Below are 57671 nucleotides of genomic sequence, written 5' to 3' on the forward strand. Positions count from 1 at the left end.
CCGTCCGGGTCAGGAAAGACAACGACGCTAAGAACGCTTAACCTTCTTGAAATCCCCGAGGCAGGGACACTGCAGATTGCCGATCAAGAAGTCGTATTTGGACAAGCGCTTTCGAAGAAACGGATTCAGGCAATGCGCCGCCAGTCTGCCATGGTCTTTCAGGAATATAATTTGTTCCCTCACCGAACCGCACTTGAAAATGTCACTGAAGGACTGATAATTGTCCAGAAAATGGCGCCCAAAGAAGCGCAGGAACGCGCCGCGGAACTTTTAAATAAAGTTGGTCTAACGCAGCACCTGAACAAATATCCGCACCAATTATCCGGCGGTCAGCAGCAACGCGTCGGTATCGCGCGAGCGGTTGCTTTGCAGCCGAAATTGTTGCTGTTTGACGAACCGACCTCAGCACTTGATCCGGAATTGGTCGGTGATGTGCTTAAGGTAATGAAAGATTTGGCACGTGAAGGATGGACAATGGTTGTTGTCACTCATGAATTGAAATTTGCCGCGGACGTGGCTGATGAGGTGTTGTTTCTTGATGATGGGCGAATTCTGGAAAGAGGAGCACCGGACGTCCTTTTGCAGCAGCCACAGCATGAACGGACAAAGCAATTTTTAAGCAGAATATTAAATGAACGATAACAAAAAGTCGCAGAACTCAAGTATCTGCGGCTTTTTATTTGCCCTTGAAGGATAAAAATGAAGGGAAAGATGGGTGGAAAAGCAGTGTGATAATCGCGTCAGCCAAAGCGCAATTATTGCAAAATATAGACAAAACATAGCCCAGTTTATCTGACAATGGAAAAAAGTTTTAGAATATTTTTCATGAAAACAGATTATTGGTTATTTAGATTATTCAGCCCGCTTTTTTCCACATAGTCAAGGATATGGTCATACATTTTCAGGGAAGCAGGAGATAAATACTGTTTTTTAAGCGAAGCGAGGCCAATGGTTCGATATTCCGCAGGTTTAAATGGATACATGCCGACATCGGCATAATTTTTTGTAAGTACAAGTTGAGGAAGAATGGCGATGCCAAGTCCGCTTTCGACCATTGCGACAATGGATTGATCATCAATACTGTAGAACTGGGAATGGACAGACAGTTGATGCTTATGCAGCAGCGCTTTTGTTTCTTTCATGTAATCATCGCGTTGCAGAATGAAGCTCATGTCCTTGATTTCCGCAACAGTGACGTAATCCGGGTGCTGAGGGCGGAAGTCTTTTGGTGTGACGCACAGCAAAGGATCTAGGGTCAGTGGTGTGACCGTAAGATTTTCTTCAGCTGGGAGAGAGATAAAACCAAGATCAATAGCTCCAGACTTAATCCAGCCGACAACATCCTCATAACCGCCTTGAAAAATGATGATTTTTATTTCTGGAAAGAGGCGACGGAACGATTTTACGATTTCAGGGATCCAGTGAATACAAATACTGCTATAAGTACCGATGCGCACGAGGCCCTTTTCCAGACCGTGAATATGTGCGGCTTCCTGTTTTAAGCGTTCTTCACTATTAAGCACAGCCCGAACATGTGGTAATAGATTTTTTCCCTCAAGTGTGAGGCGTACACCGGTCCGATCGCGAATAAAGAGGGCGACACCTAATTGCTGCTCAAGGTTAGCGATGGAGTGGCTGATGGCTGATGGTGTGAGGTTGAGTACTTCCGCAGCTTTAAGAAAACTTTGTTGTTCGGCGACGGTGTCGAAGACAGAATAAGAGAGTAAGGACATTTCCAAGATCCAACCCTTCATAAGAGTGAAATTAATTCATCTATACGTGAATAAGATGATGTTTACTCTAGCTTACGAACAGATTACTATAAATGCAAAGAAAAATAAAATGTAACTTTGTATCACGTGGAATGGATGGTTTTCTTACAAATAATGGTACGGGGAGAATAATATGAAAAGCGATTTGTATTCAGAGCGAATGAAAGAGGTTCGACCGTCTGCGATACGTGAGTTATTGAAATTAGGTGCGGATCCGGACGTCATTTCTTTTGGCGGCGGCTATCCGGATCCCAATCTATTTCCAACAGATCAACTCAGCCGAGTCTATGCACATGTTCTTAAAGAGCAGGGAAAGCAGGCCTTGCAATACACGATTTCAGAAGGACTTCCTGCACTGCGGGAGAAACTAGTCAAACGCATGGAGCGCGTCGGTGTAACTTGCGGACTGGACAATCTATTTCTCTTGCAAGGCAGTCAGCAAGGATTGGACCTTGTTGCGAAGATGTTGCTGAACCCTGGAGATGTCGTCATCACGGAAAATCCGACATTTTTAGGTGCATTGGTTGCCTTTAATGCCTACCAACCGAATTATGCCTCCGTTTCCATGGATGAAGATGGGATGATTATGGATGAACTTGAAACAGTACTTAAAGCGAATCCTCGTGCAAAAATCATTTACACGGTGCCGACTTTCCAGAATCCTACCGGTGTGACCATGAGTCTCGCCCGTAGAAAGCGACTTGTTGCGCTAGCCAATCAATATGATGTCATTATCTTGGAAGATGATCCGTATCGTGAAATTCGCTATGAAGGCGAACCTCTTCCAAGTATTAAGAGCCTGGATACCGAGGGCAGAGTGATTCACCTCGGCAGTTTCTCAAAAATACTGAGTCCGGGCATGCGCCTCGGCTGGGTTATTGCTGAGCACGAATTGGCAGAAAAGCTCTGCTTGCTAAAAATGGCTGCAGATACGCAGAACTCTACTCTGAATATGTACGCAGCAAACCTGTTCCTAGAACGCTATGATATTGATGAACATATTACGCGCATCCAGAATGTGTACAGGAAGAAGAAACAGATAATGCTGGATGCTTTTAATACCTATTTACCGAAAAGTGTTCATTACACGAATCCACAAGGCGGACTCTTCACATGGTTAACCCTCCCGGAAACGGTGGATACCACGAAGTTGATGAAGGAACATGTACTTCCTGAGGCCAACGTCGCTTATGTTCCCGGCGCGACGTTCTATCCTTTGCACCAAGAAATCAATCATTGCCGATTTAACTATTCATGCATGTCAGAAGAAAAAATTGTGAAAGGCATTGCGGCATTTGGACAAATTCTGCAAAATTATTGTTGATAGGATCATGAGTCGAGGAGGATGAATCCATGGAAATCAAAAACGTTGCGATTGTTGGCTTAGGTGCATTAGGTATTATGTATGGGAAACATCTTGTTGATCGTTTGGGTGTCGACGCAGTGCGCATTGTCGCTGATCATGACCGAATTGAGCGCTATAAGAAAGACGGTATTTTATGCAACGGTGAACCCTGCACATTTCGCTATGTTGCTGCTGATGAACCTATGGAACCTGCCGATCTACTGATTTTTGCGGTAAAATACACCGGATTGAAAAGTGCTATAGCTAATGCGAAAAATCAAATTGGGAAACAAACCATCATTCTTTCAGTGCTTAACGGGATTTCGAGTGAACAGGTGATTGGCGGGACGTTTGGTTTTGATCAATTGCTCTATTGCATTGTTGCTGGTATGGATGCTTCCAAAGTAGGCAATGAACTCACTTATAAAAATCTTGGCTTTATCAGCTTTGGCGAAGCAAATGATGTGCGCAGCAAGAAGGTACAGGCACTTGCGCACTTCTTTGATAAAGTCTCCATTCCTTATGAAATTCCTGAGCACATGATGCACAAGATGTGGAGTAAGCTGATGGTCAATACGGGTGTGAATCAATCGACGGCAGTCTTCGCCACGAATTACGGCGGGATACAAGTTCCGGGCAAGCCGCGTGATACGGTGATTGCTGCGATGAAAGAAGTTGTCAAGGTTGCTAATAGCGAAGGCGTGAACCTTCAAGAATCTGAAATTGCCGGATGGCTGAAGATCAACGATGCATTGAACCCTGAAGGTATGCCGTCGATGCGTCAGGACACCTTGCAGCACCGGCCAACAGAAGTTGAACTGTTCGCCGGGACGATTCGCAAGTTGGGCAAGAAACACGGCATCCCAACGCCGGTCAATGATTTTCTTTATACGAAGATTGAGGAGATAGAATCCGCTTATTCTCATTAATAAAAGATAATAAAACTGAATGTCTCTGGGACATTCAGTTTTTTCTAGAGATAAGAAAGTTTTTCGCACAAAAATGCAGCGAATTGCTCTGGCGGCTTGCGGGAAAAGCGAGCCAAGTGAGTCTCCGCAGATTCTCGCTTGTCTGAGGAGACGCGCGGCGCCCGCGGCAAGCGATCATAAAAAGCAACTATACGCCTAGGCAGGACATCAAAATAATGATAGCGACCAGCGGATCTGATTAAATTTTAATTAAATTAGGAAAGTGCATAAATAAGGTGCAATTGGTTCATTTTAAACCGAGGGTCTATTGACCTGCAGGGGGCGATTTTTTTAGGTTGATGGACAATTGATTTATAGGAGTAGCTAGTTCCTTAGATAGATAAAAAGGGAATTTTACTTTGAGTGAGGGACAATATAGTATTAGAAATATTTTTAAATATTGGTATAATTAATGAAATTTAGATTGGGGGAGTACAGAAGTGGACAAAAAAAATAAGTCGGCATTCGGCATTGCGATGGGTGGCGCTTTTCTCATGGCGATGTCTGCTGTCGGTCCGGGCTTTTTGACGCAGACGGCAACATTTACATCGCAATTAGGTGCAGATTTCGGATTCGCTATTCTTGTTTGTATACTTGTTGATATCGGCGTGCAGCTTAATATCTGGCGCATCATCGTCATTTCTGGGAAGAAAGCACAGACGATCGCCAATGAACTGGTTCCGGGGCTCGGGTATTTATTGACCGCGCTTATTGTCATCGGCGGTTTGACCTTCAATATCGGGAATATTGGCGGTGTTGGTCTTGGTTTCAATGTCTTATTTGGCATCTCACCGGAAAATGGGGCGCTGATTGGTGGCGCAATTGCTCTAATTATTTTTCTTGTGCGCAATGCGCTTATCGTTATGGATCGAACGGTACAAGTGCTTGCCGTTGTTAAAGTACTGCTGATTATTTTTGTTATCGCAATGATGGCGCCACCAGTCGGGCCGGCCGCTTATCATACATTCTTACCGTCACATATCGATTTTTATTCGATTGTAACGATCGTTGGTGGAACCGTTGGCGGCTATATTTCATTCTCAGGCGGACACCGCCTGCTAGAAGGCGGCTTGCGCGGCACACAGTCTATTCGTTATATCAACGAAGGCGCGCTGACCGGAATCGGGGTTGCTTCACTGATTCGCATCCTACTTTTTCTTGCTGGTCTCGCAGTTGTTACGGCTGGGCACCCGCTAAATCCACTAAATCCGGCTGCGAGTATCTTTCAAGCAGCGGCAGGTACTTTCGGTTACAAATTTTTCGGCCTGATTTTGCTAGCTGCCGGGATGACATCGACACTCGGATCAACCTTTACATCTGTATCCTTTCTGGAATATTCTAAAGAAAACAGCGTCAATCATACTTATCAGAAAATCAGACCGTATTTAATCATCTTTTTCATTGTTTTTTCAACAGCAATCTTTTATTTCATTGGCAGTCCGGCAAAGGTGCTCGTCGCTGTTGGCGCGATTAATGGGCTGATTCTTCCAATTGCGCTAGCCATACTGCTTGTCGCAACGATGCGTAAAAAGATAATGGGTACAGCTTACAAGCATCCGCTCTGGTTGACTGTATTCGGTTGGATCATTGTTATCTTCATGGCTTATGCCGGGATACAGACCGTCATAAAAAACCTGTCAACCCTTTATTAATACGTTAAGAATGTATTAGATTATGTGCAAAAAAGGAGCGCAGGTGCGCTGGCGCCTTGCGGGAACAGCGAGCCAAGTGAGCCCCCGCAGATTCCAGCTTGTCCAAGGAGGCTTCCGTCCTGCCCGGCGGCAAGCGAGCGACCGAAGCGCAATGGTTAAAAAAGGACTTGGCTAGGCCACGTTTTTCTGAAATACTATTGAATATTTTTATGTGTGTAGCGGGCAAATAAGAGCGGAGTGTTTACGTGTAGACGGCCTCCGCTTTTTGCATTGCAGAAGGGAAATCTGTATGACTTCAAAAGGAGGTAAACCATTGCGACAGATTGATTTTAATTGTGACTTGGGAGAAAGCTTTGGGCATTATAGAATGGGCAATGATGCCGAGGTTTTACCATTGATTTCTTCAGCGAATATTGCCTGCGGGTTTCATGCGGGAGACAGTTCCGAAATGCGTCGGACTGTGGCACGCGCGGCAGCAAACGGCGTTGCTATTGGTGTTCATCCGGGCCTGGCAGATCTAGAAGGATTCGGCAGACGGGAGATGGCTCTGACACCACAGGAAGCCTATGATTGTGTCGTTTATCAGATCGGTGCTTTAAAGGGCGTTGCCGCTTCGCAAAATGTATCGGTTCATCATGTGAAGCCGCATGGTGCGCTCTATCATATGGCTTCGGACCATGAGGACTATGCACGGGCGGTTGCAAAAGCCATTGCGGATGTTGACGATCACCTTTTACTGTTCGCCATGGGCGGAACGCACCTGGCGTCAGCCGGCGAGCGTGTTGGACTGCATGTGATACATGAGGTGTTTGCCGATCGAACCTATCAGCCGGATGGCTCATTGACACCACGTGCGGAGGGAAATGCGTTGATAACGGATCCGGAAGTGGCGCTTCAGCAGGTGCTGCGAATGATTAACGAGGGTAGCGTGCAGGCTGTTGACGGTAGCACACTGCCGATTCAAGCAGAAACGGTTTGCATTCACGGCGATGGACAGCGTGCGCTTGAGTTTGCCCGCATCATCAGGGAACGATTGCAGCAGACGGGTATTACGATCCAAGCCTGGTGAGTAGCACGTCGCGCTGTCTCAACTGTAATTATTCAACATTATCCCCTAAGGAGGAATGGTAATGGTTGAGGAAATGCCCCTGCTTTCCCAGCAGACACCAGCCGAGGTTCGGCAAATGATTCGAAATGGTAAGTGGACAAAGCAAACGAGCGGCCTGGCAAATGGCTACACACAGGCCAATCTTGTCATTCTGCCCCAGAAATATGCTTATGATTTTCTGCTCTTTTGTCAAAGAAATCCGCGTCCCTGTCCGCTCTTGGAAGTGCTCGATGCCGGAAGTCCCTTTCTGCGTGAACTGGCACCGGGGGCTGATATTCGCATGGATGTTCCAAAATACCGCATTTATAAAGCGGGTCAATTAATTGAAGAAACGGCTAACATCACTGATCTCTGGCGGGATGATTTTGTCACGTTTTTGATTGGCTGCAGCTTCAGTTTTGAGGAGAGTTTGCTCGAGAACGGTCTGCCTGTTCGTCATATTGAGCAAGAAACCAATGTGCCGATGTACCGCACATCGATACAGTGCCACGCTGCAGGTGTTTTCAGCGGTCCGCTTGTCGTCAGTATGCGGCCGATGACGCCCAGTCAGGCGATCCGCGCTGTTCAGCTGACAAGCCGCTTCCCTTCGGTTCATGGGGCACCGATTCATATCGGAGATCCAACGGCCATCGGCATTAAGAATTTATCACATCCGGATTTTGGTGAATCGGCAGCTGTTCATGAAGATGAGATTCCGGTTTTTTGGGCTTGCGGGGTCACACCACAAGCAGCGGTCATGGCCTCAAAACCGGAGATTGCGATTACGCATGCACCGGGATGTATGCTCGTCACAGATCAAAAAAACAGTACATTCAGTGTTTGACATTTTGTAGATTTTGAAAAGGAGAGGTGGATTTGGCTATCATTCCATTTGGCGAGCAGGCGGTGCGTGTCATTTTCGGCGACCGGATTGACCCGTCCATTCAAGCACAAATCAGTCGTTTTCTTCGTTATTTCGACCGCCTGCCTTTTCCTGGTTTTATTGAATATGTTCCAGCCTATACCAATATTGCTTTTTATTATGACCCGCAAAAGGTGCTTGTTGGTGTCCACGGCGGACAAACAGCGCAACAGACGGTGATCGATTATTTGGAAGCTTGTTACACGGCAATGGACAGGGAGCCTTGCGCAGACGAACGGATCGAGAGGCGAACCGTACGTATTCCTGTGTGCTACGGTGGTGCGTTTGGACCGGATTTAGACGTTGTCGCCTCCTATCATCAGATGAGTACGGAAGAAGTTATCAGACGGCATACTGCGCCGGAGTATTTGGTCTATATGCTCGGCTTTGCACCAGGATTTCCGTTTCTCGGCGGTTTGCCAGAAGAGCTGGCGACCCCCCGCCGCGAATCGCCGCGGCTGAAGATTGCCGCTGGATCCGTCGGCATTGCGGGGCGGCAGACAGGAGCCTACCCGCTTCAGTCGCCAGGCGGCTGGCAAATTATCGGTCGCACGCCGACCCAGCTTTTTACTCCAGACGGTCAATCGCCAACACTGCTTCATGCAGGAGACCTCGTCCGTTTTGAGTCGATCACCGAGGAACAGTTTCTGGCACAGAAAGGCGGCCAGCTATGAGTTTTACAGTCATCAATAAGGGATTTTCGGCGGCTATTCAAGATCTCGGTCGCCCCGGTTACCAGCGCTTCGGGGTTATTGTCGGGGGTGTGATGGATGCGCCATCAGCGAAATTGGCCAATTGGCTGGTCGGTAATAACAGGGGCGCAGCGGTTATCGAGTTTTCTTATCTCGGACCGGCTGTTCGCTTTGAACAAGAGACGTTGTTTGCGATCACCGGCGCTCTATGCCAGCCACGGCTCGACGAGCGAGCGATCGGCTGCGGCCGCCCTGTCGTTGCTCATCCAGGGCAGATTCTGCAAGTTGGCGGTGTTTCCTCTGGATCAAGAGGTTATATTGCTTTTGCCGGTGGAATGGATACGCCGCCGTGGCTTGGCAGCCGTTCCACTTATGAACGAGCCGGGCAAGGCGGCTGGCACGGTCGCAGTCTCCGCGAACAGGATTCAGTACCGGTGGGCCGACTCACTGATTTTCAGCAGCGTTTACTACATAAATTGGCAGCTAGCACCACGGATTGCAACTGGTTCGCCTCGCTTCGCCGCGCGTATAAACGCCCAGCGGTTATCCGCGTGATGCGTGATGTGCATTGGCCGCTTTTTACCGAGCAATCGAGGACTGCTTTTCTAGAGACGGACTATCAGGTGACGCGCGCATCGGATCGCATGGGGTATCGACTTGAAGGGATGTCGATCCAGTTGCAACAGAAGCGTGATATATATTCAGAAGCTGTTGCTTTCGGTTCAATTCAAGTCCCGCCAAACGGGCAACCGATTATTTTAATGGCTGATCACCAGTCAACCGGTGGTTATCCGCGCATCGCCCATGTGGCAGCTGTGGATCTACCTTTGCTTGGACAACTGCCACCGGGCAGCCGGATGCACTTTTGCGAACTTGCTGTCGACCAAGCAGAGCGCTTGTTGCTTGAGCAGATGGAGGAACTGGATGGATTACAGAAGTATGTGCGCAAGAAGCTGACGCTGCTCATTGAGTAATAATGAGTACACGGACGTCAGATGTCACTGCATGATGACTTGACGAAATATCATGATATTTTAAAAAAGTTAGACATTTTTATTGACAGCACTTTTGGAATTTGATATAAATAAAGTCACCCACTTACAATAAAGGGAGTTTAGACGATGAGCAGCAGCCAGAGGCTTCAGAGCAAGAGCCAGCTGAATAGCTTTTATTACTATTTTGGGTTTTTTCGTTAGTGTTTGCATTCGCAGTATGGATGCAAACACGTCGTCAGATGTATTTGCATCCATACGGAAAACCTGAAGTAGTGCTTCTACTTGGAAAAAATGACCGTATGGACGAATCGAACAGTCCGTGCGGTCTTTCATTTTACCGGCATTTTTTTGAATCACCCGCGGCTGCTCGATGCTACGGGTGATTTTTTTCAAAAGTTAAGATTGGATACAAATTTGGAGCGAAAAAGTGAAGGAGGCGGTGTTTGTCGACCTTTTGCAGACGTGGAACAGATTAAAGAGCAAAAATAATCAATCCTATTATCGGAGGTGGCATAATAAATGGATGGGAAACAATTAAGAATGAATCGGCTTTTCGCAGAAGATAAAAAAATGGTGATGATTCCGATGGATCATGGAATTACACTTGGACCTATCAGAGGAATCGAAAACATCGATCAAGCTGTTGCAGCAATCGATCAGGCTGCTGTGGACAGTTTTGTGCTCCATAAAGGCATGGTTAAAAGCATCAGCCAATCACCGAAAGCTTCACTGATTGTGCACCTGAGTGCTTCGACGGAATTGGGGCCGCAACCGCTGCGCAAAGTACAGGTATGCACGGTTGAAGAGGCGCTCCGGCTTGGCGCGGATGCTGTGAGCACACATATTAATTTCGGATCCGAATATGAAGCTGAGCAGATTGTCGACACGGCTGAGGTAGCTGAAGCATGTGATCGTTGGGGAATGCCGCTGCTTGTCATGGCTTACGTCAGAGGCGAAAATATTGATGCAGCAGACGTGAAGAAAACGGCTCACGCCGTGCGAATCGCCGCCGAACTTGGTGCCGATATCGTCAAAACGAGTTTTCCAGAAAACGCTGAATCGATGCATGAAATCGTATCGGCAACTTCCTTACCGACACTAGTTGCCGGCGGCGGAAAGGTTGATGACGCGCTCAATCTGTTTCGAATGATTGAAAAAGCGATTCAGGCTGGGTGTGCAGGGGTGTCGATTGGCAGAAATGTTTTCAGTCATCGCTATCCGCGGGAGATCGCGCAGCAGTTGGTCCGCATCGTGCATCATTCAGTAGGTGCCGAGTCCGCTTATGAAGCCTTAACGAAAGTATTTGAAAATGCCTAAACAGATAAGGAGAATCATTGATGACAACAACAGCGAAAACCGATGAAACGAAATTTGCTTGGTACGATATGAGAAAAATGGCTCGTGAAAATATTCCGGAGCTCGTCGATACGCTCACGCAATTTCATTATTCAGCTGCAATTGTCACGCCGGCGCAGGCGAAGCAAATCCCTTCTACCCTTGAGAAAATAGGCTTGTTTGAAAACGGGAGCGATTTGCAGGCAATCAAAAAAGATGAAATGGCGTTTGACAGGATTGTATTGGAGAAAGATCTATTTGATCAATTGACAGAGAGTGGTGTGAAATTGAGCCAACCGCTCGGTATTTATTGTCGTGTGACGGATCGAGCATCGCTTGACGATGCTTGCCGCTTCCTGTCCAGAAGTCCGCTTTTGATTGTCGATTTTAAAGATGAAACAAAGATTCCGTTGGAACAGGTGCTTGCCGAGGCGCAGCACCAAGAGAAAGACGTACAAGTTATCACCAAAGTGGCCGACGGTGTGGACAGTGAAGTTGTTTTCGGCGTGCTTGAAAAAGGCAGCAATGGGGTTCTGTTCAGCAGTTCCAGTATAGAAGAAATTATCAAAGTTGGGCAGGCCATTCAGTCCGCTAAGAAACAGCTTAAGCAGGAGTTGACCACTTTGACGGTGACTGATGTACGTCATCTCGGAATGGGTGAACGTGTCTGTATTGATACGTGCAGTTACCTCGGAACAGATGAAGGTATGCTGGTCGGCAGTTTTTCCGATGGCGGTATTCTCGTTTGCAGCGAAACGCATAAGCTGCAGTATTTGCCGCTCCGGCCTTTTCGCGTGAATGCGGGCGCGCTCCACTCTTATGTGATGGGCGCGAATGATCGCACCGCTTATTTATCCGATTTGACAGCGGGTATGGAATTGATTGCGATCAAAACGGACGGCAGCGCAAGGCGAGTGCCGATCGGACGAATTAAAATGGAAACGCGGCCGCTCATTCAGATTACAGCAGAGTCTGCAAGCGGGCAGGTCGTAAAAACGGTGCTGCAAGAAGATTGGCATGTGCGTGTGTTCGGCGCGAGCGGTGAAGCCTGCAACGTAACGACTGTGAAAGCCGGCGATAAGTTGCTCGGTTATGCCGCGCGTCCAGGCAGGCATCTCGGCATTCCCGTGGATGAGTGGATTATTGAAAAATAAATAGCAAATCGTGCGGATTGATGCGCGATCGGTTGGGATTTTGACGTTAGCTGCGATCAGCTAACGTCTTTTTTTAGTGCGCCCGGCATGGGTGACAGCTAGGCGGTGAAAGTCCGCTACAGGCTTGGCAGTAGGAACTGTTAGCTGAGGACAAGGGTGTCTGCCGCGAGGCAGAATACTACTATGCGATTGATGCGATGAAAACATTTCTAATAAGAACGAAGCAATGGCTCAACCATCGTCTTCGCCAACTTATATGGAAACGATGAAAATCTGTTCGTACGCGTTACAGACAACTCAGACGATTTGGCATTGACCATGATGAAGCCCTGAAACGAGCGGGCAGTCGGAAAAAGTATTGGCGTCTCTCGCATAGTGAAACCCTTCATCGTGCTATTCAAAACAAAATACTCATACGATGGGGCATTAAAGATTGGTTGCCTCAGTATGCGCGTATGCGTGTAAATTATGGAACCGCCGTGTACGGAACCGTACGCACGGTGGTGTGAGAGGTCGGAAGCGGAAGGCTTCCGCCTACTCGATTCGTGTGTATCTGGGCCTGTGGTTGGCGCAGGCGCGAAACGCCTGCGGCAAGCGAGCAGCCGAAGCGTTCCGATTGGACGGGATAGCTTTCATCCAGCATGGAAATAATGAAACTAAGATGTGTTGGAGGAGGGTTGAAGTATGAAAAAGAATCAGATTCAGTCAGGCGATCACGTTTACGTGATTTGTCGCAACCCACATGCAGCCAGTGTCGCGATGATTCAGGAAGCGGAAGTGATCGAAAACCCGGAAAAGAACGGCGACAAAGCACTTTTACTCAATGACTTCTGCTACGAATTCGCCGAAGATGATGCGGTATTCCCGACGTTTGAAGAAGCGCAGCTGATATATAAGCAGATTTATGACGAAGACTGATTGATCAATTTCAAGGAAGAAAAGAGCGAAAACGGCAATGGTCAAACCGTTTGTTCCACAGTTAGTTTATATTGAACCGCGCGCGCGTACCTATCCGCTCGGGCGTCAATTGGAGAAAAAGTTTACAGAAATGGGAATCGAGATTCGCGAGACGACGTCGCACAACCAAGTACGAAATATTCCCGGGTCCAATGATTTCCAAAAATACCGCAACGCGAAAGCGACACTCGTGATCGGTGTCCGTAAAACGCTCGACTTTCAGAGTTCCAAGCCCTCAGCGGAATATGCACTGCCGCTTTCAACCGGTTGCATGGGGCATTGCCATTATTGTTATTTGCAGACCACAATGGGTTCGAAACCTTATCTTCGCACCTATGTTAACGTGGATGAGATTCTTGACCGGGCTGACGATTATATGCAAGCGCGTCTGCCAGAACTGACTCGTTTTGAAGCCTCCTGTACTTCGGATGTCGTCGGCCTCGATCACTTGACCCACACGCTGAAACGGACGATTGAATTTTTTGGTGAACGAGAACATGGCGAATTGCGTTTTGTGACAAAATTTGCCCATGTGGATCATCTATTGGATGCACGTCATAATGGGCGAACGCGATTCCGTTTTAGTCTAAATGATGATTATGTCATTAAAAATTTCGAGGCAGGCACATCCAATCTAGAGGAACGGATTGGGGCAGCGCGAAAAGTTGCCGATGCAGGCTATCCGCTTGGCTTTATAATTGCTCCGGCCTATATTCATGACGGATGGCAGGAGGGTTATAAGCGTCTGTTTGAAATTCTTCGTGAACAACTGCCTGCATCTTTTGTTAAGCCACTTACTTTTGAATTAATCCAGCACCGCTATACGTTACCGGCAAAGCGGATTATTGAAAAAAACTACCCGAAATCAAAATTACGAATGGAGGAGGCCGATCGCCGCTATAAATGGGGAAGGTATGGGATTGGTAAATATATTTATAAAACAGAAGATGAATATCTTTTGCAGGAGACGCTTGAAGGCTATATTCATCAGTATTTTCCTAAGGCCGAACTTTTATATTTCACATAACCAAACGAAATAAATGAGACGCAACGGATGGATGGGGCGCCCATAAGTGCACACGGTCAGAACTTCCTCCACAACTTTACGAAGCCTATTCTATAAGAATATAATGAACTTTGGAATGGTAAATTGGGGAGGAATAAGAAGTGGCAAAAGAGATTACTAATGGCATGCTCGAGAAATACTCGGGGAAAATTCAAGCAAAGCCGAAGAATAAGCTAATCAAAGATGCAATGATGAAAAACGGCATCCGTGCTGCTTCACTGAACGGCGATGCACAAGTCTCTATGAATCCCGTATTCTCTGAAGATATTGAAACAGGTAAGGTTGCGGATCAAAAACAAAGTGGCCGCTGCTGGATGTTTGCGGCGCTGAACACATTCCGCCACAAAATGAACGCGACCTTTGATTTGAAAGATTTCGAATTGTCTCAGAACTACACGCTGTTCTGGGATAAATTCGAAAAGGCCAATTATTTCTTTGAAAGCATCATTAAGACTGCAGACGAGCCGCTCGACGGGCGCCTTGTTTCCTGGCTACTCGACACCCCGCAACAAGACGGTGGACAATGGGATATGCTTGTCGCTCTGATTGAAAAATACGGCGTTGTTCCGAAACAGGTAATGCCGGAAACTTATCAAAGCAGCCATACAATGGAATTAAATAAATTATTGAATGCCAAATTGCGTGAAGACGCGGCTGTGTTGCGCGCGCTTAATGAAAAGGGTAAGAGCAAGTCTGAACTCGAGGAAGAAAAAGAGAAGATGCTAGAGACGATCTACAAACTGCTGGCCTTCTCGCTTGGTGAACCACCGAAGACCTTTGATTTCGAGTATCGGGATGAAGATAAGAAAGAATTCCACCGGGAACTGGGCATCACGCCGCAGGATTTCTATACGAAATATGTCGGCTTGAATCTTGACGACTATGTAAGCATTATCAATGCACCGACAGCAGATAAACCATTCAATAAGACATACACGGTGCAGTTCTTAGGAACGGTTGTCGGCGGTCGTCCGATCAAATATTTGAATGTGGACATGGAAACACTGAAAAAACTGACCATCAGTCAAATCCAAGATAACGAATCTGTTTGGTTCGGCTGCGACGTCACTCAGTATTCCGACAGTAAGCTTGGCATCATGGATAAGGCGCTTTATGATTTCGACACGGCGTTCAGCACGGAATTCGGCCTGAGCAAAGCCCAGCGACTGGATTATAAGGATAGCTGCCTGACGCATGCGATGGTATTAACGGGCGTGAACCTGGTTGACGGCAAGGCGAATCGCTGGAAGGTCGAGAACAGCTGGGGTGAAAAAGTCGGCACGAAAGGTTATTTCGTGATGAGTGACGCTTGGATGGATGAATTTACTTATCAGGTCGTAATCAATAAGAAATATCTTTCTGACGTGCTCAAAGCGGCATTAGACCAGAAACCAACGGAACTGAAACCTTGGGATCCAATGGGTGCTCTGGCTCGAATGAACTAATTGATTAGCAGTATTTAACAATAAATCATAAAAAAGATCGTTGGCAGAAGCTGGCGATCTTTTTTTAGAATTTGGCCCTGTTAAAGTCTGTTGTTGTTATTAATCACTTATTGGCCATGTGTTCGCTTGCCGCGGGCGTACCGCGAGCCTCCTCGAACAGGCAATAATCTGCGGGGTCTCTCTGGCACGGTTCCCGCAGGCGTCTCACACATTGCCTTTTTGTCATAAAAATCAACATAAAATTTTAACAGGGCCTAGAATTTAAGGCGTCATTACTTAAAGAAACAATTGGAAATAAATAGATAAATTCTGTTGTTCTCAATCTTTTATAGGACTATACTTACTCATATAATAACTTTGTAATTTTTTTGACACTGTTTCATTTAATCCCCAGGTATAAGCATTTATTTTTTTCCCCATTTCATTGTCATTATGTGTTTTTTAGCTTTTAATTCATAGGAAAGGAGCACTATTTTCAATTGAAACGTTTTTCACCTTTGAAGTTTGTTTCATCGTTGGTTGTATTCTTACTACTTGTTTCTCTCTTTTCCTATTATTCTGCTGACGCGCAGTCAAAACGTACCTATTATGTGCACCGGACATCGAAACTCTATGCATCTGCTTCATCCGGGAATTACATCCGCTATGTGCCAGTGAACGCTAAGCTGTCGACGGCAAGCAAGAAAAGCAGCAAACGCTATAGGGTCACCTATAACGGTCAGACGGGCTACGTGTATCGCGTTAATTTATCCGCGCGCCGCACAACGGTCAACCGTTATATTGCTAAGACTTCCTACCTGTATACGAGCAGAGACACATCAAAATCACGTATTCAGAAAATTGCTGTCGATAAAAGTCTGACAACAGACAGCAATCTGAACAGCACGATGTATCATGTGAACTATAAGGGAAGGCGCGGTTATGTTTATCGAGTGAATTTGTCGACAGGTAAAACCCCGGTAACAAAATTTGTGGTAAAAACATCAAGAATCTATAAAAATTACAGCCACACTAAAAGATATGCAACAACAATCCCAACGCAAACGCAGTTAACCACAACCAGCCCCCAGTCCAACCGAATGTTTTGGATTAGCTATAGGGGGATTCGTGGCTATGTCTACGCGTCCAATTTAGGGAGCAATCAGCAATACTATAACAACACGATCCCTTCTGGTGCCACGGGATACATAGCCGCCGGTGGCAATCATGGAATCTGGAGCAAGCCCTATGGACTTTATGGCGCCTCGGATATTGGAAAGGCTGCTGATTATGTCAATGTGCCTTTATCAATTAAACAAGAATCAAAAGTCGGCAGCACCGTATGGATCCAGATTGCGTATAATGGACGGATTTTAGGTTGGGTACATAAGGATATCGTTCAGGATGTCTCGCCGCATCTGTCGTTTGCTAATGTTAAACCGGATAATATTAATAATAATATTTATAATGCCCCTAGTGGGAAGGCTATTGCTAATTTAGTCCCATATGCACAGTTGAAATTGAAGATTGATTATATTTCAAATGACGGTCAGTGGGTACATATTCGCAAATATACAGCTGGAACAAGTTTAGGTTGGGTGCCTGTCTCTAATCTTGATGTAGAGAATGCGGCAGGCAAACAAGGTAATATCATTAATGTTAATTATTCAGCATCGATCACAGATAGTGAGGGCCCTGTGTTTGATGACTCGGTAAATTTTCGGGGCTACTTGAACCAGTTTCAAAATGGAAATTCAGGTTTTATTGTGACAAAGGAAAAAATGGTTGGGAACGAAGAAATGTACAACCTTTCGCAAAATGGCCAATCGATTGGTTGGGTGCGTAGCAATACGATCCACGTAGTGAAACCAGGACTCACGGACAAGGATTATGTTTTCTCGCTCATTCCTGACAATATTTACAATGGAACAGGTGACGGACTTTCCGCTGATACAAACGCGAAAATAAATGAACTTGGGCTTTATAACGGGCACATGCTTGAGATTGTCAAACAGAGCGGTGATTACTCGTTTATTAAGTATAATGATTGGTATGACACGGACGGCAATGATATCGATTTAGGCTGGGTAAAAACAAACGACTTAAGCCAGCTCCCGAACCATACGGCCCAATTCCAAAATGTTTTCAGCACGGGTGGGGGAAATCAACAAGGATTGGCTTATAATTCGGATAAAGGCATCTATTATGTCGGCTATGATACCGGAAATGGCTACGGAAAGATCGTTCCGTACGTGAAAAACGGGTATGGACAATACACGCCCGACAATAATCACGTGGTCGAAGACAAATTCGGACATGCCTGCGCATTAAGTTATAACCCATATGATGGTATGTTGTATGAGGTGAGCAGTGCAGGACCTGATCCGGTTCTCTATACGATTGATCCGGACAGCATGAGGGTGACGTCTACTGTAATAAAGGACATGCCGTATGTGTCGATGATGACGGTTAAAGATAAGGATACGCTGATTATGCTCACACAAGCGAGCGGTAGCGATGCATTCAGTGAATATTCTATAACCAACAAAAAGTACACAGATCCACATGCTCATAAAATTAAAAATATGGGTGTTGTTCAGGGCATGCAATACGATCAGTCGAACCATAAACTGTATTATCTGGCTAATAATTATGTAGCCGTGCTTGATGACGCGTATCAGTTGCTGCCTAACGATATTTTCCACTTTTCGATCCCGTCAGGTGGTCCGGCACAAGAAAGTGAAGGACTTACAATTGCGAATGAGAAGTTAACTATTGGGTTTGGCAACCACCAAATTTTTCAACAAAAATAAATATTTATTGAAAAGCCGCAGGCATCACAACATGCCTGCGGCTTTTTTGCGATGTACTGCTGGAAATACGCTCATTTCAAACACGAAAGTGCTGGGACACTTGTTCGAGAAGTCGCCCGTTCTGCCCGCGGCAAGCGAGCAGCCGGAGCGCATTTTTACTAAAAGACTTGACCAAGCCAAGTTTTTTTGTTCAAAGACCTATTTTGTGTTCCGTGCTCGAATACCTTTGCATAACGGATCGAAAACCTCTAGAATAAAAATAGATTTGTCGTAGGAGTGCTAGAGAAATAGAGTGACGAAACAGAAAAAGGGTGGGGAATGTCAAGCGATGAGCGTACTTCTTAATTATTTGAAAAAACAATCGGTCAGGCGTGTGTTGATTTTCGCCTTGCTGATTTTCATTGTGTATTTGCTTCGCAGCATGATTGACTTACTTCTGCTGACCTTTATTTTTTCATTTTTGATTGATCGATTGGAAACCTTTCTGCACCGCAAAATTAAAGTGCCGAGACGACTCGTTGTCATCTTGCTGTATTGCCTGATCGGTGTAGGACTTTACGCGATGATCACCATTTATATTCCGATTATTGCCGAGCAGACGGTTCAACTATTTGATTCAGTGATGAAATCACTGAAGAGCCTGCATGGTTCTGTTCTAATGAATGCGATCACCGATCAAATCAAAAAATATAATGTTGACAGCTATCTGAAATCCGGAGTTAAATTCGTCATTGATTCCTTTTCGTCCTTCAGCTCCTTTGCGATTGATCTTTTCCTGGCTCTGTTGCTCAGTTTATTTTTTTCACTGGAAAAGGACCGGCTTATTGAATTCACCAAGGGATTCAAGACGAGTAAAATTGGTTTTTTCTATAATGAAGTAGCCTTCTTCGCTTCTCGCTTTGCCGAAACATTTGGCAAAGTACTTGAAGCGCAGTTTATGATTGCTATTGTGAATACCATTTTGACCACGATTGTGCTTGCTGTACTTCACTTCCCGCAATTATTCAGCATGGTCATCCTGATTTTTGTGCTGAGTTTGATTCCAGTGGCGGGTGTGATAATTTCGCTGATTCCGCTCTGCATCATCGGTTATACGATTGGCGGCATTCAAGATGTAATTTATATGGTGCTGACAATTCTAGCGGTGCATATCGTCGAAGCGTATGTGCTGAACCCGAAATTGATGTCGGCAAAAACGGAATTACCGGTTTTCTATACATTTGTTGTTCTCATTTTCTCTGAACATTTCTTTGGCATATGGGGCTTGATTGTCGGTATACCGATTTTTGTTTTCTTAATCGATGTACTGGGTGTGTCCTATAAACGGCCGAAAAAGCTGAGGAAAAAGGAACCCGTTGAATAAGCAGTGCTTGTTGCGGTAAAGGTAAGAAATTGTTAGGATAGAATCACTTGAAAATGAAAGAGGTAAGCGAATGAGTAAACCATCAATCTATGGATTGACGCTGACTGAACTGACTGCCTGGCTGCTCGATCACGGGGAGAAGAAATTCCGCGCGGCACAGATTTGGGACTGGCTGTATGTGAAGCGTGTTGGCGTTTTTGATGCGATGACTAATCTTCCTCAAAAGGGAATTGAACTTCTGAAACAGAATTTTGAAATGGGTACGCTACGTGAGCAGATTCATCAGCAGGCTCAGGACGGCACAACTAAATACCTGTTCCAACTGCTCGATGGCAATCTGATTGAAACCGTATTGATGCCTCATGAATATGGCTTGTCTGTCTGTGTAACCTCGCAAGTTGGCTGCAATATCGGCTGCAGCTTCTGTGCAAGCGGCTTGTTGCGGAAAAACCGCGATCTGACAAGTGGTGAAATGGTTGAGCAGCTGATGATGATTCAGAAAGATCTCGATAGTCAAGGGAAGGGCGAGCGTATTGGCCATGTTGTTGTGATGGGCATTGGTGAACCCTTTGATAATTTTGAACAGGTGGTCGCCTTTCTACGCGTTATTAATGATCAAAAAGGACTGGCAATCGGTGCACGTCACATCACGGTATCGACGAGCGGTATTGTTCCAAAGATCTATGAATTTGCCGATATCGACTGGCAGGTCAATCTGGCAATTTCGCTGCACGCGCCAAATAATGAACTGCGCAGCAGAATTATGAAGATCAATAAGGCTTATCCGATTGAAAAACTTATGGATGCTGTTGACTACTATCTGCAGAAAACGAATCGGAGAATCACCTTTGAATACATTTTGCTGAATGGGATTAATGACCACAAGGAAGAGGCGCTGCAGCTAGCGAAACTTCTTGAAAAGAAGCGACATCTCGCCTATGTCAATTTGATTCCTTATAACCCAGTTGAGGAGCATTCAGAGTATCAGCGCAGCGAGAAGGATTCAGTTATCGCCTTCTACGAGACACTGAAAAAACGCGGCATCAACGCTGTTGTCCGTAAAGAGTTCGGTACAGACATCGACGCGGCCTGTGGGCAGTTGCGCAGCAAACAAATCAAAAAGGAACGCCAGAGAAAAGCGGAAGTTTAAGCGGTGAATGAGATAGAAGCGTATGAAGAGACGGGGGTGCAAACCACGTCTCTTTTATTCAAAGGGCAGAGCGGGCAAGGAAACGGCGACACGCCCGCGGCAAGCGAGCAGCCGGAGCATATTTGTTACAAAAGGGACTTGGCTAAGGCAAGTTTTTCTTAAAAGATAAGAATGTATAAGATTTGCAATAAAAATGCCGCGCAGGTGCGAGACGCCTGCGGGAAAAGCGAGCCAAGTGAGACCCCGCAGATTCTAGCCTGTCTGAGGAGGCTCACGGATCGCCCGCGGCAAGCGAGCAGCCGAAGCGCATTTGTTGAAAAAAGGCTTGGCAAGGCCCATCTTTTCTTAGCAAAAGTCATGATGAATTAAAAAACACCAGCAGCCCAGCTGCTGGTGTTTTGGCATAAATAAATAGTTATGATTCGAAATTAATTTTATTCAACGAGGAAGCATTATGTTCCTGCGCCATGCCGGCCGTTTGCAGTTCTTCTTTAGGAACACTGAGAATGAAGTTGACGATGTTCTCAGGACTCTGTGGATCGACATATTCCTGCTGCGATTTCTTAATTTTCTTAAGCATCGCTACATTATCGTCAAGCAATTCGTTAATTGTCGGCACCAAATCACTCATGGAGTCACAGGTAATGGCTAGATGATACTTCTCAGCAAATCGTGGATTTCCCGCCTCCTGGCCAGGAAGTGCACCGGTAATCACAATTGGTGTATTACAGGAAACGGCTTCCATCATCACATTCGGACTGCTGCGGATGAATGCGATATCGGCGGCTGAAATCAAGTCTTGGATATTTTTCGTGAAGCCATATACCTTGACTTTATCACCATATTTTTTGCCAAGTGTTTTTTGCAGATGGGCCTGTAATTTCTCATTTCTACCCGCTACAATGGTAATATTGAAGCCAAAGTTGTCAATCAAGGTCTTTGCCATTTTGCCCATATTGCCGACACCTTCGCCGCCACTCATAATTAAACAATTGAGCGGTTTATTCGGTGAGTACTGCTCGGTATCCGTAGCGACCGGCTCAGAATGATTGTAAAATCTTGATCGAACCGGAAATCCGAAAACCTTGATTTTGTCTTCAGGAACGCCGAATTCAATGCATTTTTCCTTGGCCTCTTCCGTTGGGCTGATGACGTAATCCGCTCGCGCGTCCGCCCAAAATGGGGTAATGCTGATTAAATCGGCAATCAAGGTGACAAAAGGAATATGAATATCATTTTTTTCAAGAATATTTAACACAGAGCCATTAAAATTCGGATGGACGGTTAGAATGAGATCAGGCTTAACTTTGTCGAGCAGAGCAAGAAATCGAGTCCGAATCTTCATCTCTATCAAATGGTTGACAAAAGGTACCTTGACCGATGTGTAGTCCCAAATGACTTTCCACAGGTTCTCTGAATTTCTGGTGATTGGTCCGTACATTTTGCCGACTTTAAGAAGCGCACTCCCGCCAAGCGAAAAGCCATCGACGACGTGAATCTTCACATCCGGAACAATGTCGAATTTTTCACTCAAAGATTCAGTAATGCTTTTGTGGCCATGGCCCGTGTAATTTGACGATATGATGAGTATGTTTTTGATCATCGAAGATATCCTTTCTCTAACAATTGGACTGACCCGCTAGATAAGCAGTCTCTTCTGTCTAAGTTACATTGTATGATAAACTGGGACAAGAAACAATTTTTTTTCATAAGTTATTGATTAATCGTATCAGAAAGCCCTTGCAGCTGCAACGGCTTTCTCAAGGGAGCCGCTTGCACATGTCTCATCAGAAATTTACAACAATTTACGCCATTTCGGTTTATGTGAGCCTGGCCGCTTTTGACAATATTGTCATTGGCCTGTTCCCACCACTATTCAAGAGCATTTCTCAGGATATGGGTGTAGCTATTTCGTCCATGGGCGTGATTTCCGCGGTCAATATTCTAGCGACATCTTTTTCATCGCTTTTTTGGGGCTATTTGTCAGGCAAATATAATCGAAAGCGGTTAATCATCTTCGGAACAATTATCTGGGTTATCGGTGTTTTCCTGACCTCGATAAGCCAGTCCTATTTGGACTTGATGGTCTATCAAATCATCACAGGTATCGGTCTTGGTTGCGTTGCGTCCATCGGGTTCAGCGCTTTAACCGATTACGTGCCATACCATTCCCGCGGTGTTGTATTGAGTCTCTGGGGGATGTCACAAGGTCTTGGCGGTATTGCTGGTTCACTGCTGGCCTCGATTATTTCAACTTTATCTAATTGGCGCTTTCCATTTGAAATCTTGAGTTTTATTGGACTTTTGTTGATTTTTTTCTACTTTTTTGTAGAAGAACCGAAATTCGGCAGTGCGGAACCGGAATTACAGGCTCTGATTGCCGGTGGCAAAGACTATGTGTATCGGATCACGCTCGATCAGGTGCGTCTGATGATTGCCAAACGCAGCAATCTGCTGCTCTTCCTTCAAGGATTTTTCATGAATATTGCCACAGGCAGTCTGATTTGGCTGCCGACTTTATATATTGCGAAAATTGAAGAATTGGGATACGGGACGAAAATTGCCGTGATTGTTGCGGCGTTTCTGTACGGCATTTTTCAAATCGGTGGGACGCTTTCCTCCTTTTTCGGTTATCTCGGCGACGTGCTTCAGAAGCGTAGCTATAAGGCAAGGGCACTCCTGACAGCCGCTTTGGTACTCATCACGATGCCTTTGTACATTCTATTATTTGTTTTTCCAATTGATAACCTGAGTCTGCCGCATACGACGAATTCTGCCGCTCTGTTTATCAGTCTTGTCGCACAACTGTTTCTCAATCCATGGGTTTTGACCTTGTTTATTATTTCACTGTTTGCATCCGCGGCACAGTCTGCCAATACGCCGAATTGGCTTGCTCTGATAACAGACGTCAATCTTCCGGAACATCGCGGGACGGTCTTTAGTATCGCCAACCTGGCTAACAGTTTAGGACGGACAGTCGGCAACCTCGGCATGGGGGCGATTCTTGCTATCGTTTCGATTTACATCCATGATTCAGCCGATTATATACTGACAATGAGCTTACTCCAGCTGCCGTTGATTCCGTCAGCGCTCTGCTATTATTTTATGGCTAAGTATAATGTCCAGGATATCCGTTCCGTGAAACAGACGCTTGGCAAACGAGGAAAAGTTTATTTAAGCGAAAAAAAATAAACCGGCTGTTTGCCGCTTTATTCGAACATTCGCCAGATGAAGCACGAGTGGAAACGCTATTTTTATATTTGTTGCTCTCGCTTCTGTATAAACTTTGCGGGAGCGTTTATTTTCTCTTGTTCTGCCGGTGCGATCTTCTTGCGGCTCGACGGGCGCCGCGGTATTGATCATTTGCAGCGGCGCGCATCTGCTCGGGAAAACGCCAGGTCAGCATGATAACTTTGCCAAAGAGAATGCCGGCTAGCGAGAATAATATCGGGATATATGCCTGGCTTCCAATCAGTACCGTATGCACGTGAAAAGCTTCAAGATACCCATACTTTACGAGATAACGCACGGGGATGGATAGAAGCCAGACGGTTAAAGTCAGCCAGGAACCTCTGACCCACCAAAAACCGTCCGTCTCATAAACCGATGCGTACTTTCCCTGTATGAGACCAATCAGTCCGCCAAGCACGGTACTGATCACGAGTGAAAATGATTCGGGCAGACTGACTCCGGCATTTACGCTGAGGTAAATCGAATAAATGAGAAGGAGAAGCGGGAGGGTGAACAGGCTGCGCTTTAATAGACGTGATTTCAATTGGTGGCGAATCAAGAGCAGTAATAATACAAGAGCAATTAGAATTTCATTCACGCTTACCCCTCCAATCGTTTGGATGGTTGTTGCTTCCACGAAGCCTTATTGAGATAAATTTGTGCCGCCGCAAGATTTAGCAAGAGTGCGAGAACGATGGAAAGGGGAAAAGTGATGGAGAACGGGGCGTGAGAAAGTAGCTGCAAAATGACGAGCAGGACTCTGAACGTGACAAAAACGAAGGTGACTGCGTAGCTGCGAATCATCCATCGCCTGTGCGCGGCAATCTTCTTATTCCGAATATGCAAAATGGCAAGGCCTGTCGTGACGAGCCAGAACAGATCAAGGAACAGAAAAGCAAGGGTAGAGGGAAGGCCGCCGGTTGCGAAGAGCGCAAGATAAGGGACGATGAGGCTATTCAGAAAGACAGAGTAGGCATAGATTCTGCCGAAGAATCGGTGCTGTTTACGTCGACGCTGGCTGAAATGCGTCAGTTGAAAGCCGCCACAAATTAGGGCAAGAATGCCAAGAATAATGTGGGGATAAAAGAAATAGAGCCAAATGGTGTACGGAAATGATCGGTCGCTAAGTTTTGCGGCAACCATTGCCGCTTGATCCGGCCTAAAAACGAAATACTGAATCACAACATAGACAGAAAGAAGCAAGGACAGGGCGTAAATGACAGGCAGAATCACTTTTCTTTGAACCATGGTTCTGTCTCCTCCTTGATTTCTGAGTGGGGAAAATGAAATTGGAAGCGCTGTCTCTATGGTAACATAACGACGCATCGATTGGAATGAATAAAGCCCCCCTGATCCTGGCCATACGGCTAGGATCAGGGGGGCTTATCGACTAAGGCTTTGATTAATTCTGTTCTGCAAATAGTCTAGAGATTTCAACAATCGTTTCCGCAGCCTTAACCATTGTCTGCACGGAGACGTATTCGTATTTGCCGTGGAAGTTCTCGCCACCGGCGAAAAGATTCGGTGTCGGCAGACCCATAAAGGAAATTTGTGCGCCGTCCGTGCCACCACGGATGGGCAGTACCTGAGGTTCGATGCCCAGATTTTTCATCGCTTTATAGGCGATAGCGACGACTTCCTGATGCTCCTCAACCTTTTCCTTCATGTTATAGTACTGGTCATGAAGATCAAGCAGAACCGCGTCTTTGCCGTACTTTTCCTGAAGTTTCTGCGCGAGCTCCGTTACATACTTTTTCTTTGCTTCAAATTTCGCTTTGTCGAAGTCGCGGATGATGTAATTAAGTTTGGTCTGTTCGGCATCGCCGACAAAACTCAGAAGATGATAAAAGCCTTCATAACCTTCTGTTAGCTCCGGCGCTTCTTCGGACGGAATCTGATTCTGGAAATCAATGGCCAATTTAATCGAGTTGACCATCTTGCCCTTCGCGGATCCAGGGTGTACATTGCTGCCTTGGAACGTTAGTTTTGCTTCTGCAGCGTTGAAATTTTCGTATTCCAGACCGCCGAGCGCGCCGCCGTCGATCGTATAGGCTAGTGCGGCATCAAAAGCTTTGACATCGAATTTATGCGGACCACGCCCAATTTCTTCATCAGGAGTAAAGGCCACGCGAATCCGGCCATGCGCCACTTCTGGATGATGGATCAGATAATCCATCGCCGTCATAATTTCGGCAACACCGGCTTTATCATCGGCGCCGAGCAGAGTCGTGCCATCTGTTGTAATCAATGTTTGGCCCTTGTATTTTTTTAAATCAGGGAATACCGATGGGCTGAGGACGACATTTTTTTCTTTATTTAAAAGAATGTCGCCGCCATCATAATTCTCAACGAATTGTGGGTTCACGCCATCACCCGTGAAATCAGTAGCCGTGTCGACGTGTGCCATAAAACCGAGGGTTGGCACATCCTGATCAAGCGTCGCAGGCAATGTGGCCATGACATAGCCGTTGGCGTCGATCGTCACATCGGACATGCCAATCGCTTTCAATTCATTGACTAGCTGATTTAATAAATTCAGTTGCGCCGGTGTGGATGGGCATCCGGAATTCTCGTCGCTCGATTGGGTGTTGATCTTGACATAGGAAATAAAGCGTTTAATTAAATCTTCTTTCAACAGAGGAACCTCCTTAGACTACTATTTACTAATCTTACCACTTCGTGCAGGCTGATGCATCGGTTGTGGAGAAAACGAAAAATCTCCGTTCACGGTACGAAACAGTGAACGGAGTCTTCAATTACGGGTCTTTGCGCAACACGGTCGAGGCTTGTAATATCCCTATTCTTTCCCTCGCGCGCCAGATGGTTCATAACTTTTTTGAACACGAGGGCACGGCTCACATCCATCATTTCTTCGCTTTTAAGCTGTGTCACGGCAGGTGCCTAGTGCATATACCATGATTAGAGCCCAAAAAAAGGGCTGCGGAAATTATCAAGGGCAGATTGGCGGTTCAAAGTCGCCGCTTCATTCACTTGAAGGGATGTGATTCAACCGTGAGTGAATTGGCTATCAATCATTGCAGTAAATATTTTAAGAAAGATGCGATCAATTTTTGCGCTGTCCAGCCCATCACCATGCATGTGGAGAGCGGACAATTCATTAGCATCATCGGTCCGAGCGGCTGTGGGAAGTCGACTCTATTCAATATGATAGCGGGACTTGAAAGACCTTCGGAGGGAGAAATCACTCTGAGCGGAATGCCGATCACCGGAGAAACGGGCCATGTCGGCTATATGCTGCAGAAAGATCTGCTGCTACCTTGGCGGACGATCCTCGATAATGTGATTATTGCTCTCGAGATACGTGGGATGTCGCGGAAGGAGGCGCGGCAGCGCGCGATTCCAATGCTTCAAAAGTATGGCCTTGGCGGATTCGAGCGCGACCACCCTGACGCATTGTCCGGCGGCATGCGCCAGCGGGCGGGATTGATTCGAACATTGCTTGATGATAAGCAAGTGATTCTTTTTGACGAACCGTTTGGCGCGCTCGATGCGCAGACGCGACTGCAAATGCAGAACTGGCTATTGAAGATCTGGAATGAATTCAAGAAAACCGTTCTTTTTGTGACCCACGATATTGATGAGGCCATTTATTTGTCAGATGAAATCTACGTATTCACCAAACGTCCGGGACGAATAAAGGCCAAGGTTCAAGTGGACTTGGCGCGGCCGCGTAACGAAACAACGATGATGGAAGCACGGTTTCTCCAGTTGAAAAGGGAATTGCTGCTGATGCTGAACGAAGAACGCCCGCATCCGGAGTTCGACGGAAATGAAGGTGATGCCCATGGCGGGTAAAACAAAGGCGCCATCTCCAGGTCTTTTTATTGAGGATAGAAGCAGGCGTGCGAAAAGGATCAGACGGCGCGCGATCATTGGGCAAATGGCGATCGGCCTCTTGATTCTCGTCCTTTGGGAAGGATGCACGCGTTTCGGCTGGCTAGATAGCTACTATTGGAGCAGCCCCAGCACGATTGTTCGCGTCGGTTGGCAAGCGGTTGTTCATGGCTCACTTCTCTCAGATTTAGCCTATACATCAGGCGCAACCATCCTCGGGTTTATTGCCGGTACACTGATTGGTTCGGCAATCGGCCTTTCATTCTGGTGGTCGGAACTTTATTCACGGATTACCGAACCGTATATGATTGCGATCAATGCGATTCCCAAGCTCGCGCTCGCGCCGGTGCTCGTCATCATGTTTGGTATCGGCTTTGATTCAAAAGTCGTTCTTGCTTTTCTGATGACGGTGATCGTTGCGGCGATCGCCGCTTACAGTGGTGTTTGCAATATTGACAAGGACCTCGAGAAGATGCTGATTTCACTTGGCGCAAAACGGCACCACGTTTTTCTGAAGGTTGTTGTGCCCTCGTCAATTCCCTGGATGGTTAGCACGCTGAAAATCAATATTTCGCTCGCGCTTGCCGGCACGATTGTTGGCGAATTTATCAGTTCCAGACAAGGCATCGGCCGGATGATTCTTTATGCAGGTCAAGTGCTTGATATTGATCTAGTCTGGGTCGGCGTTGTTGTTTTATCTTTTTTATCCATTGTCATGTATCTGGGAACCGTCTGGTTAGAACGCCTGCTGATGCGCGGACGTACGCCGAAATCTTAAAAAGGGGAGAATCATGCGATGAAAAAATTAAAAGGATTGCTGTCACTGTTACTAGTCGCTTTGCTTATTTTATCAGGGTGCGGCGCTGCTGGTTCTTCTGGCAGTAAAAAAACACCGGCGAAAAACCTGATAATCGCTGAACCCGTACATCTAATTGCCTATCTGCCGCTTTATGTAGCAATTGATAAAGGTTATTTTAAGCAGGAAGGATTGAACGTCAAAACCATCACAGCGACTGGCGGTGCCCATGTAACCGCGGTCGTCAGCGGCGATGCATGGGGTGTGATCGGCGGTCCTGACTCTGTCCAAATCGTTAATGCGGGCAAAAGCAAAGATCCGATTACATCGGTAGTCAATGTGGTTAACCGCGCCAATGTCTACTTGATGGCAAGCACAAAAACACCTTATACCGGACAATCAGATGCCGAACTGAAGGCGTTTCTTAAAGGCAAAAGCATTGCAGCCGGACGCTACGGCGGCAGCCCAAATTTGCTCACCCGTTATTTATTAATCGGGCTTGGTCTTAATCCGAATAAAGACGTCCAGCTTGACGAACCCGCAGATGCGGCGGCAGTTGTTTCGCTTGTGCAGCAAGGTAAAGACAAAATCGCTAACGGCGGCGAGCCACAAATTAACGATGGCATTAAAAAGGGGGTCTGGAGTGAACCCTTCTACGGTTTCCCGAGCATGGGCGATTATGCTTACTCAGTCGTTAGCGTAAAAGCATCCACCATCAAAACCGATCCGAAAACCGTTCAAAAATTTGTCAATGCAATGCTGAAAGGCCTCAAGCTAGTTAATAATAATAAGGCGGAAGCCTTCAAGGTGCTAAAAAAAGAATTTCCGACCACGCCGGATGCCAGTCTGAAAGCAGCGATGGATCGGGCCTACAAGGATAAATTGTGGAGCAAAGATGGCTACATCACAAGAGCCGCTGTTGCAAAGCCACTTGATGTGGTGAAGAAGACCGGTATTTATACGAAAGGTTACTCGTATGAGAAACTGGTTGATATGGAATTTGTTAATAAAGCGTTGAACAAGTAAGCGAGAAAAGCTATGGTTTTTCTGATGATAAAAATTAGAGAAAAAAACGCCGTTTAGGCGTTTTTTTTGAGAGATAAGAATGTATAAAGTTTTTCGCACAAAAATGCAGCGAGGTGCGCTGGCTTTACTCGCCCATGCGTCGATTCATCAATCGACTTGCACGTTACAGGCGGACATAAAGCACCTGAACGAAGATGGTCAGAAAAAGCAGATAGGCAGCGGTAAAAGGCAGGTTCCAACGCGAGAGCACGAGTGGCTGCTCATCGATCAATCCGCCCATCATCCCGAGCGTTGCGTTATAAGGGCCCATCAAAAAAGCAGGAATCGCTCCGCCGAGCATCGCGATTGTAACAGCAATGGGCGCTTGATTGAGCAGATCGGCCTGTAATGCACCAGCAACCAGAGCAAGTCCAATCGCCGGGTGCAAACCGAGGAAAGCCAATGAAAAAGGAATGAGTGGCAGAAGCACGAGGAAAAAACGGAACCCGGTATAAGCAATCAGCTGACTGACCCATCCGGTGATCAGGACGTCAGCATGAGAGACATGCAAAGTCGTCATGAAAAATCCAGCGGAAAGAAAGATAAGGAATTGATTGCTCATTTTAATTGGGTACACCCGAAAATGTTCTTGCACAGCGGAGAGAAACGGCCGCGTCTTGCCAAGTAGCAGGCTCCATGCAAAAGCAAAAGGTAAAACAAGAAAACTGACGAGCAGCAAAAAAGAAAGCGAAACGGCATGATCAAGGAGAACCACTAAGAGGTTAAGTAGCAAGGTAGCCAGTAATAAATGCAGCAGTCGCCAGGGGTGGTTGCGTACCGGTCGATCAGGCCAGGCAGCAGTTGCCAAGGGGGTGGCTGAGCCGGCTAAACTCCAATCGATGAGTAGGCCACAGATGCTGAGCAGGACAAGCAGCGGCAGAATTGTTGTGTAACGCGTGCCAGTCAGCAGCAGTACCGTGCCAACGATCGGTGTGATCGGGCTCCAGAGTAGCGGCATGGCATAGCCATGCGTCATTGATCGGCTGAAAAATTGATTTTTATTTCCCAACTGCGAAACGCGATCGGCGCCATCAATGGCATAATAAGCCATCGGCAAAGCCGCTAGGTTCATGAATGAACTAAAAAAATAAGAAAGGAGAGAGGTCAGTCGGTACAACTGCCCCTGGTTCCTGATTCTCAAATTGATGAGGCAGCTCACCTCTTGCGCGTAATTGCCACAGCGTACCGGAATGGCCAAAATAGGGACGAGGGCAAAGAGTGTGACCATTTGAATCATATTGCCGAAGCTGAGTAAATAATTGAACGGGGCGGATTTGCTTGCTGCGAGCAAAAACAAACCACCGCTAAGAAATGAAAGGCTAAAGAACAAGGCAAGGCCCCGTGCCCGGTGCAGACTCATCAGGACGGCCAGCAGACAAGAAATGGAAAGCAAGTGGTTCAGCGCCATCGCCTGTGGAAAGATGGATGCAAAAAGATAAATGGCAATGGCTATAAGATAGATAAACTGTAGCAATTAAGATACCTCCAGTCTCTCTTTAGATTGTGCAGGTCTCATAAAAATATAGGCGGCGTGTTTGAGTACACGTTTAAAAGGTTGTATAATACAAATAAATTCTGCGATTGGAAGAGGAATATGAAGGAGAGCAACGAATCCATCGGCCGTATTGAGTATGAGGTTGTCCATCTGCTGCGACGGGCTGATTTTAAGAAGACCGTGGACGGGAAGAAATGCAGCTTGCCGCGTTCGTGTTATCTAATTCTTTGCCAACTGCTTGAGAGGAACCCACGCAGTATCCAGCAATTAGCAGATTATTTTAAACTCGATGTGTCGACGCTCAGTCGCCAGGTTAAAGCACTGGAGGCGCGAGGACTTGTCAGCCGGAAAACGGGTAAAGCGGACGGCCGTGTGCGTCTGATATCCATTACGGAATCCGGAAGCGTGTCCGTGAAGCAGCTGCGTCGGCAGCGTTATGACGGCTATCAAGAATTGCTCAGTGACTGGAGTCCGGAAGAAAAGGCGCAGCTCGCAGACTTATTGGAAAAGTTGAATAAGGCAATAGAGCAGGGAAGAAAGTAAAAATGAAGGTGAAATGATGGAGAGAGGTAAGATGCTTGATTTTAAAAAAACAGCGCTTGTTCTGATCGACTTGCAAAAGGGTATCGTGTCGGGTCCAAGCGGACGAGAAGCTGTGACTAACGCAGTGAAACTGGTGGATGAATTTCATAACCACCATGGCCTTGTGATTTTTGTAACCGTTGATTTTACCGATGGCAGAGAAATTCTTCATGTGATCAGCGACAAACCGGCTTTCGGAACGAAACCGCCGGCAGGGTGGGCTGAATTGGATCCAGCGCTTGAGGTACATCCTTCTGATTTGCGGTTGACGAAGCGGCAATGGGGCGCATTTTTCGGAACCGAGCTCGATTTGCAGTTGCGGCGGCGCGGTATTGATACGATCGTACTTGCTGGCATTTCGACGAATCGTGGTGTCGAAAGCACGGCGCGCGAAGCCTTTCATCTCGGCTATAATCAAATTTTTGCAGAGGACGCGATGACGGCGCATACGGAGGAAGAGCATCAGGCATCGATTCGCTACATTTTCCCATATTTAGGCTGTGTCCGTAAAACGAACCAAATTGTTGGGCAGGATGACTGATGAAAAATTGGAAAACGAATTCCGCAATCTTTATGACTGCTATTGCCTCAGGAACCATTCTCAATCCACTGAACTCATCGATGATTGCGCTCGCACTTCATAGCATTCAGCGTGATTACAGGCTTGATTTCGCTACGGTCTCTTGGCTCGTTTCGGGGTTTTATCTAGTTAGTGCGGTGGGACAGCCGGTTACCGGTAAACTGGGTGACATTATCGGACGCAAAAAATTGTTCTTAATCGGTCTTATCATTGCAGCGATCGCGTCTGTCTTTGCTCCGCTCGCTCCGGTATTCATTATCCTGCTTCTGATGCGCTTCCTTCAAGCAGCAGGGAGCAGTGCGGTCTATCCATCTGGGGTGGCGCTGGTTCACCATCACGTCAGCAAGGAAAAGCAGGCATCAGCTTTGGCGGTGCTCGCTATTTGTGCATCAGTAATGACGGCGTTTGGACCGACAGTCGGTGGCTTTTTGATTGTATGGGGCGGTTGGCAAAGTATTTTCTATGTTAATTTCCCTTTCATACTGGTCAGCCTGGTACTTGGCGCATTGGTTATCCCTGCGGATAAAAAGCAGCAGGGAAGGAAGCTGAAAGAATTAATGCGGAAACTGGATCTTTTGGGCATTGGGCTCTTTACACTGAGCATCGTCAGCTTGCTTTGGTTTTTGCTAGAATTTGAATCGCATCGTGAATGGCTGTTCTTAATGATCGGTTTAGTTGCTGCTGGTTTGCTTATTCTCAGGGAGACGAAGGTCAGCGAACCCTTTATAGACCTGCCTTTACTTCACAGCAATCATAAGTTATCACTAGTTTATTTGCTTTTTATTTTCATGAATATAGCCAATTATTGCCTCTTTTATGGGATGCCGGTCTTTTTTCAAAGCGGACTCCATTTAAGCGTGCGTGCAAGCGGCGCGATGATGCTGTTTATGTCCATTGCCAGTGTTGCTGCGTCGTTGCTGTGTGGGCACTGGATTGATCAATCAGGCGTTTCGCGTCCGATTCGGATGGGCGCTTGGCTAACGTTGATAGGATCGCTCTTGATGCTGCTCATTGCTTATCAGCATTCACTTGTGGGCATTAGCCTGTTTCTTTTGCTCATGGGAGGTGGCTATGGAGTCAGCAATGTTGCACTCCAGGCATCGATGCTGCAGTTGACTCCGGAAAAGATGGTTGGCACCGGTTCGGGCCTGTTTCAAACCTGTCGCTATATAGGATCGATAGCGTCCTCGGCAATTCTCGGCATTCTGTTCCGTCGAACAATTTCAGAGTCCAATTTCTTTAGCCTGATTGTTGTGGTTAGCTGTGTCAGTCTGGCAGCCTTGCTTTTGGTTCTTGTTTATTTCAGAAGGGCGAACGATTCAGGACGAAAAGCGGCGTAACGACTGCGGATCAAATCAATGAAGTGAGAGGCTATTGGACGTAAATTGCGGCAATTTTTTGACTGAGTGGGCGAAAACTTTGGTATAGTAAAAAAGGACAATTTCAGCAGCGAGAAAGGGCTTGATCGTTGGTGCACTTTTTATTGGTGAGCATCCTTCCAGCCATACTGGCGTCTGCTATGGCTTCATCTAGAGGGCGTAGCGCGATCGGATGGTTTGTACTAGGTCTTATTTTCAGCTATTTTGCGCCGATTGTTCTGCTTCTTTTACCAGCTACATCGAGCAGACGGATCTTTCCGGGGAAAGGGATGGACGGGGCGCATATGAATTGGCGGCAGAAGACATCACACCCCTGCCCCTATTGCGGCAATGATTGTATTTTTGATGATATTCCAGGAAACTGGACCTGTCCAAACTGTGGGAATACGTTTACCTACAGCAGCGACGGCCATGTGTATAAAATACGTGACGATCAGGTTCTCCCTCAGGTCGAATGGATTGTGAAACTTTTTGCCAAATTGGCAAAGCAGGATGGTGTGGTCACGGAAAATGAAATTCATCAAGTCGACGCCATTGTCCGCCAGTCTTTTCAGCCGAGCCGGGAGCAACTCCATCAAATTATGGCTGTGTTCAACGAAGCCCGCTATTCTGCGGAAACCTTTGACACGATTGCTGAAAACCTTTATTTCTCTGTCGGCGGACGAAGTGACATTCTAATTGATACGCTGACCGCGCTCCTTGCGATCGGCTACGCGGACGGTACGCTTCGCTCGGAGGAAGACGCGCTGATTCGTCAGGCGGCGCGGATCTTCCGGATGGAGGCAGATTATGAAGCGTTGAAGAGCCGGTTCAACGGGTCTTCAGCGAGCGGCAACACTGAGCAGAGCTTGGAAACGTGTTATCACACACTTAACTGCTCGCCCAATGATTCACTGGACACGATTAAGAAACATTATCGTCAGTTAATCAAGGAAAATCATCCAGATCGGCTGGTCAGCCGCGGTGCATCACGAGAAGCCGTGCAAGAAGCGAATGTGCGCGTCGCAGCGATTAAAAAAGCCTATGAACAAATATTAGCGGCAAGAAATGAATGAAGAAGCGATGAGAGGGATTGTAGTGGAATTAATAGCAGTATGTAAGGAAATCATAATAAAGTGTCTCGGATTGAAACAAGGCGAGTTGTTTCTCGTCGTCACCGATGATGAAAAGAAAAAGCTAGCAGAAGCATTGTATCAAGCGGGGAAGGCACTTGGCGCGGAGTCGATGCTCTTTGTAATGAATGATCGGCTAAAGTCCGGCGAGGAACCGCCGAAACCTGTGGCGGCGGCGCTTGTTGCTGCCGATGCCGCAATCTGTATTACCGGACATTCCATGACACATACTCAGGCTAAAAAAATGGCGGTCGCCTCAGGCACACGCGTCGCCACAATGCCTGGGATCAGTGAAGACATGTTTCTTGAAGGAGCAATAACAGCTGATTATGCTCAGGTTAGTCGTTTGACACGAGATGTCACAAAACGACTGGATCAAGGGAAACAGGTGGTCATCGAAAAAGACGGCCATACACTGACCTTTTCAATTGATGGCCGCCAAGGTGTCCCGAGCACAGGCGTCTATCTGCATCCATCGGAAAGTGGCAATCTGCCATCGGGTGAAGCATTCATTGCACCAGTCGAAGGCAGTGCGGAAGGCGAGCTACTTGTGGATGGCTCAGTTGTCGGTGTCGGCTGCCTGACACAGCCGCTGCTGCTGACGATTGAAAAAGGACGGTTGGTTCGGGCAGAAGGACAAGGCAGCGATCAACTGCTTGAAATTCTCGGTGATGGGCTTGGTCGAAATGTTGCTGAGTTCGGCATCGGTACCAATCGCTGGGCGCGACTCACAGGTAATGTGCTCGAAGATGAGAAAGTCTATGGCACCGTGCACATCGCTTTCGGCAGCAACATGACGTTTGGCGGAGAAGTTGAAGCCGGTGTACATATCGATTGTGTTTTCCGATCGCCCAACGTCACCATTGATGACGATCAGCTTATGGAAAAAGGGAACATTCCCTTCGCTTGAGCGTAGAGTGAAACCCATTGCTATTTCCTCGGATCCGGTACAAGGATCCGATTTTTTTTTAAAAGCAATGTTTAAATTTAATATTGTTTTTATTTTGGAAAAGCATGTGTGGACGCCTGCGGGAACAGCGAAGCGAGAACAAATTTTTCTTAAAGATAAGAATGTATAAGATTTTGCGTGAAAAAAAGGAGCGGGTCATTTGTATCAACCCTTACCCATTGATTTTTATCAGAGACCAACCTTGGAACTGGCCAAGGCACTGCTTGGCTGTCTGCTGGTTAAGGAAACACCGGAGGGAATAGCATCCGGCTACATTCTGGAAACAGAGGCTTATCTAGGAGCCGGCGATCGGGCGGCGCATAGCTTCGGGAACAGGCACACAAAACGAACAGCGATCATGTATGCAGCGGCGGGTCACGTTTACACCTACACAATGCATACGCACACGCTGATCAACGTGGTTGCGGAACCGGAGGGCACCCCACATGCTATCTTGATCCGGGCCGTCGAACCGGTGGACGGTATCAAGATCATCGAGGCACGTCGTCTCGGCAGAAAGAGAACAGAATGGACAAATGGACCTGGGAAGTTGACGGATGCGCTAGGCATCACTATGCAAGATTACGGTCATCTGCTAACTAAGCCGCCGCTTTATTTGTGTGCGGGATTAACGCCGAATCATATCTCGTCAGGACCAAGAATTGGTATTGAAAACAGCGGCGAGGCGAGGCTGAAGCCCTGGCGCTTTTGGATTACGGCGCATCCTGGCATTTCAAAAAAATAATGTGAAGAAACTTTTGAAAAATAGTCAAACATGCGAAAAACACCGCCATTATAGGGAAAATTGGTTGATTTAACCTGTTATTAGGAGCAGGTAATAAAAAAATTATAAGAAAATATAAAAAATGTATTTACAAGCCCAATGAATTCTGATAGTATCAGTGTCAACCACAAAATACAAATTTTTGAGGAAGTGAGAAAAGTGAGACAGATCATTATGGATAACCGAGTGAACGGCTTGATTCGAATTATTTTGCGCTTGCGCACATGAAGGACTGAAACAAAACCCATTGAATTTCAAATGGAATTGTTTGAGTCCAGCTTATCATCTTCGAAAATAGGCGCTCAAGCAACAACGAAAGAGCGCCTGTCCGGCAGTCATCGGATAGGTTTTTTTATTGCCATTAATTAAGTGATCACGATCTCGCAATTTGTACTCATCAGAAATTTGGAACGTGTGCTTTTTCCGGTCGACTGTTTCTAGTCTGAAAAATTAGAAAAATAAAAAAGATTGATTAAGGAGCGAAAACAGGATGAATGCAGACAGGAAAGAAAAAATGAAGAAGTATTTCATGGATCGAATGTATAAGGCATCAGCAGGGATTGCCAACGCGATTTTGGTTACTTTAGGTGTCGGACTTCTCTTTGAAACCCTCGGTAAGTTCACTGGTTACTGGCCATTCCTGGCAATCGGCGGCGCAGCCAAAGTACTGCTTGCCCCGGCTATCGGTGCCGGCATTGCCTATCAGCTTCGTGCAAATACACTGACCATGTTCAGCGCAATGGCCTGTTCGGCCATTGGCGCGAACGCCATCCAAATTGTTCATGAAACCCCGGTACAGCAATTTCAAATTGTTACTGGCCAGCCGGTCAGCGGTGTTATCGCGGCGTTAATCGCGATTTATGTCGGCAAGAAAATCAGCGGCAAAACAAAATTTGATATGATGGCGATTCCTTTCTTCTCCGTACTTTGTGGCGGTGTTGCTGGATACGGCCTGGCACTTGTTGTCACGCCTGCTCTGAATCAGGTCAGCGCCATGATTACCAACGCTGTCCACGGTCAGCCGCTCATTTCATCAATGGTTATCGCCCTTGTTTGGAGTATTTTCCTGATGTCCCCGGCTTCATCCGCAGCATTGGCCATTGCACTGCAACTTGACCCGGTTTCAGCGGGTGCGGCATTGATTGGCTGTACGGTTCAGTTTGTTGGATTTACCGTAATGTCTTTCAAAGAGAACGACTTTGGTGGTTTCTTCGCTCAAGCATTTGTCACACCGAAAGTTCAATTCCCGAATCTTGTGAAAAACCCACTGCTTGTTATTCCGCCTTTCGCTGCGGCTCTCATCAGTGCACCTATTGCAACGATGATGCTTCATTTCCAAGTGCCTTATGAATTGGGTGGACTCGGACTTAGCTCGTTCATCGCTCCTTTAAATATTCTTGCCATTCAGGGCATCAAAGGACTCATGGCATACGTTGTCGCTGGCGTACTGATTCCAGGCGTGATCACGATGGTTCTCTACCGTGTCATTAAAGTCGCCGGTTGGGTAAAAGCAGGCGACCTGCATATGGAAGTGCAATAATCGATTCAACGTTTAACTAGAGAGAAAGAATGGATAAAAACGGTTGGGGGGTCAACCGTAGGTAACGACAGAATTAGAGAGATAAAATTAAGGATAACGAAAACATATATTATAGAAGAAAGGCGTCCGCGGCAATCGTGGGCGCCTTTTTCGAGAGATAAGAAAATATATAGATTTTTGCACAAAAATGCAGCGAGGTGCGCTAGCGCCCGTGGCAAGCGAGCAACCGAAGCAATTTGTTGCACAAAAGATTGAGTTGCGCCAAGTTTTCTAACAAATAAATTAAAGTGAGGACGTGGTATGGGAAATATGACGAATCGTCGCTGTTTGGCCACTCTGCTATAATGAGATTGGAAAGAAAGATGGATACATTCGCCGAACAGGTAAACTCGGATGAGTGAGCGACAGGAAGGCAAGGTGGTTCAAAATGGCGAAGACTAAAATAAAAACAAACGCGATGCGTATCCTAGATGCGGAAAAGATTGAATACCGGGTGCAGACTTATGATATCAGCGACGGGCTTATCGATGGGCTCTCTGTCGCCCAAAAGTGTGGGGAAGACCCAGCCTGTGTTTATAAAACACTCGTTACGCAAGGACACAGCCAAGCACTTTATGTTTTTGTTGTACCGGTCGCTGAAGAACTCGATCTCAAAAAAGCGGCGGCAAGTGTCGGTGAAAAAAAGGTTGAGATGATTCATGTAAAGGACATTCAGAAGTATACGGGTTATATTCGCGGCGGCTGCTCGCCAATTGGTATGAAGAAAAAATATAAAACGGTCATCGATAACGCGGCGGCGTCTCTTGATTATATAGTTGTCAGTGGTGGGAAAAAAGGGGTGCAGGTAATCCTAGCGGTTGCCGATCTGGTAAAAGCTGCGGATGCTGAACTTGCAGCTATTAAAAAATAAGTCGCATATTCACTAATAAAATAACGGGGGAACAGCTTTCCTTGAGGCTGCTCCCCCGTCGCGCGCTATAGTGGTTTCGAAGAAGCTCAGTGAAACCAGCTTATGGGAATTAGATACACATAAGGTGCGGTGAATAAGGCAAATGTCAATGCAAAACGGCTGCTCTGCCTCAACGTATAATGTTTTTTCAACACGGTAAGTGCTAGCCAATAAATCAACGAAGTTGCCAGCAAGATGGCTATGCAGACAGCGCCAACGCCCCCGGATGGTGTGTACAATTGCGCACTGTGAATCGTGACCGGTGACAGTGTTTCGCTGATAGAGAACGAAAGGTTGGCAAAGAGCAGAACAACAATATAGCCAAGTATGTCAATCAACCAGAGTAAGCAGATGAGAATGGCGGTTTTTTTTCGATGGAGGCCGAAAAAATAAATGTTGCCCCAAAAGATGGCTGTATTAATCACAAATAGAATCGCCAAACCAAACAGCAGCAGCCAGGGGAAAGAGTCTGCCAAGTATGTGGTTGGGAATAGTGGATGAGACAGAGAGAATGAAAATTTAATAAACTCCTTCACGGCGCGCGACCTCGCTAAAATAAAAAATTAATTCGGCAGCTGTCCGCCAGCCTTCATTCATTTAATCATAGCACAAAATCATAGATTTCACTTGCATAAGTAAGCGGTTACGAAATAAAATAGACATATGTGATATCGATCACACCAAAGGAATAGAGGAGGTTCTATCGATGCTAATCATTCGCGATGACTAGTTTTTTTTAAAGAATCACTGTTATATAACAAAAATATATGTATTATTACAAAAAACGCATTTATAGTTTCATTGATTGCTGATTCAATAAAATGACAGAAAAGAGGGTAATGTATGCACGCGATTACGATTGTTATCGGCTCGATTTGTATTCTGGCAATCACCTACCGATTCTATGGTATTTTTATGGCTAATAAAGTACTCCGTTTGAATGATGAAACAGCTACACCAGCCCACACGCTTCAGGATGGAAAAAATTATGTGCCGACTAATCGTTGGGTGGTTTTCGGACATCACTTCGCCGCGATCGCCGCTGCAGGACCACTGGTTGGACCGGTGCTTGCTGCACAGTTCGGCTATCTACCTGGACTACTTTGGCTGCTTATTGGCGCGGTGATCGGTGGCGCTGTACATGATATGGTTATCCTTTATGCGTCGATGCGTCATAAAGGCCAATCGTTATCAGAAGTGGCAAAAAAAGAACTCGGTCCCGTTGCCGGTTTTTGCACTGGACTTGCAATGCTTTTTATTATCACGATCACGATGGCGGGGTTGTCGATGGTCGTTGTCAATGCGCTGGCAAATAACCCTTGGGGCACGTTTACGGTGTTGATGACGATTCCGATCGCAATGGCTGTCGGCCTTTACTACAAAAAGACCGGGAATCTGAAAATTGCCTCGACTGTAGGTTTTCTGCTCGTAGTTCTGGCGGTGTTCATCGGGCCGTATATTCAGAATACAGGATTGGGACATTTGCTAACGCTTGATATCAAGACGCTGTCCCTGTTGCTTCCAGCGTATGCCTTCTTCGCCGCGGCGCTTCCAGTCTGGTTGCTGCTGACGCCGCGAGACTACCTCAGTTCATTTATGAAGATCGGTGTGTTTGCCGCATTGATTATTGGCGTCTTCATGATTAACCCGCTCATTCGCATGCCGCTGACGACTGCCTTTACCGCAGGAGGCGGGCCTGTGATCGCGGGCCCAGTCTGGCCGTTTATCTCAATTACGATTGCCTGCGGAGCGATTTCAGGATTCCATGCTTTTATCAGCTCGGGAACTACACCGAAAATGCTTGATCGCTGGACGGACATCAAAATGGTTGGCTTTGGCGCGATGTTGGTTGAATGTCTCGTTGGGATCATGGCCTTGATTGCAGCAACAGCCCTGCATCCAGCCGATTATTTTGCGATCAACGCTTTACCAGAAGTATTTAAGACTTTGGGAATGAATGTTGTTGATTTGCCGCACCTTAACAACGAAATCGGGTTGGCTCTCGAAGGGCGGCCAGGCGGTGCTGTAACCTTAGCAGTTGGTATGACCTATATCTTTACAACGATTAAATGGTTTGCTAATCTGGCACCGTACTTCTTTCAATTCGTGATTCTATTTGAGGCCGTCTTTATACTGACCGCTGTTGATGCAGGAACACGCGTCGCTCGTTATCTTATTCAGGATTTCTTCGGTGAATTTTATAAGCCACTGAAGCAAGTAAACTGGCTGCCTGGCTCTATTTTCGCTAGTCTTCTTGCCTGCTTCTTGTGGGGCTACTTGCTTTACTCCGGCGATATCAGCTCAATATGGGTACTGTTCGGCGTTTCGAATCAATTGATGGCGAGCATCGGACTGATTGTCGGCGCAACATTTGTCTTGAAAATCGCGACCAAACGTCGTTATATGATGACTTGTATCATTCCGCTGGCGTATCTTTATGTCACGGTCAACACGGCGGGCTATTGGATGATTACGCATGTCTACCTGAACCCGCAATCACCTGGCTACAATCTGGTTAATGCGACCTTGTCGATTATTATGTTGGTACTCGGTTTGGTGATCATGGTGGCGGCAATCAAAAAATGGATCGAGATGTGGCAAACACCGCGTTTGGAGTTTGACGAAGCAGTAAGTTAATCGTGGGCTTCAACAGGCGTGTGTTGCATGTTTTACAGCCTATTAGAAAAACTTGGCTCCGCCAAGTCCTTTACACACAATGGCGAGCCTTAGTTTTTCTTATACTTAAATCTTTTGAAATCTTTATACTTCAAGGGTATAAAAAAGGCACCGGAAAGAAATTTCCGGTGCCTTTTGACTGTTCTCAGACAAATTTACGCAAACTGTAAATGCCCTTGATTTCTTCCGGAGTCTTGCCGCGCACGAGTAAACAAAAATTCTCATAGCCAATTTCTTGATGCGCCAGCATAAGCTGCTCAAGAGTTTGCAGACCTTCCGGATGATTATGGATCTTTTCTATCTCACTTTTGTATAAATCGATAATCGACCGTTGAACAAAATGCGGTGCAAAATGACTGGCATAGCTTTCTTTGCCAAGCATTAAACCGCAAAGATATTCGTATTTAAATTGCAATTGACGTGTAAAATTGACCAAATGCAAAAGACGGTAGAAGGTATTTGGATAATTTTCCTTAAAAGCCTCAAGGGCTGTTTGGGCGCTTTTGAGATCTTGGATACTGCTGATCATTTTCATCGGACACGCTCCCCGTTGTTGTCACTAATATATCTTAACACTCAGTGGCGTATTCATACATAAAAAGGTCACACGATTCACGATTGAAAAGGCATCGAAGCCTTACATCATAGAAACGAAAGAAACAAATAATAAATCAATTGATAAAGCGTCTACTTTTAGATTAGACCTTTTTGATTAGGGTGTAAAATATTCTTTTTGTATGAAACTAATAGCTGATAGGCATAAAACATGTCGCTCATGGCAAGTGAAGCGCATGCCCTTCTCTAACACACGGCAGCGACAGAATTGAAGTTTTCAGCCATTCATGATATAGTAAAAAAAAATTATAGAAAATCAGCCAACCTTCAAAATAACATAATATTAACGTTTTGTCAATAGGAAAAACCAAAACATAAAATGCTTGCGAATCAACAATAGAAATCAATGGACGATACAGAATACGCGAACATTTTGAAAATAGAGGTGCGGCATGGACGAGAGAACATATGAGCAGGCTCGGGTTGCTAAAGTACTGGCAATTATTCAAGAAAAACTTAATGGTTTGACTGAGAGCAAAGGCCAAGTGACAAAGGGAATTGTCGATCTTCGAAAGAATTTCTGGGAAGATGTAACGGTCAATCTTGATGAAGCGGACGATGTATACGAGACGCAGGCAAGTATTAAGCAACAGGCGGAACTTTTGTCGGAACGTGAACGGCGGCACGGACAAATGACGCGGCAGGTTAAACTATTGTATCGGCTCGGGGATTCGCCTTATTTTGGCCGAATTGATTTTCAAGAAGATGGCGAGTCAACGCATGAGGCTATATACATCGGTATTGGCTCGTTGATGGATGCACGCAATGAGAATTTTCTGATCTATGATTGGCGGGCGCCGATTGCCAGCATGTACTATGATTTCGCACCGGGACGGGCATTTTATCAAGCGCTTGACGGGCAGGTCAGTGGGACGATTCGCTTAAAACGGCAATTCATCATCCGTCAGGGACAGATTAACGGAATGTTTGATACCGGGCTGACGATTGGCGATGCACTGCTTCAGAAACTGCTCGGCGGCAAAGCAACGTCACAGATGAAATCCATTGTGGCAACGATCCAGAGAGAGCAGAACCAAATTATTCGCAACGAATCGGATCGATTCCTGATTGTTCAAGGGGCGGCCGGCAGCGGTAAGACATCGGCCGCGCTTCAGCGGGTTGCCTTTCTGCTCTATCGCAACCGCAAGACGCTACATTCAGAGAATATGTTGCTTTTTTCACCGAACCCGCTTTTTTCGAGTTTTATCTCTTCCGTTTTGCCAGAATTAGGCGAAGAAAATGTGGTGCAAGCCACCTTTAAAGACTTTATTGAGGAGCGGATTGGGCGCGATTTGCAGCTTGAAAATCCTTTCGATCAGACAGAAGCTTTGCTGACCTTACGTGATCCGGAAAGTTATCGAATGCGCAGCGAAGGAATTCTTTTTAAAGCTTCGCCGGCGTATATTCGTTTGATCGACAATTGGCTCGAGCAATTAAAAGGGGAAGGGATGATTTTCCGGAATATTGTCTTCCGCGATCAGGTGATTGTTTCCAGTCGGGAAATTGAACGGCGCTTTTATGCCCGCTTTCAGGAACAGCCGATACGTTATCGGTTGGAGGAAGTGCGTGACTGGCTGCTTCGTCGCGTCGCCGTTTTTGCGAAGAAAGAGCGGCGCAAAGATTGGGTACTTGAAGAAGGCGAACTGCTGGATCAGGCGGATTACGCGGAAGTTTATGAAAAACTTCAGCAGAAAAAGCAGTTCAGCGAAGAGACGTTTGACGATTATGATCGCGAAGAAGAGATGCTGCGGCGAATTGTGATGAACCGGCGGATCAAACCGCTCAGACGCCGGATCAAGCAGCTTGATTTTGTTAACACGCAAAAGATATACAGTGAAATTTTTTACCGAGCGCAGACACATGAACGCGTGCCGCAAAGCTGGCGATCAATCTGCCAGAATACCCGGATGCGCTTTGAGGAAGGCGATTGCCCATGGGAAGATGCAGTACCTTATCTGTATTTGAAAGAAAAAATAAAAGGCAGAAAAGAAAATGACACTATTCGTCACTTAATTATTGATGAAGCCCAGGACTATTCTCCGGTACAGTTGGTCTATTTGCGCACTGCCTTTCCAAAGAGCAGCATGACGATTCTTGGTGATCACAATCAGACGGTATACGCTCAGAGCTTTGGACAAGATACAATGCTTACCGAAACCCTTTACCCTGCAGAAAGTGTGCGGAAACTTGTTCTCCTGCGCAGCTATCGATCCACAAAAGAAATCATGGATTTTGCGCGCTGTCTTGTCCCAGAAGGGGAACAAATTGAACCGTTTGATCGCAGCGGCAAACTGCCAGAACTGATTCACGTGTCAAAGGATCAGCGTCTGGATTGTCTGCTGGCTAAGATCAGCGAATTAAAAGCGGAGGGTTATGAAACAATCGCTTTAGTTGGTAAGACGATGGCAGAGTGCCGGGATATCTACCGACAACTGGACAGCCGAATTGATGTGAAACTGATGACGCAGGCGACTTATCAATTCGATAAAGGCCTGATCGTCATCCCGACTTATTTGGCAAAGGGCATTGAGTTTGACGTAGCGATTATTATTGATGCTTCGTTGGCTAATTACAGACATGAACAGGAGCGAACGATTTTCTATACGGCCTGTACGCGGGCGATGCATCGGTTGATCATGCTGACAAACGGAGCGGCAACGCCGTTTCTGAGCGACATCCCTGGAGAGCGCTATATGCGGACGACAGTGGGTGAAGATTAAGCGGTACGAGTAAAAAATCAGCAAGAACACAAAGCGACTCGGGTGGACAGATAGGAGCGACATTTTTTTGAGAAAAGGATATGTGATTAGTTTTCTTGTCCTGGCGAATTTATTTTGGGCGGGAAATTATATTTTTGGTAAATATGTGGTGGCAGAGCTCTCTCCGCTGCAGATGACTTTTATCCGTTGGTTAATTGCTGTAGCCATTCTGTTTCCTTTGGCACACTGGATTGAAAAGCCAAATTGGCGTGCAGTATGGAAGCATTGGAAAATGCTGTTTCTTTTGGCGCTGCTTGGCATTCTCGGCTATAATATGCTGCTTTATGAGGCACTTCGTTTCACAACGTCGGTGAACGCGGCGCTTGTCAATTCCATTAATCCAGCGCTGATTGCCGTTTTTGCCATCTGGTTGCTGAAGGAAAAGCTTTCACTGATGAATGGTTTTGGACTTTTAATTTCACTGGTTGGCGTCTTGCTTGTTTTAACACGCGGTCAGCTGCTGCAAGTCTTTCAGAACGACTATAACCGTGGTGACTTACTGATGATCGCCGCCATTTCGGTCTGGACAGCCTATACGCTGCTGAATAAACGGTTGGGAGGGTTGCCGACGATTGCTTGCACTGCTGTATCTGCCTTGTTGGGATTAATTGCCGCGTTTCCATTCTTCTTAGCCTCAGGATTCTCCTATCCGCTCAGCCCGATGGCAGGAGCGGGTATTCTATATATTGCCTTGTTCCCATCCGTGTGTTCTTTTGTTTTCTGGAATATCGCCACACAGCACGTTGGAGCGAGTCGTGCAGGTATCTTTCTCAATTTGTTGACTGTTTTTACCGCTGTGCTTAGTCTCTTACTTGGTAATCCAATGACAGCGGCTCAAATTGCAGGTGGACTGCTTGTGATTGTCGGCGTTATATTGACGAATACAAAGAAGCGACACCACCTGCCCGCCATCAGTGAGTCCGCAAAGCGTTTCGTCAGCAAATAAGGATCGGACATCGTCCGGTTTTTTTTGCATTCAATCGGGCAGAAGCATGGAAAAAGTTGTCCCTTTTCCAAACGTGCTGCTGATTTGCAGCTCTGTGCCATAAAAGTGTTTAAGCCGGCTGTGGACATTGTTCAACCCGACGCTTCGGCTGTTCTTTTCCGTTAAAATGGTCTGGACTTGTTCGGGCTTCATGCCGACACCGTTGTCGGAAACACGAATCCAATAGCCCTTATCGGTGTGCCTCGCGGTCAGCGTGATTAGGCCGCCCTTTTTCTTTTTACCAATGCCATGCTGTACTGCGTTTTCTATCAGGGGCTGGATCAGGAGCGGTGGCATCTGAAAATCAAGATTTTCCTCAATAGTATAATGCACATGGATTCGGTCGCCAAAGCGGAATTGTTCAATGGCCAGATAGGCTTTAACAAGTGAGAGTTCTTTCCGAAATGAAATCAGCGAATGCGTATTTTGAAAATCAAAACTGCTACGCAGATAGGCAGCGAATTGTCCAGTCATTTCTCGGGCTTGTTCGATATCCTCATAGCTCAGAGCAATTATTGAATTCAAAACATTGTAAAGAAAATGCGGCTTGATTTGGGATTGCAGGAAGGCGACTTCCATATTTGTCGCCTGCTGTGCCGCCTCTTTCATCATAATCAGGCCACGAATCCGCGCCGATAATTCCGAGAAATTATAAGGCTTCTGCAGAATATCATTGGCGCCGGCACGTAAAGCCAAATGTTTTTCTTCATTGACTATGGCGGCTGTCAGCATCAAAATCGGCAGCTCGCTCGGTCCGTAATTTTTTCGCACAGCCCCGCAGACCTCAAAACCGGATTTACCCGGCATCATCAAATCGAGAATGATGAGATCCAGAGCACGTTCGGAAATCATCTGCAACGCTTCGTCACCATTTTTCACAGCGATCACATTGTACGGAATGGCCTCTAACGTGTGAACCAAAATGTTGAGATTATCCAAATCGTCATCGGCTATGAGAATAAACGGCGCGTTTACGTGACGCGAAAAATAGGGTGTCACCAAAGTAGAAACAGGTTCGGGATCGATAGTCACGTTTTGTGTAGGCTGTATCGATGATAACGCGGTTGCGTCGGCAAGCGGCAAGGAGAAAATGAAGGTTGATCCTGTCCCGACCTCGGAAACAACCCGTAAATCGCCACCTTGCAATTCAGCAAGCTGCTGAACAATAGCCAGTCCAAGACCAACCCCTTCACTCTGATTCCAATGCCCTCTTTTGTAAGGATTGAAAATATTTTTTAACTCAGAAGGCGGAATGCCGATTCCGCTGTCTTGAATAGAAATGTCAATCTTTTGACCGTTTCGCCGTGCACGAATGACAACTTCTCCTTTTTGTGTATATTTAAAGGCATTGTCCATTAGATTATTTATAATTTGGCGCACGCGAACTTCATCAGCCCAAACGAGTGGGAGCGATTCAGGAACAGCGTTTCGCAACGCTAAATGTTTTTGCTCAGCAAGCATCTTGAAAAACGGGAACTCCATTTCGAATAACGTGTGGATATCAAGTGGCGTTTTTTTGATCGGTAAGACACCATGTTTCATTTTTTCAAGATCAAGTATGTCGTTAATCAGATTGGACAGACGGTAGCCGATCCGTGTGATTAACTGCAATTTATCACGTTCTTCATCAATCGTCTGGCTGGATGGGCCATTCAGCATATTCTGGACGATATTAATCATTCCATTTAGCGGTGTGCGAAACTCATGGGATGTGCGGCTAATAAATTGATCTTTCATGTGGTCGGCCTGAAGTAGTTCCTGACTCAGTGCCTCATTGTGTTTAAAGGCATTAGCAAATTGCTGGGACAGCATAAGCGCAATGGCAAGTAGAAAAAGGAGTGACGAAGCAGTAAAAAGTGGATAGATTGGCAAGGCGCTATAAGTGGAAATGGACGCGAAGAGAACGAATACGCCCATTGCGGCGACGGCTATCGATAAATACAGACTGCTTTCCGTTTTATTAACGATGGCTAACACAAAGATGAATGAAGCGTAGCCAACGACAAGCAGCGACAAAAAGGTGTGCAGAATCGTGGTTGTTGGTGTCAAGATATCCATGCTCGATTGGTTCATATCCAAAAGATCGAGTAGAAACGTTAGTGTGGAAAGAATGATTCCAGAATAAATGACTTTTTTCGACACAAACAGTTTGTAACGATTTAGCAAGAAAAGGAAGACACAAATACCGGGAACAAGTGATGAGAGCGATTCAATAACGATGAGTGCGTTTAATGATAGGTTCGGGAATAAAAGATAGATTATTTTGCCTGAACTACTCCAAGAGATGAGCAGAGACAGGGAAAGGCATAAGATGGAAAAGATCAGCACATGGCGATCTTTTTTTCGTTGAAAAAAGTAGCCGAGGAAATAGAGCCCCATGATTAGAAAGGCAACAATCATAAACAGATCATTAAATAAAACGATGTCATGTTGCCGGGTAATCTGTTGCGCCGTGCCCAGTGTGAGCGGCTTAGCAATACCCCAGCTAGAAGATCCAGTTGCACGTGAAAATTGGACAACTAATTCGTTCATTCCTTTATGGATCGGGAAATAGGCGGTATACGGACGAAGTGAGGTATGCTTTTCCGTGGCTGCAGAAGGGATACCGCTCTGGCCGATCAGCTGACCGTTCAGAAAGATTTTATTTGCGCTGTAAAGGGTTGCCGTCTGGATACCGAAAACCCCATCCTGTTTTGAATGAATCAATAATCGGTATGTGCCCTTATTTAAGAATTCGGTCTTTGCGATCGGAAGTGCGACTGATGGCGTGGGAACCGTCGTAAAGACTTGATCTGTTTCCTTGCCCGCCTGGATCATCTGTGGTGTAAGCAACTGATTTGGATAGAGACGCCATTCGCCATTTAAGAGGACCGTCCCGTCATTTTCAAAATTCCAGTGGATCAAATCGAGACGACCTTCTTTTGCCTCGGGTCCGCGGTATGCGGAATAATGTGTCCAAGAAATAAAAATCAAAAAAAGTCCCGTGTAACAAGCAAGAATGGCAATCCACACGCGTAGGCGACGCATCTACTTCAACTCCCAAACCAAAAAAGATATCTGTCTGATGCCCATTCTATCAGTTCATAGACGTTTCTAAAAGACAAGGCAGAGCGAAAATGAGTGATTCCTGAGAGGGCAAATGACCGATCAACGTATCTGATCAATGCTATACTGAAAGTATTTATAAAGAGATAAGAAAGTTTTTCGCACAAAAATGCAGCGAGGTGCGCTGGCGCCTTGCGGGAAAAGCGAGCCAAGTGAGACCCTGTCTGAGGAGACGCGCGGCACCCGCGGCGAGCAGCCGAAGCGCAATTGTAAAAAAGTACTTGGCTATGCCAAGTTTTTCTGAGGCGTATACAAGTTTACAAAAGGAATTCTCTGGGAAGGTGTGTCGGCTGATGAAGGCATTCGTTGTCGATGATGAAGCATTAGCATGCAAGCAACTGCAGTTGATGCTTCAAAATACAGGGGCATTTGATGAGATTCAAACCTTTCAAGATCCAGAACAGGCGCTTTCTGAAGCGGCAAAAGATCCGATTGATGCAGCTTTTCTAGATATTGAAATGCCTGAAATAAATGGCATCGAATTAGCTGAAGCGCTTCAGAGAACATCCGATTCGATACATATTGTATTTACAACGGCCTATAACGAGTACGCCGTTAAAGCCTTTGAACTGAATGCCGTCGATTATCTTTTAAAACCAATAATGAAAGGCCGCCTAGACGAGGCAGTCCGTCGTCTGCTAAAGGATTGGGAGACAAAGCGGGTCGAACAACAACAGGAGCCGCGCCAATTCGGTATTGAATGTTTCGGAAGTCTGAAATTCTACCAGATTATTAATGAACGAAAAGCCTATTTACCGGTTAAATGGCGAACGAATAAAGCGCGTGAAGTTTATGCGTATTTGCTTAGCGCGCACGATCACTATGTCAGTAAAGATATGCTGATGGAGCGCTTCTGGTCGAATTCGGACCCTGAAAAAGTGAGTACACAGCTCTATACGACGATTTATCAGATTCGTAAGATGATGGAGCAAATGCCTTTCCATCATCACATTGTGAAGAATGACCTCGGCTACTCAATTAATCTTGAGGAAACGCCAATCGATTGTGAAGAATGGGAGCAAGAACTAAGGCATCTCCCCGAAATTAACCCAACAACATACCAGCGTCACCTGCAGAACCTTATGAACTATCAAGGCCATTATCTCGGTGAATATGATTATCCTTGGGCGGAATTGGAACGGATCCGCCTTGCTCAATTATGGCTGAATCAGGGCTATGCGTTGATACGTTTTTTGATGGGAGAACAGCGGTACGTTGAGGCGATTGATATTTGCCACCGAATCGAACGTATTGAACCAGAAGATGATCGCAATATGAAATATTTATTGCAACTCTATAATAAAACGGGAAATGTGAGTGGCGCGATTCGCGTTTACGCAAAATATAGGCAATACAGCCGTTAATGGAGAGTTTGGATCACCTTAAATGAATCGCATAAAAGCATTTAGACCTTACATCAGTCAGGCGTAAGGCCTATTTTTTTTGCACGAATTTTGTCCGACAATTTTGACTCTGTGATGCCAGTTACGAAAAGTGGTCAAGTAACGACAAAATAAAACAAATTTTAGGAAATGTTCAGAAATTGTCCAGTTCCTTTTTTTACACTTTATTTTGAGAAAAGTCTAAAGACGTGCATAAATCGTCATGTCACTCATATAAACCAGCATTTTATCTAGTTAGCGGTGAATCGATCACAAGGAGGGAAGAAGCATGCGCAGCAGAAGGCTTCCACAAGGTCTCAAAAAGACAAAAAAGAGAAAAATGATCAAACAAATTCTGATAATCGGACTGTCGCTTTTCGTCTGCTTCAGTCAGATGTCACTTGCCCCACTCGGAAAAGCGTATGCAGATACTAACTCTACCGGAACCACAACAAACACTTCATTCATTGATGCGGTGAAGTTAGTGACTGGTGACGCCCAATCGGGTACAGAAGTTTCGACAACCAATCCGTTGACCCAGGGTGAGACGGTCAATCTGGAATACAGATGGTCGAAAAAAGCCGATCAGCAACTAGCTGCCAATCAACCCATTACCTTTAAAATTCCTGACGCGTTCAAGGTAGATCAGGACATTACGGAGAAATATATCAGTGATAATAGCTCAGTGAAAACAGAAGATGGAAAGACGATCGGCACGATTGCTGTGACGACAAGCGATGCCGCTCAGAACGCAAATACCGTGACGATCACCTTCGATGATAGCCAATTACAGGATTTAACTACGGCAAACGGCACGATTATCATTCCCGTCACCTACAACGCCAGCATCATAGCCGATGGAACGAAATCCATCGATTTTGATCTAGGCAATAACCAAACCACCACTGTGAATGTAGCACTCAAAGCGGACACAGCATCATCGAGTTCCGCAAGCAGTATATCAAGCGACACAACGAGCAGCAATGGTTCAAGTAGCAGTTCATCGACGAGTAGTACAAGCAGCAGCACGACGGGGAGTTCAGCTGATCAGACAACAGTAACATCGGGTGATTCATCATCAACGGCTACCGGAACGAGCTCAAATAGTGCGTTGAGTACGACATCGGATTCATCAGCAACGGGAACGAGTGGTGACTCAAGTACACAATTAATGTCTTCAAGTAAGTTGTTCAAAATACCTCTGATTCGAAGTGCTACAGTGCAAAACACCAAAGAAATTACTGACCTGCAGCCGGTATCTATTGTCCTAGTCGATCCAGATACGAAGGATTCTCAAGGAAATCCCGTTCCTTATACAGAAGCTCATCCGGCATCTTTAGACTCTTCAGTGAGAATTGAATATACATGGAGTGTTCCAGAGGAAATTCGACAAACTATTAACAATGGAGATACACTTTCGTTGGACTTGCCCAACATATTCAAAATACCATCAGGTCAATCTTTAAATGGAGATCTTTATGACTCTGTAAATAAAGCATCATTTGGTAGTTTTACGGTTAATGACGCAGGTCATGTAGTTATGACATTTAATGAAAATTTTCAAAAATACAACAACGTTTCTTTTGGAATGTATGTTGATGCACAAATTGACAAAAGTAATGTTAAAGATACAACGCAACAAAACATTCAATTTCCAATTTACCAGCAAACTGAGAATGCAACGATTTATTTTAAACCTGGATTTACAGATCCCATTAAAAAGCAATTTGATTCATTTGATTCAAATCACAATCCTAAAAAAATAACATGGAAGATTGACGTTAACTTAAATCAACAGGACTTGCAAAATGCACAGGTGATTGAAGATCTTCCTAGTGAAGGATTGACGTACGATTCTGTTCAAATATATCCACTAACGGCTAATTCAGTTACAGGAACGATCGGGAGTCCAGATACATCCAATCCCTTTACGGATTTCACGGTGGATAGCAACACGGGTACCGTTAATTTGGGGCATATTACAGGGGCTTACGAATTAGTTTATATAACTACGATTAATAGCGATAAGATACCTAATGATGGTGGATCAGTAACATTAACTAATACAGCAACACTACAAGACGGCAATACCACGTTGGGGTCTGGTTTTGATCAAGCGTCCCCCACCTATGGAAGTATGATTAAAAAAACATATTTAGGCCAGGATCCAAATAATTCTCAAGTCACCCAGTGGCAGATTCAGTATAATTATGGAGAAAAAAATGTTTCTGCAGATGAGGATTCGATTACGGATACGTTTGATACATCGAAATTTTTCTATGACAATATAAAGGTGCAGAAAGTAACCTGGGATTCAAGTGGTAATCCTTCTTATACTGTTGTGACCAACAGTCTTCCTGCTGACGCAATAAAATCAACATCGACAGGTTTCACGGTTGATTTCGGCGGTGGCAGTTCTGCTTATCTAGTAACGTATGATCTGAAAATGAAATCTGGAAACGCCTATATTGATCAATCTACGCCGGTTGATAATACAGCCACAGCTGGTAATGGATCCTCAACAGAAGCCATTTCAGGCGCAGTAGATCAGCAAAGCCTGATAAAATCACACAGCAATATTGATTACAATAATAAAACGGTTGGCTGGACGTTAATGGTTAATGAAGATGGGTACCCATTGAATAATTGGTCAATTAATGATACTTTTTCCTACCCACTATCTAATCTAACTAATTTTCATGTTTGGACAGTGACAAAATCTGTTGATTCAATATCCGGAGTCGTAACGTGGAATAAAGGTACAGACGTAACGAGTCAATTTGCATTTAATCAGCCGGATAAAAATGGGAAGTCCGGGTTTCAACTGTCACCGAGTTCGACATACAATCCAACAAATGAAACATTTATGATTACGTACACGACTAATTTTAATGGGTACACATCATCAAATGATTCTGGAAATATTGCCTCTGTATCCAATAATTCAATCTTGGATTGGTATGAAAGCCAAACAGCAACCGATGTACATGAAACGTCGACAAATGATAGCTTTTCACCAAATTCATACACGCAAACAAATGGATTCAAGACAGATAGCGGGTATAATCCAGTTAACCAGAATATTCTCTGGAAAATATATACGAATTATAATGAAGAACCTTTAAATGGTGCATCTATCAGCGATCCAATTCCAACAGGTATGGTTTTAGATTCTGGTATCCCTGTAAATATATATAAATATGATATAAATCAAGATGGAAGTGTAGCGAATGAAACATTAATTGCACAGTACAATGTTTCAAGTGATGGGACAGTTACCAAGGGCACACCAAGTTCTTCTGAATTCACCGTGATTCCACCATCATCGGGTAGTAATACATTAAAAGTGAATTATAATGTTCCGGTGAATGATAAAGGTCATTATATGGTCAGCTTTGCAACTGATTTGAGAGGGCAAGTAGTCCAGAAAAGTTACACAAATAATGCAACTTTTAATAATGGTTCTTATCCTGCAAGAACATTGACAGACAAAGTCCAGCCGACAAATGGTGGACGATGGATTGGTAAATACGGCAGCCAGGATGGGAAAAATTTTGACTGGACAATGGAAGTGAATAGGAGTTTATCAGTAATTGATCCAGGTGCAACAATTACAGATACATCTTCACCAGGTCAAATTGTGAATACAGATTCATTTAAAGTATATCCAGCAAAAATTCAGAATGGTGTTGTGCAAACAGACTCATCGGGGCATATGATTCCTGATACAACAAAACCACTGACTAAAGACGTTGATTATGCACTAACTGTGCAGCAACCGGATGATAATGGTCAACAAATATTTACACTCACATTTAAAAAAGGAATGGATAACTCCACAGCCTATGTGGTTCAGTATTCGTCACAAATCAATATTTCTACGACTACTGGGTCAATAACTAATTCAGCCTCATTTAATGGAAATAATAGTCAAGTAATGCAGAACACAAATAATATTGAAGAATTTGTTACCAACTTATCTTCCGGAGGATGGGCAATTGGAAATTTGGGAAGCTTGACTTTCAAAAAGATTGGCGTTGGTTCGATACCGATGCAGAATGTTACCTTTGAGTTGTGGAGCGTGGATAGCGATGGTAATCAAACTCTAGTAAGAACTGGTGAAACTGATGCCAATGGTATTTTGACATTCGGAAACGTGGTGCTCGGTAAAGGTAATGACTATATTTTAAAAGAAACATCGGCACCAAACGGATATCTTCTTCACGATCCAATAACGATAGATACGGGAAATTATCAAAATGGGACTACATCGAGCAATCCTGTCCTTGTATCTGATCAGCAGAATCAGCTTGTTGTTCAGAAAATCGTAAACCCTGGGGATTCTGCAGGTGGAACAGAGTTTGAATTATACAAAAAGAATCTTGCTGGTGGCTATGATCTAGTGACATCTGAAGGAAATAATGGAATTATTCCAGTTGATTCTAGTGGTAAGCTCACCCTAAGTGGACTCGATCAGGGTTCGTATTATCTCACGGAGTATCAACCGCCGAAAGGGTATATGCAAAATCCAGATCAAATTAATTTTAATGTAAACAGTCAAAACCAGATTGTTGACAGCGATGGTAATGAAGTTACAGAACCAATAGATTTTACAGATTATCAGGGTTCTGTGACACTGACAAAGCAAGATGAGTCGGGGAATACAATAAAAGAAGCTGGAGCTAGTTTCTCTCTTCAAAAATTAAACGATGGTGTGGATCCGAAAGATGCGTCAGAGTCAGATTGGACGACACAAACTGGAATCGATGAGAGTAAGACAACAACCAGCAACAACGGTCAATTTACATTAGGTGGTCTAGTACCGGGAACTTACCGCTTTCAAGAGACAGTAGCACCCGATGGCTATTTATTGAATGCCAATCCTACAGTTTCTTTTACAATAAGTAAAACAGGGTCGGCAACAGATGAGAAAAGTGTAATTGCAACAGATTCCCTGAATTCGGTTACCTTGACCAAGCAAGAGGATCAAGGCCAGCCTATACTGAATTCATCGGCCACATTCCAGTTGATTAATGATAAGACCAGTAGTCCGGTTACTGCGGATGATTTTTATAACGGACAATTGCCAGAAGGTAGCAGTGAATTTATAACTGGTTCTGATGGCAAAGTAACTGTGAGTGGTTTAAATCCAGGGACCTACCACTTTGTAGAGACAGGGGCACCTTCCGGATATTTCTTAGGATCATCTGCAGAATCACGACCTTTTACTATTTCTAACACAGATACACAGGGGGTAAGTCAATCAATAAGCGATAGTCTCAATAGTATAACGGTAGAAAAGACGGATAGGGTTACGGGTACAGGTTTACCAGGGGCTGTTTTCCAACTGTATGATCAAAATGGACCAGTAGCGGATTCAGATTTTTATAATGATCAGCTTCCCGGGAACAGTAATAAATTTACTACTGGTGATGAAGGGGCGTTAACGGTGAAGGGATTAGTGCCCGGACAATATTATTTTGTTGAAGTTGCTGCTCCAAATGGTTATGCTCTTGGCACAGATGTAACAACTCCAACATTTGGTATTACCAGTACCACAAGCCATTTAGATCAAATATTGGTTCAGGACGACTTAAATCAGGTTACACTGACAAAAAACGATCTAAATGATAAGAGTGCAGTACTTGCAGGGGCACAATTCAAATTGGAGAATAGCTTGGGAATTGCAGTAACAAGTGACATTAATGGCCACGCACTTTCTGACGTTTGGACGACGAATTCCGATGGACAGTTTACGGTTAAGGGACTGCCAACAGGCTCCTATCAATTTGTAGAAACAAAAGCACCGGATGGCTATCTTCTTGACGCAACGCCTATTCCTTTTGAAGTGATCAATACATTGGCTGCTGCATTACCAATAAGTGCTACAGACAAAGAAAACACGGTCACTCTGACCAAGGTCGACAAGAATGACCATAACATACACCTTCAGGGAGCGGAATTTGAGCTCCAGGATAGCAATGGAAATCCGGTTACAAAGGATGCGGCAGGTGACTCGCTGCCGACAACCTGGAAGACGGATTCAAATGGACAGTTCACGGTTAGCGGTCTAGCACCTGGAAGCTACCAATTTGTAGAGACGAAGGCACCAACGAATTATGACTTGGATGCGACGCCGATACCGTTCAAGATAACGGATACGGACATTTCGTCGCAAGAATTGACGGCCACCGACAAACTGTCACCGGGAACGGTTCAGCTTACCAAAGTTGATAAAAATGATATGTCTATCCATCTACAAGGGGCGACTTTTAAACTGGTAGACAGCAAAGGCAACGCTGTAACCAAAGACAGTGATGGCAATACGCTGCCGACTTCGTGGACAACGGACAGCAACGGGCTGTTCACAGTCGGTAATCTAGCGCCTGGAGATTATCAGTTTATTGAAACCCAAGCACCGTACGGATACGATTTGGATGCGGCACCAATTCCATTTACAATCGCGAAAAGCCAGCAAAAGGCAGCGGAGATTACGGCCACCGATAAACTGACACCGGGTGACGTGCGGTTGACGAAAGTCGATGCGAATGATAAAAATGCGGTGCTCAAAGGCGCTGTATTTAAACTGGAAGACAGCAGCGACAATACACTGAAAACGGGTTTGACGACAGACAATAATGGACAGTTCGTTGTCAAAGGACTCGCACCAGGAAAATATTTCTTTGTTGAAACGAAAGCGCCAACCGGCTACCAGCTGGACAATACGCCGATACCGTTCACAATTGAAAAGGGTCAAGCACATGCTGTTGAAATAACAGCAAAGGACAAACCGGAACCAATTGTCATGAAGGGTAAGCCGGGTGTGGTTTACAACGTTGTTGATAACCACGGCCATATCATTCGCCGCGGCGTTATGGCAGATGAGCAAGGCAATGTGATTATTAAAGGCTTGAAACCAGGAAGCTACCATCTTGTCCGCGCTGTTGAAGCGTATGTATCTTCACCATCAAGCAAAAAGACTTCAGGGAATCTGCCGACAACTGGCGATACCAACGATTTAGTCGGTATGGCAGTAGGTCTGGTTCTCCTGCTTTGCGGCGGCGGTCTTGCTTTCTTCGCAAGACGGCGCGGCAATAATTAAATCATGATCGATAGAAAAAGAGTCCGGTCGGATCC

At 45.5% G+C, this 57671-nt stretch carries 44 protein-coding genes (1 of these 44 only partly in view); 34 read left to right on the forward strand and 10 right to left on the reverse strand.

All coding sequences use genetic code 11. The features are described from left to right. Positions 1 to 642, forward strand: the 3' portion of a protein-coding gene (locus JOC27_RS01520; protein ID WP_205005229.1) for an amino acid ABC transporter ATP-binding protein. It extends 105 nt beyond the left edge of the window; the window shows 642 of its 747 coding nt (coding positions 106–747); its start codon lies beyond the left edge, outside the window; it ends in the stop codon at positions 640 to 642. A 194-nt stretch (positions 643 to 836) separates the two neighbouring features. Here the strand turns inward: JOC27_RS01520 and JOC27_RS01525 are convergent, their stop codons facing one another. Then, positions 837 to 1733: a LysR family transcriptional regulator gene (locus tag JOC27_RS01525; protein WP_239529326.1), complete on the reverse strand. Its 897-nt coding sequence runs from the start codon at positions 1731 to 1733 to the stop codon at positions 837 to 839. A 172-nt stretch (positions 1734 to 1905) separates the two neighbouring features. Here JOC27_RS01525 and JOC27_RS01530 point away from each other — a divergent pair, with 172 nt between their 5' ends. From JOC27_RS01530 to JOC27_RS01560, 7 genes are all read left to right on the forward strand, one after another. Continuing rightward, complete coding sequence (locus JOC27_RS01530; RefSeq protein ID WP_205005231.1) at positions 1906 to 3096, forward strand: aminotransferase-like domain-containing protein; 1191 nt, start codon at positions 1906 to 1908, stop codon at positions 3094 to 3096. A gap of 29 nt (positions 3097 to 3125) precedes the next feature. Then, on the forward strand, positions 3126 to 4046 hold the full coding sequence (locus JOC27_RS01535) for a ketopantoate reductase family protein (RefSeq protein WP_205005232.1): 921 nt from the start codon (positions 3126 to 3128) through the stop codon (positions 4044 to 4046). A gap of 515 nt (positions 4047 to 4561) precedes the next feature. Then, positions 4562 to 5737 carry an NRAMP family divalent metal transporter gene (locus JOC27_RS01540; protein ID WP_239529328.1) on the forward strand — a complete coding sequence of 392 codons (1176 nt, stop codon included), beginning with the start codon at positions 4562 to 4564 and terminating at the stop codon, positions 5735 to 5737. A 313-nt stretch (positions 5738 to 6050) separates the two neighbouring features. Next, complete coding sequence (locus tag JOC27_RS01545; RefSeq protein WP_205005234.1) at positions 6051 to 6806, forward strand: LamB/YcsF family protein; 756 nt, start codon at positions 6051 to 6053, stop codon at positions 6804 to 6806. 61 nt (positions 6807 to 6867) lie between these two features. Next, a complete protein-coding gene (locus JOC27_RS01550; RefSeq protein ID WP_415641006.1) occupies positions 6868 to 7668 on the forward strand; it encodes a putative hydro-lyase in 801 nt (266 codons plus the stop codon). A gap of 26 nt (positions 7669 to 7694) precedes the next feature. Further along, a complete protein-coding gene (gene pxpB, locus JOC27_RS01555; protein WP_338062754.1) occupies positions 7695 to 8420 on the forward strand; it encodes a 5-oxoprolinase subunit PxpB in 726 nt (241 codons plus the stop codon). Continuing rightward, a complete protein-coding gene (locus tag JOC27_RS01560) occupies positions 8417 to 9412 on the forward strand; it encodes a 5-oxoprolinase subunit C family protein (RefSeq protein ID WP_205005236.1) in 996 nt (331 codons plus the stop codon). The genes pxpB and JOC27_RS01560 overlap by 4 nt, the downstream gene beginning before the upstream one ends. Before the next feature lie 69 nt (positions 9413 to 9481). On the opposite strand, the gene JOC27_RS01565 is transcribed toward JOC27_RS01560, so the two are convergent. Then, complete coding sequence (locus JOC27_RS01565; protein ID WP_205005237.1) at positions 9482 to 9790, reverse strand: hypothetical protein; 309 nt, start codon at positions 9788 to 9790, stop codon at positions 9482 to 9484. Between the two features lie 162 nt (positions 9791 to 9952). On the opposite strand from JOC27_RS01565, the gene JOC27_RS01570 reads away from it, so the two are divergent. The 9 genes from JOC27_RS01570 to JOC27_RS01610 all read left to right on the forward strand — a co-directional run bounded on the left by JOC27_RS01570 (position 9953) and on the right by JOC27_RS01610 (position 20857). Further along, positions 9953 to 10750 (forward strand): 2-amino-3,7-dideoxy-D-threo-hept-6-ulosonate synthase, encoded by a 798-nt coding sequence (locus JOC27_RS01570; RefSeq protein WP_205005238.1) that lies wholly within the window; start codon positions 9953 to 9955, stop codon positions 10748 to 10750. A 20-nt stretch (positions 10751 to 10770) separates the two neighbouring features. Then, entirely contained in the window at positions 10771 to 11922 is a 1152-nt protein-coding gene (locus JOC27_RS01575) for a 3-dehydroquinate synthase II domain-containing protein (protein WP_205005239.1), read from the forward strand. 684 nt (positions 11923 to 12606) lie between these two features. Further along, positions 12607 to 12840, forward strand: a complete 234-nt coding sequence (locus tag JOC27_RS01580; RefSeq protein ID WP_205005240.1) for a transcriptional regulator SplA domain-containing protein — start codon at positions 12607 to 12609, stop codon at positions 12838 to 12840. Between the two features lie 37 nt (positions 12841 to 12877). Next, entirely contained in the window at positions 12878 to 13906 is a 1029-nt protein-coding gene (gene splB, locus JOC27_RS01585) for a spore photoproduct lyase (RefSeq protein WP_205005241.1), read from the forward strand. Positions 13907 to 14046: 140 nt separating this feature from the next. Then, positions 14047 to 15390: a C1 family peptidase gene (locus tag JOC27_RS01590; RefSeq protein WP_205005242.1), complete on the forward strand. Its 1344-nt coding sequence runs from the start codon at positions 14047 to 14049 to the stop codon at positions 15388 to 15390. 479 nt (positions 15391 to 15869) lie between these two features. After that, positions 15870 to 18182, forward strand: coding sequence for a GW domain-containing glycosaminoglycan-binding protein (locus JOC27_RS01595; RefSeq protein WP_205005243.1), 2313 nt, complete (start codon positions 15870 to 15872; stop codon positions 18180 to 18182). Between the two features lie 328 nt (positions 18183 to 18510). Beyond that, complete coding sequence (locus JOC27_RS01600; RefSeq protein ID WP_205005244.1) at positions 18511 to 19545, forward strand: AI-2E family transporter; 1035 nt, start codon at positions 18511 to 18513, stop codon at positions 19543 to 19545. Positions 19546 to 19615: 70 nt separating this feature from the next. Beyond that, entirely contained in the window at positions 19616 to 20695 is a 1080-nt protein-coding gene (gene rlmN, locus JOC27_RS01605; protein WP_205005245.1) for a dual-specificity RNA methyltransferase RlmN, read from the forward strand. Positions 20696 to 20698: 3 nt separating this feature from the next. Next, the gene (locus JOC27_RS01610; RefSeq protein WP_205005246.1) at positions 20699 to 20857 is read left to right on the forward strand and encodes a hypothetical protein; all 159 of its coding nucleotides are present in this window, start codon (positions 20699 to 20701) and stop codon (positions 20855 to 20857) included. A gap of 253 nt (positions 20858 to 21110) precedes the next feature. Here JOC27_RS01610 and JOC27_RS01615 read toward each other — a convergent pair whose 3' ends face one another. Next, positions 21111 to 22298 carry an MGDG synthase family glycosyltransferase gene (locus JOC27_RS01615; protein ID WP_205005247.1) on the reverse strand — a complete coding sequence of 396 codons (1188 nt, stop codon included), beginning with the start codon at positions 22296 to 22298 and terminating at the stop codon, positions 21111 to 21113. Between the two features lie 176 nt (positions 22299 to 22474). Here JOC27_RS01615 and JOC27_RS01620 point away from each other — a divergent pair, with 176 nt between their 5' ends. Beyond that, positions 22475 to 23887 (forward strand): MFS transporter, encoded by a 1413-nt coding sequence (locus JOC27_RS01620; protein WP_205005248.1) that lies wholly within the window; start codon positions 22475 to 22477, stop codon positions 23885 to 23887. A gap of 106 nt (positions 23888 to 23993) precedes the next feature. On the opposite strand, the gene JOC27_RS01625 is transcribed toward JOC27_RS01620, so the two are convergent. From JOC27_RS01625 to pepT, 3 genes are all read right to left on the reverse strand, one after another. Next, positions 23994 to 24524 (reverse strand): hypothetical protein, encoded by a 531-nt coding sequence (locus JOC27_RS01625; RefSeq protein WP_205005249.1) that lies wholly within the window; start codon positions 24522 to 24524, stop codon positions 23994 to 23996. Positions 24525 to 24526: 2 nt separating this feature from the next. Continuing rightward, a complete protein-coding gene (locus tag JOC27_RS01630; protein ID WP_205005250.1) occupies positions 24527 to 25174 on the reverse strand; it encodes a DUF2306 domain-containing protein in 648 nt (215 codons plus the stop codon). A gap of 154 nt (positions 25175 to 25328) precedes the next feature. Next, on the reverse strand, positions 25329 to 26561 hold the full coding sequence (gene pepT / locus JOC27_RS01635; protein ID WP_205005251.1) for a peptidase T: 1233 nt from the start codon (positions 26559 to 26561) through the stop codon (positions 25329 to 25331). Positions 26562 to 26938: 377 nt separating this feature from the next. Between pepT and JOC27_RS01640 the strand changes: the two genes are divergently transcribed. Genes JOC27_RS01640 through JOC27_RS01650 form a run of 3 tightly spaced genes read left to right on the forward strand, consistent with a single transcriptional unit; the run spans position 26939 to position 29603 of the window. Further along, the gene (locus JOC27_RS01640) at positions 26939 to 27742 is read left to right on the forward strand and encodes an ATP-binding cassette domain-containing protein (RefSeq protein WP_205005252.1); all 804 of its coding nucleotides are present in this window, start codon (positions 26939 to 26941) and stop codon (positions 27740 to 27742) included. Further along, on the forward strand, positions 27732 to 28559 hold the full coding sequence (locus JOC27_RS01645; protein WP_205005253.1) for an ABC transporter permease: 828 nt from the start codon (positions 27732 to 27734) through the stop codon (positions 28557 to 28559). The genes JOC27_RS01640 and JOC27_RS01645 overlap by 11 nt, the downstream gene beginning before the upstream one ends. 18 nt (positions 28560 to 28577) lie before the next feature. Continuing rightward, positions 28578 to 29603 (forward strand): ABC transporter substrate-binding protein, encoded by a 1026-nt coding sequence (locus JOC27_RS01650; protein ID WP_205005254.1) that lies wholly within the window; start codon positions 28578 to 28580, stop codon positions 29601 to 29603. A 163-nt stretch (positions 29604 to 29766) separates the two neighbouring features. Here the strand turns inward: JOC27_RS01650 and JOC27_RS01655 are convergent, their stop codons facing one another. After that, complete coding sequence (locus tag JOC27_RS01655) at positions 29767 to 31116, reverse strand: hypothetical protein (protein ID WP_205005255.1); 1350 nt, start codon at positions 31114 to 31116, stop codon at positions 29767 to 29769. A 120-nt stretch (positions 31117 to 31236) separates the two neighbouring features. Between JOC27_RS01655 and JOC27_RS01660 the strand changes: the two genes are divergently transcribed. From JOC27_RS01660 to ybaK, 8 genes are all read left to right on the forward strand, one after another. After that, positions 31237 to 31680 (forward strand): MarR family winged helix-turn-helix transcriptional regulator, encoded by a 444-nt coding sequence (locus tag JOC27_RS01660; protein WP_205005256.1) that lies wholly within the window; start codon positions 31237 to 31239, stop codon positions 31678 to 31680. Between the two features lie 16 nt (positions 31681 to 31696). Continuing rightward, entirely contained in the window at positions 31697 to 32260 is a 564-nt protein-coding gene (locus tag JOC27_RS01665) for an isochorismatase family protein (RefSeq protein WP_415641008.1), read from the forward strand. Next, the gene (locus JOC27_RS01670; RefSeq protein ID WP_205005258.1) at positions 32260 to 33639 is read left to right on the forward strand and encodes an MFS transporter; all 1380 of its coding nucleotides are present in this window, start codon (positions 32260 to 32262) and stop codon (positions 33637 to 33639) included. Before JOC27_RS01665 ends, JOC27_RS01670 begins: the two co-directional genes overlap by 1 nt. A 146-nt stretch (positions 33640 to 33785) precedes the next feature. After that, positions 33786 to 34733 carry a TerB family tellurite resistance protein gene (locus tag JOC27_RS01675; RefSeq protein WP_205005259.1) on the forward strand — a complete coding sequence of 316 codons (948 nt, stop codon included), beginning with the start codon at positions 33786 to 33788 and terminating at the stop codon, positions 34731 to 34733. A 16-nt stretch (positions 34734 to 34749) separates the two neighbouring features. Continuing rightward, positions 34750 to 35700 (forward strand): 2,5-dihydroxypyridine 5,6-dioxygenase NicX family protein, encoded by a 951-nt coding sequence (locus JOC27_RS01680; RefSeq protein ID WP_205005297.1) that lies wholly within the window; start codon positions 34750 to 34752, stop codon positions 35698 to 35700. Positions 35701 to 35899: 199 nt separating this feature from the next. Beyond that, positions 35900 to 36484, forward strand: a complete 585-nt coding sequence (locus JOC27_RS01685) for a DNA-3-methyladenine glycosylase (protein WP_205005260.1) — start codon at positions 35900 to 35902, stop codon at positions 36482 to 36484. Positions 36485 to 37013: 529 nt separating this feature from the next. After that, positions 37014 to 38063 carry a PTS sugar transporter subunit IIC gene (locus JOC27_RS01690; protein WP_205005261.1) on the forward strand — a complete coding sequence of 350 codons (1050 nt, stop codon included), beginning with the start codon at positions 37014 to 37016 and terminating at the stop codon, positions 38061 to 38063. 427 nt (positions 38064 to 38490) lie between these two features. Then, a complete protein-coding gene (gene ybaK / locus JOC27_RS01695) occupies positions 38491 to 38973 on the forward strand; it encodes a Cys-tRNA(Pro) deacylase (protein WP_205005262.1) in 483 nt (160 codons plus the stop codon). An 86-nt stretch (positions 38974 to 39059) separates the two neighbouring features. On the opposite strand, the gene JOC27_RS01700 is transcribed toward ybaK, so the two are convergent. Beyond that, positions 39060 to 39548, reverse strand: coding sequence for a hypothetical protein (locus JOC27_RS01700; protein ID WP_205005263.1), 489 nt, complete (start codon positions 39546 to 39548; stop codon positions 39060 to 39062). A gap of 307 nt (positions 39549 to 39855) precedes the next feature. Between JOC27_RS01700 and JOC27_RS01705 the strand changes: the two genes are divergently transcribed. Further along, a complete protein-coding gene (locus JOC27_RS01705) occupies positions 39856 to 41649 on the forward strand; it encodes a carbon starvation CstA family protein (RefSeq protein WP_205005264.1) in 1794 nt (597 codons plus the stop codon). A 184-nt stretch (positions 41650 to 41833) separates the two neighbouring features. Here the strand turns inward: JOC27_RS01705 and JOC27_RS01710 are convergent, their stop codons facing one another. Then, entirely contained in the window at positions 41834 to 42223 is a 390-nt protein-coding gene (locus tag JOC27_RS01710; protein WP_205005265.1) for a hypothetical protein, read from the reverse strand. Positions 42224 to 42695: 472 nt separating this feature from the next. Here JOC27_RS01710 and helD point away from each other — a divergent pair, with 472 nt between their 5' ends. After that, the gene (gene helD, locus JOC27_RS01715; protein ID WP_205005266.1) at positions 42696 to 45023 is read left to right on the forward strand and encodes an RNA polymerase recycling motor HelD; all 2328 of its coding nucleotides are present in this window, start codon (positions 42696 to 42698) and stop codon (positions 45021 to 45023) included. A gap of 67 nt (positions 45024 to 45090) precedes the next feature. Continuing rightward, positions 45091 to 46008, forward strand: coding sequence for a DMT family transporter (locus JOC27_RS01720; protein WP_205005267.1), 918 nt, complete (start codon positions 45091 to 45093; stop codon positions 46006 to 46008). A 30-nt stretch (positions 46009 to 46038) separates the two neighbouring features. On the opposite strand, the gene JOC27_RS01725 is transcribed toward JOC27_RS01720, so the two are convergent. Then, on the reverse strand, positions 46039 to 49074 hold the full coding sequence (locus tag JOC27_RS01725; RefSeq protein WP_205005268.1) for a hybrid sensor histidine kinase/response regulator: 3036 nt from the start codon (positions 49072 to 49074) through the stop codon (positions 46039 to 46041). A gap of 371 nt (positions 49075 to 49445) precedes the next feature. Here JOC27_RS01725 and JOC27_RS01730 point away from each other — a divergent pair, with 371 nt between their 5' ends. Together JOC27_RS01730 and JOC27_RS01735 are read left to right on the forward strand one after the other, a co-directional pair. Continuing rightward, on the forward strand, positions 49446 to 50516 hold the full coding sequence (locus JOC27_RS01730) for a response regulator (RefSeq protein ID WP_205005269.1): 1071 nt from the start codon (positions 49446 to 49448) through the stop codon (positions 50514 to 50516). A 307-nt stretch (positions 50517 to 50823) separates the two neighbouring features. After that, positions 50824 to 57636, forward strand: coding sequence for a SpaA isopeptide-forming pilin-related protein (locus tag JOC27_RS01735; RefSeq protein ID WP_205005270.1), 6813 nt, complete (start codon positions 50824 to 50826; stop codon positions 57634 to 57636). The last annotated feature ends 35 nt before the right edge of the window (positions 57637 to 57671 follow it).

The organism is Sporolactobacillus spathodeae, from assembly GCF_016908935.1.
GTDB classification, from domain to species: domain Bacteria; phylum Bacillota; class Bacilli; order Bacillales; family Sporolactobacillaceae; genus Sporolactobacillus; species Sporolactobacillus spathodeae.

Bases quoted from the DNA above. Each gene is read 5' to 3' on its own strand.
- JOC27_RS01730 (WP_205005269.1), top strand. From the start codon at position 49,446: ATGAAGGCATTCGTTGTCGATGATGAAGCATTAGCATGCAAGCAACTG.
- rlmN (WP_205005245.1), top strand. From the start codon at position 19,616: ATGAGTAAACCATCAATCTATGGATTGACGCTGACTGAACTGACTGCC.
- JOC27_RS01705 (WP_205005264.1), top strand. From the start codon at position 39,856: ATGCACGCGATTACGATTGTTATCGGCTCGATTTGTATTCTGGCAATC.
- JOC27_RS01735 (WP_205005270.1), top strand. From the start codon at position 50,824: ATGCGCAGCAGAAGGCTTCCACAAGGTCTCAAAAAGACAAAAAAGAGA.
- splB (WP_205005241.1), top strand. From the start codon at position 12,878: ATGGTCAAACCGTTTGTTCCACAGTTAGTTTATATTGAACCGCGCGCG.
- JOC27_RS01580 (WP_205005240.1), top strand. From the start codon at position 12,607: ATGAAAAAGAATCAGATTCAGTCAGGCGATCACGTTTACGTGATTTGT.
- JOC27_RS01560 (WP_205005236.1), top strand. From the start codon at position 8,417: ATGAGTTTTACAGTCATCAATAAGGGATTTTCGGCGGCTATTCAAGAT.
- JOC27_RS01575 (WP_205005239.1), top strand. From the start codon at position 10,771: ATGACAACAACAGCGAAAACCGATGAAACGAAATTTGCTTGGTACGAT.
- JOC27_RS01525 (WP_239529326.1), bottom strand. From the start codon at position 1,733: ATGTCCTTACTCTCTTATTCTGTCTTCGACACCGTCGCCGAACAACAA.
- JOC27_RS01665 (WP_415641008.1), top strand. From the start codon at position 31,697: ATGGAGAGAGGTAAGATGCTTGATTTTAAAAAAACAGCGCTTGTTCTG.
- JOC27_RS01550 (WP_415641006.1), top strand. From the start codon at position 6,868: ATGGTTGAGGAAATGCCCCTGCTTTCCCAGCAGACACCAGCCGAGGTT.
- JOC27_RS01670 (WP_205005258.1), top strand. From the start codon at position 32,260: ATGAAAAATTGGAAAACGAATTCCGCAATCTTTATGACTGCTATTGCC.
- JOC27_RS01535 (WP_205005232.1), top strand. From the start codon at position 3,126: ATGGAAATCAAAAACGTTGCGATTGTTGGCTTAGGTGCATTAGGTATT.
- JOC27_RS01570 (WP_205005238.1), top strand. From the start codon at position 9,953: ATGGATGGGAAACAATTAAGAATGAATCGGCTTTTCGCAGAAGATAAA.
- JOC27_RS01620 (WP_205005248.1), top strand. From the start codon at position 22,475: ATGTCTCATCAGAAATTTACAACAATTTACGCCATTTCGGTTTATGTG.
- JOC27_RS01725 (WP_205005268.1), bottom strand. From the start codon at position 49,074: ATGCGTCGCCTACGCGTGTGGATTGCCATTCTTGCTTGTTACACGGGA.
- JOC27_RS01645 (WP_205005253.1), top strand. From the start codon at position 27,732: ATGGCGGGTAAAACAAAGGCGCCATCTCCAGGTCTTTTTATTGAGGAT.
- JOC27_RS01530 (WP_205005231.1), top strand. From the start codon at position 1,906: ATGAAAAGCGATTTGTATTCAGAGCGAATGAAAGAGGTTCGACCGTCT.
- JOC27_RS01660 (WP_205005256.1), top strand. From the start codon at position 31,237: ATGAAGGAGAGCAACGAATCCATCGGCCGTATTGAGTATGAGGTTGTC.
- JOC27_RS01615 (WP_205005247.1), bottom strand. From the start codon at position 22,298: ATGATCAAAAACATACTCATCATATCGTCAAATTACACGGGCCATGGC.
- helD (WP_205005266.1), top strand. From the start codon at position 42,696: ATGGACGAGAGAACATATGAGCAGGCTCGGGTTGCTAAAGTACTGGCA.
- JOC27_RS01650 (WP_205005254.1), top strand. From the start codon at position 28,578: ATGAAAAAATTAAAAGGATTGCTGTCACTGTTACTAGTCGCTTTGCTT.
- JOC27_RS01600 (WP_205005244.1), top strand. From the start codon at position 18,511: ATGAGCGTACTTCTTAATTATTTGAAAAAACAATCGGTCAGGCGTGTG.
- JOC27_RS01690 (WP_205005261.1), top strand. From the start codon at position 37,014: ATGAATGCAGACAGGAAAGAAAAAATGAAGAAGTATTTCATGGATCGA.
- JOC27_RS01710 (WP_205005265.1), bottom strand. From the start codon at position 42,223: ATGAAAATGATCAGCAGTATCCAAGATCTCAAAAGCGCCCAAACAGCC.
- ybaK (WP_205005262.1), top strand. From the start codon at position 38,491: ATGGCGAAGACTAAAATAAAAACAAACGCGATGCGTATCCTAGATGCG.
- JOC27_RS01630 (WP_205005250.1), bottom strand. From the start codon at position 25,174: ATGGTTCAAAGAAAAGTGATTCTGCCTGTCATTTACGCCCTGTCCTTG.
- JOC27_RS01540 (WP_239529328.1), top strand. From the start codon at position 4,562: ATGGGTGGCGCTTTTCTCATGGCGATGTCTGCTGTCGGTCCGGGCTTT.